At 47.5% G+C, this 57,671-nt stretch carries 44 protein-coding genes (2 of these 44 cut by a window edge); 26 read left to right on the top strand and 18 right to left on the bottom strand.

Annotation, left to right across the window (positions count from 1 at the left end):
• From GO755_RS12760 to GO755_RS12750, 3 genes are all read left to right on the top strand, one after another.
• Positions 1-590, top strand: partial view of a DUF4833 domain-containing protein gene (locus tag GO755_RS12760; protein WP_157585282.1) — the final stretch only. The gene continues 703 nt to the left of window position 1, outside the view; 590 of the gene's 1,293 nt are visible here — the last part of the coding sequence; its start codon lies beyond the left edge, outside the window; its stop codon occupies positions 588-590.
• Positions 591-613: 23 nt separating this feature from the next.
• Complete coding sequence (locus tag GO755_RS12755; RefSeq protein WP_157585280.1) at positions 614-1,549, top strand: phosphatase PAP2 family protein; 936 nt, start codon at positions 614-616, stop codon at positions 1,547-1,549.
• Between the two features lie 328 nt (positions 1,550-1,877).
• Positions 1,878-3,281 (top strand): PQQ-dependent sugar dehydrogenase, encoded by a 1,404-nt coding sequence (locus tag GO755_RS12750; RefSeq protein ID WP_157585278.1) that lies wholly within the window; start codon positions 1,878-1,880, stop codon positions 3,279-3,281.
• A 41-nt stretch (positions 3,282-3,322) separates the two neighbouring features.
• Here the strand turns inward: GO755_RS12750 and GO755_RS12745 are convergent, their stop codons facing one another.
• The gene (locus GO755_RS12745; protein WP_157585276.1) at positions 3,323-3,982 is read right to left on the bottom strand and encodes a YdcF family protein; all 660 of its coding nucleotides are present in this window, start codon (positions 3,980-3,982) and stop codon (positions 3,323-3,325) included.
• Positions 3,983-4,182: 200 nt separating this feature from the next.
• Between GO755_RS12745 and GO755_RS12740 the strand changes: the two genes are divergently transcribed.
• The 5 genes from GO755_RS12740 to GO755_RS12720 all read left to right on the top strand — a co-directional run bounded on the left by GO755_RS12740 (position 4,183) and on the right by GO755_RS12720 (position 12,470).
• Complete coding sequence (locus GO755_RS12740; RefSeq protein WP_157585274.1) at positions 4,183-4,320, top strand: class I lanthipeptide; 138 nt, start codon at positions 4,183-4,185, stop codon at positions 4,318-4,320.
• 170 nt (positions 4,321-4,490) lie between these two features.
• Positions 4,491-7,667 carry a lantibiotic dehydratase gene (locus GO755_RS12735; RefSeq protein ID WP_157585272.1) on the top strand — a complete coding sequence of 1,059 codons (3,177 nt, stop codon included), beginning with the start codon at positions 4,491-4,493 and terminating at the stop codon, positions 7,665-7,667.
• 10 nt (positions 7,668-7,677) lie between these two features.
• A complete protein-coding gene (locus GO755_RS12730; protein WP_198174823.1) occupies positions 7,678-9,912 on the top strand; it encodes a peptidase domain-containing ABC transporter in 2,235 nt (744 codons plus the stop codon).
• Between the two features lie 46 nt (positions 9,913-9,958).
• Complete coding sequence (locus GO755_RS12725; RefSeq protein ID WP_157585268.1) at positions 9,959-11,230, top strand: HlyD family secretion protein; 1,272 nt, start codon at positions 9,959-9,961, stop codon at positions 11,228-11,230.
• Between the two features lie 19 nt (positions 11,231-11,249).
• A complete protein-coding gene (locus tag GO755_RS12720) occupies positions 11,250-12,470 on the top strand; it encodes a lanthionine synthetase C family protein (RefSeq protein ID WP_157585267.1) in 1,221 nt (406 codons plus the stop codon).
• 141 nt (positions 12,471-12,611) lie between these two features.
• On the opposite strand, the gene GO755_RS12715 is transcribed toward GO755_RS12720, so the two are convergent.
• The 6 genes from GO755_RS12715 to GO755_RS12690 form a co-directional block, all read right to left on the bottom strand.
• Complete coding sequence (locus GO755_RS12715; protein WP_157585265.1) at positions 12,612-13,742, bottom strand: efflux RND transporter periplasmic adaptor subunit; 1,131 nt, start codon at positions 13,740-13,742, stop codon at positions 12,612-12,614.
• A 15-nt stretch (positions 13,743-13,757) separates the two neighbouring features.
• Positions 13,758-17,021, bottom strand: a complete 3,264-nt coding sequence (locus GO755_RS12710) for an efflux RND transporter permease subunit (RefSeq protein ID WP_157585263.1) — start codon at positions 17,019-17,021, stop codon at positions 13,758-13,760.
• A gap of 10 nt (positions 17,022-17,031) precedes the next feature.
• On the bottom strand, positions 17,032-18,462 hold the full coding sequence (locus tag GO755_RS12705) for a TolC family protein (protein ID WP_157585261.1): 1,431 nt from the start codon (positions 18,460-18,462) through the stop codon (positions 17,032-17,034).
• An 84-nt stretch (positions 18,463-18,546) separates the two neighbouring features.
• Positions 18,547-19,935 (bottom strand): HAMP domain-containing sensor histidine kinase, encoded by a 1,389-nt coding sequence (locus GO755_RS12700; protein WP_157585259.1) that lies wholly within the window; start codon positions 19,933-19,935, stop codon positions 18,547-18,549.
• Positions 19,936-19,937: 2 nt separating this feature from the next.
• Positions 19,938-20,612, bottom strand: coding sequence for a response regulator transcription factor (locus tag GO755_RS12695; RefSeq protein ID WP_157585257.1), 675 nt, complete (start codon positions 20,610-20,612; stop codon positions 19,938-19,940).
• Positions 20,613-20,715: 103 nt separating this feature from the next.
• Positions 20,716-21,972 carry a peroxiredoxin family protein gene (locus GO755_RS12690; protein ID WP_157585255.1) on the bottom strand — a complete coding sequence of 419 codons (1,257 nt, stop codon included), beginning with the start codon at positions 21,970-21,972 and terminating at the stop codon, positions 20,716-20,718.
• Between the two features lie 110 nt (positions 21,973-22,082).
• On the opposite strand from GO755_RS12690, the gene GO755_RS12685 reads away from it, so the two are divergent.
• Positions 22,083-23,144 carry a hypothetical protein gene (locus GO755_RS12685; RefSeq protein ID WP_157585253.1) on the top strand — a complete coding sequence of 354 codons (1,062 nt, stop codon included), beginning with the start codon at positions 22,083-22,085 and terminating at the stop codon, positions 23,142-23,144.
• A gap of 45 nt (positions 23,145-23,189) precedes the next feature.
• Positions 23,190-24,095 (top strand): 16S rRNA (cytosine(1402)-N(4))-methyltransferase RsmH, encoded by a 906-nt coding sequence (gene rsmH / locus GO755_RS12680; protein WP_157585251.1) that lies wholly within the window; start codon positions 23,190-23,192, stop codon positions 24,093-24,095.
• A 17-nt stretch (positions 24,096-24,112) separates the two neighbouring features.
• Here rsmH and GO755_RS12675 read toward each other — a convergent pair whose 3' ends face one another.
• A complete protein-coding gene (locus GO755_RS12675) occupies positions 24,113-25,474 on the bottom strand; it encodes a PrsW family glutamic-type intramembrane protease (RefSeq protein ID WP_157585249.1) in 1,362 nt (453 codons plus the stop codon).
• Between the two features lie 239 nt (positions 25,475-25,713).
• Here GO755_RS12675 and GO755_RS12670 point away from each other — a divergent pair, with 239 nt between their 5' ends.
• Positions 25,714-27,255: a YifB family Mg chelatase-like AAA ATPase gene (locus tag GO755_RS12670; protein WP_157585247.1), complete on the top strand. Its 1,542-nt coding sequence runs from the start codon at positions 25,714-25,716 to the stop codon at positions 27,253-27,255.
• Positions 27,256-27,439: 184 nt separating this feature from the next.
• Here the strand turns inward: GO755_RS12670 and GO755_RS12665 are convergent, their stop codons facing one another.
• A complete protein-coding gene (locus tag GO755_RS12665) occupies positions 27,440-28,813 on the bottom strand; it encodes a peptidase associated/transthyretin-like domain-containing protein (protein WP_157585245.1) in 1,374 nt (457 codons plus the stop codon).
• Positions 28,814-29,278: 465 nt separating this feature from the next.
• Positions 29,279-30,193 carry a helix-turn-helix domain-containing protein gene (locus GO755_RS12660; protein ID WP_157585243.1) on the bottom strand — a complete coding sequence of 305 codons (915 nt, stop codon included), beginning with the start codon at positions 30,191-30,193 and terminating at the stop codon, positions 29,279-29,281.
• A 155-nt stretch (positions 30,194-30,348) separates the two neighbouring features.
• Here GO755_RS12660 and GO755_RS12655 point away from each other — a divergent pair, with 155 nt between their 5' ends.
• The 9 genes from GO755_RS12655 to GO755_RS12615 all read left to right on the top strand — a co-directional run bounded on the left by GO755_RS12655 (position 30,349) and on the right by GO755_RS12615 (position 37,672).
• Positions 30,349-31,200: an aldo/keto reductase gene (locus tag GO755_RS12655; protein WP_157585241.1), complete on the top strand. Its 852-nt coding sequence runs from the start codon at positions 30,349-30,351 to the stop codon at positions 31,198-31,200.
• A 41-nt stretch (positions 31,201-31,241) separates the two neighbouring features.
• Entirely contained in the window at positions 31,242-31,709 is a 468-nt protein-coding gene (locus GO755_RS12650) for a nuclear transport factor 2 family protein (RefSeq protein WP_157585239.1), read from the top strand.
• A gap of 119 nt (positions 31,710-31,828) precedes the next feature.
• Complete coding sequence (locus GO755_RS12645) at positions 31,829-32,296, top strand: nuclear transport factor 2 family protein (protein ID WP_157585237.1); 468 nt, start codon at positions 31,829-31,831, stop codon at positions 32,294-32,296.
• A gap of 21 nt (positions 32,297-32,317) precedes the next feature.
• Complete coding sequence (locus GO755_RS12640; protein ID WP_157585818.1) at positions 32,318-33,301, top strand: aldo/keto reductase; 984 nt, start codon at positions 32,318-32,320, stop codon at positions 33,299-33,301.
• Between the two features lie 15 nt (positions 33,302-33,316).
• Positions 33,317-33,949, top strand: coding sequence for a flavodoxin (locus GO755_RS12635; protein ID WP_157585235.1), 633 nt, complete (start codon positions 33,317-33,319; stop codon positions 33,947-33,949).
• Positions 33,950-34,141: 192 nt separating this feature from the next.
• Positions 34,142-35,221, top strand: a complete 1,080-nt coding sequence (locus tag GO755_RS12630; RefSeq protein ID WP_157585233.1) for an alpha/beta hydrolase — start codon at positions 34,142-34,144, stop codon at positions 35,219-35,221.
• Positions 35,222-35,327: 106 nt separating this feature from the next.
• Positions 35,328-36,374: an alpha/beta hydrolase gene (locus GO755_RS12625; RefSeq protein WP_157585231.1), complete on the top strand. Its 1,047-nt coding sequence runs from the start codon at positions 35,328-35,330 to the stop codon at positions 36,372-36,374.
• A 35-nt stretch (positions 36,375-36,409) separates the two neighbouring features.
• Positions 36,410-37,135, top strand: coding sequence for a carboxymuconolactone decarboxylase family protein (locus GO755_RS12620; RefSeq protein ID WP_157585229.1), 726 nt, complete (start codon positions 36,410-36,412; stop codon positions 37,133-37,135).
• 42 nt (positions 37,136-37,177) lie between these two features.
• Positions 37,178-37,672, top strand: a complete 495-nt coding sequence (locus tag GO755_RS12615; protein WP_157585227.1) for a cupin domain-containing protein — start codon at positions 37,178-37,180, stop codon at positions 37,670-37,672.
• Positions 37,673-37,886: 214 nt separating this feature from the next.
• Here GO755_RS12615 and GO755_RS12605 read toward each other — a convergent pair whose 3' ends face one another.
• From GO755_RS12605 to GO755_RS12595, 3 genes are all read right to left on the bottom strand, one after another.
• Entirely contained in the window at positions 37,887-38,795 is a 909-nt protein-coding gene (locus tag GO755_RS12605) for a Nif3-like dinuclear metal center hexameric protein (protein ID WP_157585225.1), read from the bottom strand.
• A 98-nt stretch (positions 38,796-38,893) separates the two neighbouring features.
• Positions 38,894-40,240, bottom strand: a complete 1,347-nt coding sequence (locus GO755_RS12600) for a Gfo/Idh/MocA family protein (protein ID WP_157585223.1) — start codon at positions 40,238-40,240, stop codon at positions 38,894-38,896.
• Positions 40,241-40,462: 222 nt separating this feature from the next.
• Positions 40,463-41,731 (bottom strand): hypothetical protein, encoded by a 1,269-nt coding sequence (locus tag GO755_RS12595; protein ID WP_157585220.1) that lies wholly within the window; start codon positions 41,729-41,731, stop codon positions 40,463-40,465.
• 111 nt (positions 41,732-41,842) lie between these two features.
• On the opposite strand from GO755_RS12595, the gene GO755_RS12590 reads away from it, so the two are divergent.
• The 5 genes from GO755_RS12590 to GO755_RS12570 all read left to right on the top strand — a co-directional run bounded on the left by GO755_RS12590 (position 41,843) and on the right by GO755_RS12570 (position 49,728).
• The gene (locus GO755_RS12590) at positions 41,843-42,874 is read left to right on the top strand and encodes a hypothetical protein (RefSeq protein WP_157585218.1); all 1,032 of its coding nucleotides are present in this window, start codon (positions 41,843-41,845) and stop codon (positions 42,872-42,874) included.
• A gap of 14 nt (positions 42,875-42,888) precedes the next feature.
• On the top strand, positions 42,889-45,351 hold the full coding sequence (locus GO755_RS12585; RefSeq protein WP_157585215.1) for an ABC transporter permease: 2,463 nt from the start codon (positions 42,889-42,891) through the stop codon (positions 45,349-45,351).
• Positions 45,352-45,511: 160 nt separating this feature from the next.
• Positions 45,512-47,254, top strand: a complete 1,743-nt coding sequence (locus tag GO755_RS12580; protein ID WP_157585213.1) for a serine hydrolase — start codon at positions 45,512-45,514, stop codon at positions 47,252-47,254.
• 127 nt (positions 47,255-47,381) lie between these two features.
• Positions 47,382-48,224: an AraC family transcriptional regulator gene (locus GO755_RS12575; RefSeq protein ID WP_227686939.1), complete on the top strand. Its 843-nt coding sequence runs from the start codon at positions 47,382-47,384 to the stop codon at positions 48,222-48,224.
• Positions 48,225-48,294: 70 nt separating this feature from the next.
• Complete coding sequence (locus GO755_RS12570) at positions 48,295-49,728, top strand: alpha/beta fold hydrolase (RefSeq protein ID WP_157585211.1); 1,434 nt, start codon at positions 48,295-48,297, stop codon at positions 49,726-49,728.
• An 84-nt stretch (positions 49,729-49,812) separates the two neighbouring features.
• Here the strand turns inward: GO755_RS12570 and GO755_RS12565 are convergent, their stop codons facing one another.
• The gene (locus GO755_RS12565; protein ID WP_157585209.1) at positions 49,813-53,370 is read right to left on the bottom strand and encodes a ThuA domain-containing protein; all 3,558 of its coding nucleotides are present in this window, start codon (positions 53,368-53,370) and stop codon (positions 49,813-49,815) included.
• A 311-nt stretch (positions 53,371-53,681) separates the two neighbouring features.
• On the opposite strand from GO755_RS12565, the gene GO755_RS12560 reads away from it, so the two are divergent.
• Positions 53,682-54,209, top strand: a complete 528-nt coding sequence (locus GO755_RS12560; protein ID WP_157585206.1) for an ABC transporter permease — start codon at positions 53,682-53,684, stop codon at positions 54,207-54,209.
• Positions 54,210-54,267: 58 nt separating this feature from the next.
• On the opposite strand, the gene GO755_RS12555 is transcribed toward GO755_RS12560, so the two are convergent.
• The 4 genes from GO755_RS12555 to GO755_RS12540 all read right to left on the bottom strand — a co-directional run.
• Positions 54,268-55,203, bottom strand: coding sequence for a sugar phosphate isomerase/epimerase family protein (locus tag GO755_RS12555; RefSeq protein WP_157585204.1), 936 nt, complete (start codon positions 55,201-55,203; stop codon positions 54,268-54,270).
• Positions 55,204-55,261: 58 nt separating this feature from the next.
• On the bottom strand, positions 55,262-56,101 hold the full coding sequence (locus GO755_RS12550; protein ID WP_157585202.1) for a ThuA domain-containing protein: 840 nt from the start codon (positions 56,099-56,101) through the stop codon (positions 55,262-55,264).
• Between the two features lie 66 nt (positions 56,102-56,167).
• Positions 56,168-56,917, bottom strand: coding sequence for a LytR/AlgR family response regulator transcription factor (locus tag GO755_RS12545; RefSeq protein ID WP_157585201.1), 750 nt, complete (start codon positions 56,915-56,917; stop codon positions 56,168-56,170).
• Positions 56,918-56,929: 12 nt separating this feature from the next.
• Positions 56,930-57,671: the 3' portion of a sensor histidine kinase gene (locus GO755_RS12540; RefSeq protein ID WP_157585199.1), read on the bottom strand. The gene runs 419 nt beyond the window's last position; 742 of the gene's 1,161 nt are visible here — the last part of the coding sequence; the start codon falls outside the window, past its right edge; the stop codon is at positions 56,930-56,932.

Below are 57,671 nucleotides of genomic sequence, written 5' to 3'. Positions count from 1 at the left end.
AAGAAAAATCGACCGTCCGACCAACCGCCCTGGTCATGGCATTTTTAGTGCTGGCCACTTCGCTCGGGCAGCCAGTTACAGCGAAAGGCGTATCTGGCGACAAGCCTCAAAAGAATAAAGTAGTCACGAGTTTTCCGGTGCCTCAAAACGTACCGAATCAGTTATTTTACCTTCAGCGCGATCCTAATACGAACACGATTATCTGTGCTTTGAATCTAAAAAACGGGAAACTGGACAAGCAAGACCCAGTTCATGTTTTCTGGATTCGCTATACCGAACAGAACCAACAGGAGGAGCTTTCCTATATTCAGCGGACGTTTGCGTATGGTATTAAAGCGCGGCCTCTGTCAAACGAAGAATACGAGCTGAACTTTGTGTCGTACAAGAAATTTCCCCTTCGTCTGGTCAAATCGGAGCAAGATTCAGGCTACTATGTATATGCTACTGTAAATCAGAAAAAGGTGATTTTAAAACGCCTTTACCTTCATATTGAAGGTGGTACGTTTTGGGCGCCAAACGTAAAATATATTCAGGTAGAAGGCACTAACGCGTCTACTGGTGAAAATATGGTTGAACGGATTATGGTCTGATTCCGTACTTGTTTACTACTAAAATGATCACAAATTCATCAATTGCCAGCCCATCTCTTTATAAACAGATTCTAACACTAAGCCTGATCTCACTGACCTATCTGCTGCTATCCTTTATGCTGATTGGCTTCAAGTCGGACCAGTTGGTGTTGATTGGCTTAGTGAATGGATTGTATTTTGCCTCCGACCAAAGCCGTAAGTTTCTGATCGGCTTTTCGATTTTCATTGTGTACTGGATCGTGTTCGATTACATGAAAGCGTTTCCGAATTATCGATACAATGATGTACACATAGAATCACTATATCGACTGGAAAAGAAGCTTTTCGGCATTTCGTACGGCTCGTCGATTCTGACGCCTAATGAATACTGGCTGGCTCATCGAACTACGCTACTAAACGTATTGACCGGGTTGTTTTATGTTAGCTGGATTCCTATCCCGCTCTTATTCGCTACGTATCTTTTTATCAAAAACAGGCCTGCGTTCTATCCCCTGGCGCTGACATTTGTGCTGGTCAATCTGCTGGGTTTTGTGATCTACTATGTTTATCCGGCGGCTCCGCCCTGGTATATACAGGCCTATGGCTTTACGTTTCATCCGCAAACACCGGGCAATACCGCTGGTTTGGCCAATTTTGACCAGTATTTTGGTATCTCGCTCTTCCACTCTATTTACACTAAAAGCTCGAATGTGTTTGCCGCCATGCCTTCGCTGCACTCGTCTTATCCGGTGATTGTTCTGTACTACGGCCTAAAAAACAAAATGGGTCTGGTCAATTTATTCTTTGCCATTGTGATGGTAGGTATTTGGTTTTCAGCCGTCTACACAAGTCACCATTATGTGTTGGACGTATTGGCCGGTATTACCTGCGCTGTAGTCGGTATTACGCTGTTTAATCAGATGTCCAAAACACGCTGGCTAACTGCTTTTAGTCAGCAAATGGTTGCTTTGACGGCTTAACAGACGTTAGGAATTGCGTAAGCGTAAGCTATGGATTTGCTCTGGTTATACTAAAAAAGAAGCTTGACAGGGTCAAGCTTCTTTAACCAACCTAATCTTCAAGGTAGATAAATCAGGGGTTGTAACCCTAACTAACCTACCTATCTATATAGTGAGCTTATGCATCGGTATATACCCTCTCATAAGAGAAAATTATAATAAGATCTTCTTATTTGTATAGTCAGGGTTGGCGTACGAAAACGAATTGCCACTCGCAGTAGTTGACTTACTATCCTCTAATCTTCAACTAAAAAAGACTGGTATGAATGAGGTCTTAATGACATCCTCCATGTATCGAATACTACTTGTAAGTGTTGGCATTTTACTGAACCTACCTATTTATTCGTCCGCTCAAACTGGTGAGATCGTCTATAAGACGTACTGTGCCGGCTGTCATGGTGCACAATTACAAGGCAGTGTGGCACCGGCTCTACTAAAAAAAGACTGGAAACATGGTGGAGACCGAAATTCAATCCTGAAAACAATACGAAACGGAATTCCCTCTACCGAGATGATCAAGTGGGAGGGTGTCCTTTCGGCAAAGCAGATCGAGGACGTTACTGACTTTATTCTCAAGGCCCAGACTTCGCCAGAGATCGTCAGTAAGATTGAGTTACCACTCGATATAACCACGAAACTCTACTCCCTCAAGATAGAAAAGCTCATTACAGAGGGAATTAAAGGACCCTGGGGGATTGAGTTTGTCGATGCGAATCATGCGCTAATCACGGGGAAGTTTGGGGATCTTTACTGGATGGTGAACGGGAAACTTGATACCCGACCCATAACCGGCCTGCCCAAAACGTATGCCTATGATATGGTTGGGGGAATGATGGATTTGGCACTGGACCCTGCTTATTCAAAAAACGGCTGGATTTACCTGGCTTTTAGTCATAATTCAAAAAACAGCACCGACAAAACGATGCCCGGCATGACCAAGATTGTCCGGGGTAAAGTTCAGAATCATCAATGGATTGACGAGCAAACGTTATTTCAGGTAAATGACTCCCTGCAAGTAAGCGGTGGCACGCGGTGGGGATGCCGCCTACTGTTTGATAAACAAGGGTTTCTCTATTTTACGATTGGGGATATGAATCGCGCCCAGGATTCACAAATTCTGTCAAGACCTTCCGGCAAAGTTTATCGCATCAATAGCGATGGATCGATTCCGAAAGATAATCCTCTTTATGGAAAAGAAAATGATTTACAGGCTATCTACAGCTGGGGTAACCGAAACGTGGAGGGGCTGGCGCAGCATCCGGTAACGGGCGTACTGTATGCGAGTGAACATGGCCCACAAGGGGGCGATGAATTGAATATTCTGAAGAAGGGAGCCAACTATGGATGGCCAGTTATCACCTACGGCATTGACTATAATGGGAGCATTATCTCTAAGGAAACGCAGAAAGAAGGCATGGAGCAGCCCATTACCTATTGGACTCCATCTATTGCCGTATGCCCTATTGAATTTGTAACCAGCCCTCAGTTTGCAAAGTGGAAAAATAACCTGCTTGTTGGCGCTCTCAAGTTTGAAGAAATCCGACGACTGGTTATTGACCGCGATCAGGTTATTGAACAGGAGATTTTACTGAAAGGATATGGTCGCATACGCGATTTAAAGATTGGGCCAGATGGCGCTTTATACGTGCTGACCAATACACCGGATGCCCTGTTGCGGATTACACCCAAGTGAAGCACGGGCAAGCTGGAATGTAAGTTTACAGTAGCCCTCAACTAGCTGGTAGCCAAATGGCGATCATAGCCTGCCTGAATCAATGCTTCATAGGCCGCCCATACCTCAGTCGGGATAGGTTGAGGTATCTGAAAACCCTTCTCGGGATAAAGTTGTATTCGTTGCAGGTCTCCCACCATGATACTAATCACATCATCGGGAGTCAGTGCGGGGTTCGTATATTGACTTAAATACGTGTCAAACGAATCCTGGGGTGAGGTAACAAGTACGTCTTTTCCAGGCCACACTTTTTTGAAAGTGGCAAAGCTCCGACGTTCCATATAGGGTTTTTGAACCACGATAAACCGCTCTATCTCCAGCTGATGTTGTTCCAGCAACTGTTTGGTAAACAGCACATTTTCACCTGTATTACTGGATTGGTTTTCAATCAGGATCTGCTGGGCTGGTACGCCCATATCCAGCGCAATTCGTGCAAATAACTCCGCTTCGGGTTCCGACCACATGTGCCGGGTAATAACTCCCAATCCGCCCGAGAATATAAGTAAGGGTGCCCAGCCTTCTAAAAATAGCTCCGCCCCTCGTTGGGCTACCCGCAGGTCATGACTACAAAGTACTAAAATGGCATCTGCTTTGGTCAGTGAATGATTCAGGTGATGATACTCCCAAAGTGTGAGGGCCTGCTGGCGTATATGATCAGTCATTTCGGTCAATTCAGATTCAATACTATTTGTCGGCAAAATTCTGTCAGTTACCAATAAAATCCTACCAGTTATAAGCTCTCATTTCATTAGCGCTCGCCAATCTGCCAAGTTTGTATCGGCAAAACGAAAACGCCACAGGAGACGCTGAAAACCTACTAGAGTAAGCAACAAATCAAACAACAAGTAATCAAATTAAAATCATGAAAAAGCAAGTTTCGAAAATCACCCTGAAAACCGACACCATCGTTTCTTTATCAAAAGCACAGGCGCAAAACGTAGTTGGTGGTGCAAAGTGTAACTCACGCTCAAACTGCAGCACTGCTATTTGCAGTCTCTAATTGTAGCTTGTACCCACGAGCTTTAGCCCGTGTTATTGTTATAGTCCATATACGGGCTAAAGCCCGTGGGTACAGGATAACGTGTTCCGCTAGAAAATGAAGGAGTTTTATTCAGTTAAAACTCCTTCATTTTTTCCAGCCCTTCTCAATACCGATCACTACAACTCTTTATGAAAACGACTACGTTCGAAACGGCTTTTGTCCGGATTCCAGTTGCCGGTTTTGCCGCCATCGACGAGCTCGACTGGTCTAAACTGAGCCAGCAACTTCAACACCCGGCCTTTCTGGAAGCACTTTATGTAGCGTCTCCAGCGTTGTACGAAGAAGCCATTCACCTCGATTTCGGTCGTCAGCCCGACGAAAAAACGCGTCGGATTATCTATCCCCTCCTTAAATACTTATCCCGATACGCTACGCGCTGTACCCCCTTTGGACTATTCGGCGGTTTCGCTACGGTGCCCATTGAGACAACACCAACGAATATACGTATAGCTGATACCGGTAGATTAAAACGAGTGGTTCGACTCGATATGAACTACCTCTGTGCCCTGGCTCAGGATTTGGAAAAACACCCCGATGTGAAACCACATCTGCACTTTTTTCCGAATTCCAGTCTGTACGAAGTAGCGAATCAATATCGCTACGTTGTCTATCGCTACGACGAGAGTGGCCAGCGCATGCACCACCTTAGCAGTGCCGAAAAGAGTGATTATCTGGCCTGTTTATTTCAAAAAGCTCAGTCGGGCGTTTCCATAAATGACCTGGCCCGTGAGCTGGTATCCGACGAGATTAGTTTGGAAGATGCCCACGATTTTGTAGAATCGGTCATTGATGCCCAGTTACTGGTTAGTGAGCTGGAACCATCGCTGACAGGAGCTGATTTTTTAGTGCAAATTCTGACCTTTCTGGAAACGATTGGTCGCCAACACCCTTCTGCCGAGCTGCTGCATATCGTGGCTTTGTTGCAGAAGGTTTATGTTGATCTGAAAACTATCGAAACGCAGGAGCAACAGCCCTCGATTGAAGCACTGAGTCAGGTAGAGCAGACGCTGGGTCAACTAGCCACGCCGTTCGACCGGAAAGTGCTGTTTCAGATTGATACCTACCTTCCTACGCTCTCCGGCCAGTTAAACCGGGGACTCATCAATAAATTGATTGCCAGGATTCCAACGCTCCTCAAACTGACCCCTCAACGAGACGGAGCGTTGGCTGATTTTCGACGGCGTTTTGTCGACAAATATGAGGATGAAGAGATTCCTCTGGTCATTGCGCTGGACCCTGAAATGGGGATCGGTTTTCCGGGTGGTGGCGATCCGCTTGATACGTCTCCGCTGGTAGAAGGCATTACCGCTGGAAAAACGACAGAGGCCAAACGTAGCTGGACAATCGAGCCAGAGCAAGCGTATCTGTTCCAAAAAGTAGCCGAAGCGCAACTCAATCGGGCGTATCAGATTACCATCGCCGAAGACGAATTAGCGGCCTTGCCCCTACCGTCGGGACATACTAATCTGCCCCCAACCAATGCTGCTCTTTTTTCGGTAATCCGCGAAAACGGTCGGGAAGCATTTGTACTGAATAGTGTCAGTGGAGCGACGGGAGCCATGTTGTTAGGTCGTTTTGGGCATACTGATCCAACCGTGCTGAATTTACTGCATCAAATTAGCGAGGCTGAAGATCAGGTCTGGCCCGATGTCATTTTCGCCGATATTGTTCATTTACCCGAAGCGCGCACCGGCAATATCATCATCCGGCCGCAATTAAAAACCTATCAGATTCCGTATCTGGGCAAAGCCTCTGTTGATCGTGATCATCAGCTTCCGGTAACAGATTTGATGATTTGCGTACGGAACGATCAGATTGTGTTACGGTCGCAATCACTTAATAAAATCATTGTACCCAGGCTGGCCAACGCCCACAATTATTCGCATCTCGACTCGCTGGATATTTACCACTTTCTGTGCGCGTTGCAGGAGCAATCCATTCGCCCGTTCATGGGGGTAGGGCTGCATGGCGCAACGTCGATGTTTGTTTTTGTGCCACGCATTGTGCTCGATACGATAATTCTGTCCGAGGCTCACTGGAACTGTCAGGCACAGCATGTGAAACCGCTGATTGCAGCCTTAAAACAAAACGAATGGCCTGCACTACGTAGTGAAATTGAGCGCTGGCGGGCGCAATATGGCATTCCGCGTCACATTTGCCTGGTCGATTATGACAACGAGTTATACGTCGATCTGGAAAATCAGTGGCTGTCTGAAATGTTTGTCAACGAAATTAAATCCAAGTCCACGTTCACGGTTAAGGAATTCCTGTATCGGGCCGATAATGCCGTTGTGCAATCGGACGGAAACTGGCATACCAATCAGTTTGTCGTGGCATTCAAAAACGAGTCGGAAGCGATTCATCCGCAACTCCGGCTGGCTACTGAACGACCCCGATTGCAGGTTACACGCAAGTTTCTCACGGGCTCAGACTGGCTTTATTACAAGATTTATACAGGCATCAAAACCGCTGATAGTCTACTGACGAATGTCCTGTATCCGATGGCACAACGTTTTGACAGACAAGGTTGGATCGATAAATTTTTCTTTATTCGTTACGGTGATCCCGAAGGACATATCCGCATTCGTTTCCATCTGAGACATTCATCTTTTCTGAGTGATGTTGTCCAGGAAATACACGATAGTCTGCTGCCATTTCTGGAAAACAAGAGCGTTACCTCCGTGGTGAATGACACCTATAATCGGGAACTGGAGCGCTATGGCGCCAACTCAATCGACGCCGTTGAAAACTACTTTCACGTAGATAGTCAGGCGATTATGCAATTTCTGAACCTGATTGAAGGAGCCGAAGGCGAAGAGTGCCGGTGGCGATTCGGAATGAAACTGACCGATACACTACTGACCGATTTTGGCTTCGATTTGAAAGCCAGGCTAGACTTCGCTGAACTTCAGGCGGCCAACTTTGGGCGGGAGTTTGGCTACAATACAAGCCTGAAAAAGCAACTCGATACCCGCTACAAGGAAATTGAATCGGCCATCAACGAACTCCTCGCTGAAACCAATGATGATTACGCATTTTTATACGAACTGAATCAGCAACGGCAGGCAGCATTACGTCCATTTGTCAGCCTGATTATGAAGCTGGACGAACGGGGAGAACTGGCAATTCCACTACGTTCGCTGCTGGCCAGCCTGATCCATATGACCACCAACCGACTCTTTATGGGGCGGCAGCGGTTCGTGGAATATTCCATTTACTATCACCTGCACAAACAGTATCGGACTGAATATGGCCGGACCGTATTGGCTCGCAGAAAATCAATGCCGGAAGCTCTCGTCTGCTAAACCCACAACGATGAAAAACGTATTCAAGACGGTGTTAGGTGGTAAGGTGAGTCCTTATGCGTTGATCGACCGGTTTCCGCATATCGAGCAGGGAGGAAGCATGGATTGCGGCCCGACCTGCCTGGCCATGATTTTTAAGCATTATGGTTCTCAGGATGTGCGGCAATTGCTGACGAAACTGAGCGAAATAACGACCGAAGGCAGTAGTCTATACGATTTGATGGAAGTGGCCGAAAGTTTCGGTTTTAAGACCGAAGGCTACGAACTGGATTATCCGTATCTGCAACAGATTCAGTTGCCGTGCATCGCCCATTACGAAGGCCAGCATTTTGTGGTTGTCTATGAGTCTACCGATGCCTACGTGCGCGTATCCGATCCGGCTTTTGGCAAAACCCGTTACACCCGAGAAGAATTTGAGAACAAGTGGGGTGGCATTGTGCTGGAAGTAAAACCAACCGAAAAATTCTACCAAGGCACTGACTTACAGGAAGCCGCCCAGCAACAACAGAAGCAAAAAGCGTCCATCTTCCGGCAGCTGTACCTGCCTATTCTAAAAGAGGGCAAACGGTCGCTGTTCGAAGTTTTTCTGTTTTCGCTGGTACTGGAACTGGTTGGCCTGGTGTTGCCGCTGTTCACGCAAACCATGCTCGACAACGTGCTGATCAACCAGAATCGCAAGTTGCTGGTGGGCATTCTGGCGGGGCTGTTGCTGGTTTTTGTAGTTCAGGTCGTGTTGACTTACTCCCGCTCTATGCTGATGATGCATTACCGCTTTCGGTTCGAGACCGAATTCATGGGCAAGTTTTTCGAGCGATTGATTTCGTTGAAACAAACCTACTATGACAACCGCAAGCGGGAAGAATTTATGTCGCGGTTTCAGGAAGGAATTAGCATTCGCCAACTAACTAATCCGATTATTATTCAGCAGTTTCTGGACGTTGTGTTCATGCTGATTTACTTCCCGATCCTGTTCAATTTCAATGTACAGTTAGGCACCATTGCATTGTGCTGTTTCATGGCCTACGGCCTGACAACAATCTATTTTATCCCGATTGTTAAGAACCTTCGGGCGAAAGTATACCATAAAAATCAGGCCTCCTTAGGTGGTTTTATGGATACACTGCTGGGCATAAAAACGGTCAAATTGCTATCCATCGAGCGGTACAAACAGGTTCGCTGGAAGCAACTCCACCGGGAGTCGATCAACTCTGTGATGGCCGATGAGGAGAAGCAGATTCTGATCAATTCGATGCAGCGACTTATTTTTATCTTCAGCCAGATTGCCGTCTATTGGGTAGGTGCGTACCAGATTTTTACGGGCCAGTTAAGCATCGGACAATACATGGCGTTCACGGCCATTTTCATGATCCTGATGAATTCGGTCAACAGTGTCAGCATGCTCTGGATGATGGTGACCCAGCTCAGTGTGAGCTTCGATAAAGTGAACGAGATTTTTCTGGAAGAGCCGGAAAAGGCCGATGTGCAACAGCAAACGTCCCATTTTTCGAATGGGCCTATTCGCTTCAATAATGTTTCCTTTCGCTACCATCAGAAGGATTCAAAATACGTTCTGAAGAACCTGAACTGCGAGATTCGACCGGGCGAACGTATCGGTATTGTGGGACGCAACGGCACGGGTAAATCGACCTTTGTCAAACTGCTCATGAACCTCTATCCGCAGTATGAAGGCCAGATAATTTGCGGAGATACCGAACTGCGCGACATTCATCCGAAAGTGCTACGTAAGCATGTTCACCTGTTTCCGCAGGATACTTATGTTTTCAACGATACAATCAAAGAAAACATCCGTTGCGCCAATCTGGCGGCATCGACAGAACGCATTGTTGAAGCGGCTCAACTGGCCGATTTGCACCAGTTTGTCAAATCGAATCACATGGGTTACAACCACATGATCGGTAGTTTCGGTAGTAATCTGTCTGGAGGGCAGGTGTTAAAAATCGGTTTTGCCCGGTTGTTTGTCGCCGATCAACCCGACATTATTATTCTGGACGAAGCCAGTAGTGCGCTGGACGTAGAAACCGAGCGTCGAATATTAGACAATGTGTACGAGCAGTTTAAAGGCAAGACAATCATCTCGATCGCCCATCGACTGCATACGCTCAAAAACGTTGACCGGATTCTGGTCTTCGACAGCGGCACCATTGCCGAACAGGGAAATCACGCAGAATTGATTGATAAACAAGGCATTTACTACGACTTCATCAAAACCTACATTGACTACTAGGTGATGTATAATACATCATACATCCTATATCATACGTCTTATACCTATGAATGCGCTGTTAGCTGAGTTGGACGAAAAGCAGTACGAAGACTTATACCACGTTGATGATGCTCCCCTGGCCGATGTACGTCAGCGTGTGCTGAGTCGACTGGCATGGTGGTCGGTTGTACTGGTTATAATCGGTGCGGGAATGGGATTGACGATCCGGTTTCCGGATATGATTCAGGTGCCTTTTGTGGTGAAATCGGAAGTAGCAGAAGCGATGTATCGATTCCCTTCGACCATGTACGTTGAGCAAACGTTTGTTAAAGTGGGGCAGCACGTAGAAGCCGGAACACCATTGCTGGAAGTAAGCGCTCCTGACGTAGCTGCGCTGGTCGATGAATTTTCGATAGCCGGCACCAAACTAGCTCAATACCAGCAATTCAAGACGGCATCGACGGGCAACGAACGCCAAATGCTTGCACTGAGCAGCGTACAACTTCAGGAAGACATCCGGCTGAAAGAAATGCAGCTCGACGTATTGCAAACGAAGTGGACATCGGAGTCGGTTAAATTGCAGTACGAGCAACAGGAAGCACAGCGATTATTCAAGGTCAATCAGGGATTTTACCGCGACGGCGACATCAGTCGCAATGATTTAAACGGGTTTGAAGCGGCCCAGTTAAGAGCCCAATATGCCTATCAGACAGCCGCGCAGAATTTCCGGCAGGACGAACGCGCACTGCGGCAGCAGATTAAGTCAAACAGGCTGGAAATTAGCAGTATAAGTCAAAAATCAACCAAAACAGGTACCGATTTTCAGGCAGAGGGTGCTCTTCTTCGTAGTTCGCTGGAGGCCATTCGGAAACGTATTCAGGGGCGATTTGGCGCGTTTGCGGTAACATCAGACAATCACCTGATTTTGAAAGCCGAGCGGACGGGCACGGTATCGTTTGTCTTTAATGGGGAAAAAGAAGCTGCACCAGGCGCAACGGTCCTCAAGATGATTTATAAACAGGCTCCTTTTTACGCATCTACTCAGGTGAATTCGTCGCGCATTGGTCAGGTTAAAACCGGGCAGGCGGTGGTACTGAAACTAGATGCTTATCCAGTGTACGAATGGGGAACTGTACAGGGTACGATCAGCCAGGTATCGCTCACCCCCGATGAAAAAGGCATGTTTACCATTCAGATTCAATTGACCGATTATCAGCGCCTTGCCAATAAAGTTCGCATAGGTATGCAGGGCCAGGGTAATATCGTCTTTGCCGATCGAACACTGGCCGACTACACCTTCCGCAAATTCCGCAAGGTAACGACAGAGCTGACGCAGTAGATTCAACTAACATACTACGATGAACAACGACCTTATAATTGACCAGCAAACCAGTGTTGAAACCCTGTTGCACAGAATTTACAAACACGTAGCCGAGCAACCCGTTGATGAATCGGTTTCGTTGCTGGACGGCCAGGCGGGATTCGCCCTGTTTGAAAGTTACTACCACCGCCATTTCGGGATTAACGATACCAGTCGGGTGTGGGATCGTCTGGGTGCCAGTATCGACGCGATTAGCTCCGGTAAGGTTGTCCATACGTTCGGAAGTGGTATTACGGGTATTGCCTGGAGCCTCTTGCACTTAGCCAATAATGGATTTCTAGACGATAGTGAAGACGATCCTCAGGAGATTATTGCCGCGCTCGATGAACCCTTATTCATGCTATCAATGGATAATCTGAGTGTCGGTGACTTCGATTACCTGCACGGAGGTTTAGGTGCCTGTTTGTACTTTCTGGAACGTCGGCCCACGCCCGAAATAGATGCTTATCTCACGAAATTAGTCGCTCAATTAGAGGCAATAGCAGTCAAAAAAGACAACGGCGGTACAACCTGGGTGTTCACGAATTTTGGGCAACGCAAACCCGGCGATCTAATCGATTACAACATTGGTCTATCGCACGGAACGGCGAGTATTGTTGCCATTCTTTGCCTGCTGTATAACCGGGGCTACGCCCAGTCGACATGCGCCCGATTAATTGAAGGCACATTGAACTGGATGTGGAGTTGCCGCAATAAGCAGAACATTGCGGTATTTCCAAGTCGCGTCCTCGACGAGCCAAGGGATGAATTCAGTCGTTTGGGGTGGTGTTATGGCGATTTAGGTATTGCCAATGCGTTCGGAATGGCGGGAGAAACCCTACGAAATGACCACTGGAAACAGATTGCAGACTATACGCTTCTGAAAACACCCTCGCGTCGAAGCCGAAAAGATACATCCATTTCAGACGCAGGATTTTGTCACGGCTCAGCAGGGGCTTCCTATCTATATTCCCGATATGCCACTCGCTATCAGGCTCCGGCTTTGGAAGAAGCCTCTCAGTATTGGCTAGACGATACCTTGAGCCGAGCAGCACCCACTTACGAAAAGGACATTTTTCTGGCCCACTCCCGCATCAATGGAGCCGATTTGTACCATCCTAATCTGGGACTTTTAGAGGGCGAATCGGGGATAGGGCTCGCCTTATTAACCCACCTGGGCGCTAGTCCTGCCTGGGAGCGACTCTTCTTACTATCCTAATGTAAACGACAATTTGACTAACCAGTTCTTTACTAGGTTTATCATTCGACCGGCGCAAACAATACCAAATAAACAGAACATTAAACTAACGTAAATCAAGGATTAGGGAACCAACACCTACGAATTTCCATGGCCAACTCATTAATTGATCATTTGTGCCTTCACAGTTGCCCCATCAGCAAGATCTTCACTGGCCGACCTAATGACAATATCGCCTGGCTTCAAGTCACCAAAAATCTGCGTCTGCCCACCCGAATCATCCCCTTTTTGCACCGTTATCTTAACCACTTTACCCGCTATGAGTTTCAACACATAAGTGCGATCTAACGTACTGATCACTGCCGATTTAGGCACGTATAAACTACCCTGAACGGAGGAATTAACGGGCAATCTTGCCGAAGCAAACATACCAGGCTTTAGCTTTCCATACTTATTTTGAAAATCAATTTCGATGAGCTCAGAGCGAGTTTCGGGTCGTACATTATTGGCGATCCGATTGATGTGACCAGTGAATGTTTGATTTGGAAAGCTACGCACTGAAAATTGGACTGGATTTCCCCGGCGAATATCCCCTAAATAAGCTTCCGGCACGGCAAGTCGCAATCGAAGCCTATCCAGCTGTTTGATCTTTAGCATGGGCACACCATTCTGTCCACCCGGCCCTACAAATGCACCGGGCGATAGTCTCCGATCAGTAATGACACCTGTGAAGGGAGCTGTTATTTTCAGGTAACTGACCAGTTGTTCAACGGAGTTATAATGGGCGTTGGCAGCTACTACGGCTAAACTATCGGAGACGGCTTTAGTACGGGAAACATCCAGGTCAACGGGAGAGATGGCACCCAGCGTGCGACTGGTACGCAGGACTCGCAGAAAGGTTCCTTTGCTGGCGCCATAAACGGCTTCGGCCGCTTTCACCTTCGAGTAGGCTTCTGTCAAATTAGCCGTTAGCTCCGGGGCTTCCAGTTCGGCCAATACTTGTCCTTTTTTTACCTGATCACCAATATCGACGTGTAACGCTTTGACGTAACTGCTAACCCGTGGATACAGGTCGGTTTCATAATAACTTTCCAATTCACCCGGTAGGTTTAGCTCAGAAGTAGGCCGTGAAGCAGTAACCTTGACGGTTTCATAGTGGATTTCTTCCTCAACCGGGGTTTCGTCCATATGACTCTTTTCGGCCGACGAATTACCGCACTGACTCAATAAAAAGCCGGTACTGATCAAGACAACCAGACTTATACTACATTTATTAAACGAATATGCATTCATAATTTTAATGGCTAATTAGTAGATAAGGCTTGCTTCAGACACTTCGGAAACGGCCAATGGCGTGCCATCATAGACGGTACTTGTGGGATCATCCGGGTCAAGGGATGGAGAGTCAAAGTCTGTCTTCCGTTGAACGGCGGCAAACACAACGGGGAGGATCAATAAAGCAGCTATAGTCGAGAAGAACAGCCCTCCAATAACGGCCCGACCTAGTGGAGCTGTTTGTTCGCCCGACTCACCCAGGCCGCTGGCCATTGGAATCATACCAGCAATCATAGCCAGAGCCGTCATCAAAATAGGCCTTAACCGGGCAGCACCCGCTACACGGGCAGCAGCCCTGGCGTCCCGATAGCGTAGCCGCAGCGTTTCTGCATTAGTGACCAATAGCAGTGCATTCGCTACAGATACGCCCACCGACATGATGATGCCCATGTAGGATTGTAGATTCAGCGTTTGCCCCGTCGCCAACAATAAAGTGAGTGAACCAGCCAGTACCGCAGGAATACTTACCAGAACAACACTCGCCACTTTAAACGATTGATAATTGGCAGCCAGTAGCAGGAAAATCACTACAATCGCCAGTCCAAGACCAACTTGCAGACTACTCAGGGTTTCCTGAAGCAGTTGAGCCAACCCTCGCAACTCCACTACCGACCCTTTAGGCGGGTCACCTGCGGCTTTAATTGCTGACTGCACATCGCGCGTTGCCGTACCTAAATCGTTGTGATTGATATTGGCCGATACGGTAATAATTCGCCGGGGACCGATGCGGTCATATTGGCCTGGCACAGTCGTCGATTTGATGGTCGCTACGTCGCCCAGCGTTGGTCGTAACTGGCCTTTAACCAGGGGGATTGCCTGAATATCAGCTACCGATTTCATCTGATCCTGTTCCAGTTGAATCTGCACCTGATAGGCAAACCCTTTACTTTGATCGAGCCATAGGTTTTTGGCCGTAAACCGGCTCGATGACGTAGCAGCTACCAACGACTTCGAAATTTCGTCGGTGCTCAGGCCCAACTGGGCGGCCCGTTCGCGATCAACCTGAATCGTTATCGTCGGGTAGCTAAGGGGTTGGTTAATTCGTAGGTCGCGCAGGTAGGAAATCTCACGCAGGCGAGTCAACAGTCGATTGGCGTAGCGTTGTCCTTCGGTCAGATCTTTGCCACCTACCAGGATTTCGATGGGTGTTTGAGCACCCTGGCTCATAATCTTATCCGTCAGATCGATAGGCTCGAATGATAGCTGGACACCGGGCATCTTCTGGCGAACTCGTCGGCGAATTTGCTCCTTCAGGAAATCCAATGATTCAACTGTGTAGTCATCAGAAAGTGTTACTTGCAGAACAGCTTCGTGTGGACCAGAATTGAATACATACAAGGCACTGGTACCATAACTAGAGGGCGTCATTCCTACAAAAGCCGAAGATATTGCGATGTTCTTCTTGCCAACCAGATCGCCGATTTGCCGGATAACCTGCTTGGTCAACTCTTCCGTACGTTCGATACGTAGACCTTGTGGCCCTACAATGCGCACCTGAAACTGGTGGGCGTGATTCTGCCGGGGCATCATGTCCTGGCCAATCTGAGTAAAGCCAATCCCGATCAACACAGTACACAGGATTATATATATCCCAATAACCAGCCCCCTCCGCACCATTAATTTATCTAACAGATTTAGGTACCCTAGTTTAAAACGCTCGAAACCAGTCACTTTTTCGGGATGTTTTTCTTCGTACTGCTCTTGTCGGGTCTCAGGTTTATCCGCTAAATCAGGTAAAATACTCAGATTATGAGGACTTGCCAGATGATGGTTCTTCAGCCACCAGTTGGCCACCACGGGTACAAACACCTGCGATAATACATAAGACGCCATAATCGAAAAGCCGACCGAGAGCGAGAGTGGCAGAAACATCCCGCGTGGCACGCCACTCATAAGAAAAGCGGGAGCAAATACGGCTAGAATACAGAGTGTAATCAGCAACAGTGGAAACGACATTTCCAGACAGGCATCCAGAATGGCACGCGCTTTGGGCTTTCCCATTTCCAGATGCTGGTGAATGTTTTCAATTACCACAGTGGCTTGGTCGACCAGAATGCCAATGGCCAGTGCCAGACCCGAAAGTGTCATAATATTAATGGTCTGACCAGTCAGATTCAGTAATAAAATAGCACTCAGAATCGAAATCGGAATAGTCAGAATTACAATCAGCGAGCTACGCCAGTCGCCCAAAAACAGCAGTACCATCAAGCCCGTCAGAATTGCACCCAAGCCGCCTTCGACGGCCAAACTATGCACAGCTTGTGTAACGTATTTAGACTGGTCAAATTCGTACGAAAGCTGTACATAGTCGGGCAATAACGCCTTCATTTCGGGCAGTTTGGCCTTCAGTGCGTTTACAACACTCATGGTCGAGGCATCCGCACTTTTGGTCACGGGAATGTAAACCGATCGTTTTCCATTGACAAGGGCGTAACCAACTGTTATGTCGGTGGCGTCTTCTACTGTAGCCACATCCCGCAGAAACACGGTTGGACCCACACCCTTACGGAGGGGTATATCCATGAACTCATTCACTTTGTCCAGTACTGTATTGCTGGGCGTCATAACCGTATAATCACCGATCTGAACACTCCCAGCGGGCGAAATCTGGTTGTTTTTTACTACCGCCTGCACAATTTCATCGGGCGTCAGTTCATAACTACGCATCCGTTCTGGATCAACTTTCACGACGACGGTACGTTCATTCCCCCCAAACGGGGGCGGGGCTGACGCGCCTGGGATCTGTGAAAATAAAGGTCTAATGCGTGTAGAGGCTAAATCCTGCATTTCCCCCAACGATGCCCGACGACTACTGAAGACGAGCTGCCCCACGGGCAGGCTCGATGCGTCAAACCGCACAACGGTAGGTGGTACGGTTCCGGGTGGCAAGTAGTTCATCACACGACTAACCTGGTTGGCCACTTCGCCGGATACCTGCGCCATATTCGCATCTTCGTAGAATGTACATTTGACCAGACAGAGACCCTGAATATTTTTCACCTCGACCCCCTTGATACCCGATACGTAAAGCAGCTGGTTTTGATAGCGAGTAGCAATGAAGCCTTCCATCTGAGCGGGTGTCATCCCACCATAAGGCTGGGCAATGTAAATCGTGGGCAGGTTCAGTCGGGGAAAAATATCTACCGGAATCTGGAGTAGCGCCAGGACCGCAAATAACACAACACCCGCCAGCGCGACGATCACAGTAATTGGTTTAGCTAAAGCCGATTTGATCATGTTAGTCGAGTTATCGGGGAAGTTGTTGAAGAAAGGAATCTAGATCACCGGTACTAGCCGCTCGAAGCAGTAAGGCTCGCCACACGCTATTGGTTACCAGCGCTTGATCGACTTCTGCCCGATTGAGCAAAGCGGTCGTTTGCGTGAGTGATAAAATGTTGTCGAGCCCTGATTCATAGCGAGCCTGCGACTGGATATAGGCCTGTTCAGCGGCATTTAGTTGCAAGGGTGCCTGTTCGGCTCGTGCCTGGGCTAACTCAAGTTGCAACGTGGCGTTCTGACCAGCTACCTGAAGGGCCAATACCTGTTGATCGTATGTTTGTCGAACCGCATTAATACGCTCCTGCTGCGCCGAAAGAACGTATTTTGTGCGAAATAAATCGGTGGGGCGCCAAATTGCCGTTACGCCCACAATGTAGTTGTAGGCTCGTAAGGGTAAACCGGCACCCAGCGAGGGATCGATTCTAAAGGTACCATCAGACTGCGCTTGTTCACTAATACCCGAACCCCTGCCTTGCAATGAACCAAGTACGGAAATTGACGGCAGCGCGGCTGCTTTAAGTAGTGTTTCGCTGGCCCGTCCCAATTCAATCGCTTTTTGAAAGGGGCGTAATTGCGGATGAATCGCAGCTGCATTCTCAGGCGCAATTGGGCGTTGTGGGATTCGGTTATAAAAAATCATTGAATCCAGTTGTACGGTAGGATTGGGCTGACCAATAAATTCCGTGAGTCGAAGTGCCTGCTGCTGGGCTAGTTGCTGACTTTCCAGCACCTGAAGTCGGGCGCGGGCTACCTCGGCGTTGGCAATCGAGCTGTCGATACCCGGTCGAAGCCCCCCCTCGGTACTGGCTTTTATAATACGTTGCAGTGCCTGAGCCCGCCGGAGATTCGCCGTTTGTAGAGCAACTGCTTTCCGGGCATTGAGCGCCAGTAGATACGCATCGCAAACACGTATCTGATGCGTAAATAATTCGCCTTCGTAATCGGCCTGGGCCTGCTCAATGGCTAAGTGGGCCTGGTTACGACGGGCTTGCCTGCGGCCAAACGTCACAGCCTCCCAGTCAACAACCAGCGAGGCTCCGCTCGTCCAGTTTGCCTGATTATTGAACCCATCAGTACGAACGCCCGATATAGGCAACAGAAGTCCTCCGTTGGAAACATAGGCACCCCTCACCTGATTCGATGTAGCATTCAGCGTCTGTGCCTGAACACCAGCCTGAGGCAATAAAGCCAGATTTAATGCCTGAGCATCGGCTTCGGCGGCACGAATAGTGGCCAATTTGCCGCGCAGAACAGGGTAATTTGTGCGGGCAAGTTCCAGCGCTTTGACCAGTGTAAGCTGATTCTGAATGGCTGGTTCCGGCTGAGCCATGCAATAGCCTGTCCCAAAAACTGCCAGTGTTGTTAATAGCCAAAAATAGTGTCTTTCTCCGTCGAACATGAGCCTGTTTCGGTGAATAAGGCCAAAGGTATGGTCGGGAGATTAGAACGAAATTAGAGCCAAATTAGACGTTATTAGAACGGCTCAGGCTTGATGTAATGGCAGAACGACTTCTGTTATGGTACCACCACCCACACGAGGTCGCAAGTGCAGTTGGCCATGATGGAGCGAAATAATACGGTACGCCAGAGTCAATCCAATACCGAAGCCGTCGATAGTCTGCACATTTGAGCCACGTACCAACGGCAATAGTACCCGATCTTCTTCGCCAGGTGTCAAGCCAATACCCCGGTCTTCAATTCGAATGCGGGCTCGTTGTTCAGTATCCATCTCCAGATGCAAAGCAACGGGTTGACCGTTGGAGTATTTTACTGCATTGTCCAGTAGATTCAATAAGGCCGTTTTAAGCAACGTCCTATTTCCCCATACGCAAATCGGCGTGGGTTGTTCGAGGATACCGTCACTAACCTGCACCGACAAAGATTGACCAGGGCGTTGCTGTCCAAGCGTATCAGCTGCGTCCAATGTTACGTCAACCAGTTCGAGTTGCTGCCGGTCAATCTGCGCGTCTACACCGTCGATACGGGCCAGTTGCAGGAGGCCATTGGAAAGCGCAGTTAATTTATCTAACTCTGTAACTGCCTGTGCCATACCCCGTTTCAAACTATTGGCGTCGGCATCATAGAGGATAGACGTTTCCAGCCAGCCCTTAATAGTGGTCAATGGCGTACGTAGTTCATGCGATGCCTGGGCAATAAAGGATCGTTGATTTTCGACTAATCGCTCCTGGCGAGTGAGCAACTCATTGAACGCGTGTGCCAACACCCCTACTTCGTCTTGTGGATTGTCGGGCTGTAATCGGAATGTTAGGGTGCTGGCTGCAGGCGCCTTAAGTTGTACAATCAGGTTGTTGAGTGGTTTTAAGGCCTGCCGGGCGAAGACAAAACCCATGATTAGAACAATACCGATAGCGACTGCATTACCAATGAGAAATAGGTCCCGCAATTCATGCTGCCGTAGATAGCCATCTGTGTCATAGGCCGTTACAATGGCTACATATTCTTTCCCATCGGGCGATGGCGACACACTGGCATAGGTCAGGGCGACGCCGTCTTTAGGATAAAGATGCCCAGGGCTTTCGTACTGAAACCGAACCAGTCGCTTACGCCGAACCTGTTGTCGGAAGTCTGCCTGAGACACAAAGTCGTTGTGTTCCTGACTCGTGTAAATCAGGCTGTCTGTGGGCGAATAGACAAACTCAACCTGTTCGGGCATGGAGGTGATTACGCTACCCGCTACTGAGCCTCGCAACGTTAGCAATTGCTCGGTTACGCGCGCCTTTCGTTCCAGCCGATCTTCAATGGATCGCTGCCGAAAGTTGGCGTAAGTGATATAGACATACACCGAAAAAATGAGTAGGATACTAGCAACCAGCGACGAAAACCAGAGAATGAGTTTGTATTTGATTTGCATAATCAACCCCGTAAGACGTATCCCATACCCACGATGGTGTGGAGCAACTTGGGACTAAATTCTTTGTCTATTTTTTTGCGCAGGTAATTGATATAGACATCAATGACATTGGTGTTGGTATCAAAATGCAAATCCCATACTTTCTCTGCAATATCGACCCGGCTTACAGTTCTTCCCTGATTAATCATCAGGTATTCCAGTAAGGCGTATTCACGGGCCGTGAGGTCGATCCGTTTACCAGCACGAGTCACCGAGTGAGCTTCAGTATCCAATTCCAGATCAGCAACACGCAATACGGTTTTTAGGCCGGCAAAGTCGCTGTTTCTGCGGGCGAGGGCTTTAATACGTAGCACGAGTTCGCGAAATTCAAAGGGCTTGACCAGATAATCATCAGCACCAGCGCCAAACCCACTTTCTTTATCGGCCAGACTATCCAGTGCCGTTAACAATAGAACTGCCTGGTGAGGTGCGTGCTGTTTAATCTGACGGCACAAGTCAAATCCATTGATATGAGGCAGGTTAATATCCAGCACAATTACATCGTACAGGTTAATAAAGGCCAATCGTTGCCCTATCAGACCGTCGTAAGCCAACTCAATTTCATACCCTTCACTTTCGATCCCCTTCCGAATAAAAGAGGCCAGAGAGACTTCATCTTCCACTAATAATATTTTCATGGGCTGTGTACCGATGAACAGCGAGTTACTTACTTCACTTATGGCTCTGTATTCTTTTACTTCAGCAACAAAATAACGTTATTCTATGTGTTTGTAGGCTACCTTATTCACTGACCAATTTATCCACCAACCGGTTGAATTCCTCGATGTATTGGTCGTAGTATTTTCCGGTGCCAGGGCCGGAGAAGCCCGTGTGAATATGTCGTACCTGCCCTTTTTTATCAATGAAAATGGTGGTCGGAAAAGCGACAACGGCATTCAGATCAGGCAATGCTTTAGATGCCTGGGCCTTGTCGTTCGTACCGGCCAACACGATGGGATAATCAATTTTGAATCGTTGCTTCATCCGTTCGATTTTGGGACCCGATACAGCCATTTCTGGCGATCGCTCGAACGACAGCCCAACTAGTTCAATACCCCGACTCTTATTTTTTTTGTACCAGGGACTCATGAAATTAGTCTCATCCATACAGTTCGGGCACCACGAACCCATGATCTGAACAATGGTCACTTTGTTTTTGAAACGGGCATCGGCCAGCGAAACAATGTTGCCATTAGGCTCAGGAAACGAGGCATTAAGCGTTTTTGAGCCCGGTTTCAGGTAGGTGAGTTTGGCTGGGTCGGGTAACTCAGCTTTGGGATCGAACCGAGCAACCCAGGATTCGTAGCCCGCAATTCCGGCCCATAAACCACCCTTGAGCGTTTTGGTAGCTGGATCATGCTTCGCTTTAAACAAGTACACATGCGACCCATCGAAACAGGATAAAAACAAACTGTCGCCAACAACGCTTCCTGACAAATACCGATAATCGCCAGTAGGCGTCAGAAATGTACCACTCAGTCGGCTTCCTTTCTGATCGAATACTCCCACAGCGTTGACTGTATCAACCTTCCCGGTTTTACTTCCAAAATCTGTTGCCCATTTGCCCGTCAGATTGGTTGATACTGAACGCGTAGATTCTTCGTCCGGTGTAAAGCGATATGTGACGCCATATTGGGCTTCAAACGGTAGGGTTTGCGATGGTAACGCTACTCTCTTTCGGCGATATACACCCCGGAGCGTATTCCCGTCTACCTTTGCAACTAATTCCGACTCAAACAAGGCCATCGGTATCCGTAGGGAGTCGCCCTCAATGGTCGCCGGGTCCATCGGAAGTCGTTCGCTGCCATTTAAGGCAAAAATCGTGTAGGTTTTAGGATCATTCGTGGCTGGCTTAATATCCAGCCCGAACGGTAAATCACCCCCACGGGTTTTCAGAACGGCTCGGTATGTACCAGGTTTGACAGTTGGTGACTGGCCAAAACTGACCGAAATTGACATGCCAACTATAATGCTAACGATACCAACTTTATAATTCATTGAACTTGTGAGCTAGCTCCTATTTAATAGCTTTGTACGATTACCTTCTTCGGAACGTGATATTTTTCAAATTAGTTGTTTCCCACCCAACTCCCATTTATTTTTTGTATATGCGTACATTTTTCACAATTTTATTCTGTTTTTTATCAGTATATTCATTTAGTCAGTATCAAAACCGCTCCGCAACTTTAACCGATCGTAACGATAAAACTATAGTAGGTGTTATTCGGTACTATGATTGGAATACAAATCCCAATTACGTAGAATTCAGTAAAGATTCTCTAGAATCAATCAGCCAAATACCTATTAAAAGCATACAAAAACTTATCATTAAAGATGGGCCTGTGTATGAGGGTTTGTATATAGGTATGCCTTACTACACAGTAAATCCAATAGAAATAGGCGGCAAAGTGGTTGACCACATCGATTCAACCTATTTTCTGGCCGAACTCATGCTTGACAGTAATCCGGTAAAACTCTATAAGCTTTTTGATAAGGAAGCTAAGACACGATTTCTTATCGCTAAATATGATTCGTTAGTGCTGCTGGAAGATATTCATGTGGTGATAAACCGTAGAGGGCTCAACCATAATTTCATAGATCCGGTTTTTCGAAGAACTCTAAAAACTATTTTATATGAATGCCCAACATTAACTACTAATAGCACTGATTATTCGGAACGTAGTCTTATTAATACAGTAAAACAATATCTTTCTTTTTGTCGAATAGATTCTAAAATTTATATGGAGCAAAAGAAGGTAGATAAACCAATTGTGGGGCTAGGCGCTTTTGGATCCTATTGGCAAAACTCCGAAGGGCGTTCTCAGGTGTATGGCATCACGCTACAAGTATTATTACCAAGGCAATTCCATAATCTTTTTATGATGATCGATATTGGCAATACAAATCCCAACCCTTCATCGTTAGTCAAAACTGGTCTACAATTTGGTATTTATGGCGGTCGATATTTTGGCCGGGGAGCTATTCAAGGGAAAGTTTATACAGGTTTATCGTCTATGTTTACAGTGCTTGATACAGGTATTGGAGTCAGCTATAAAAAAATTATTTCAGCAGAATTACACTATTCACCTTTGGCCAACATCATTTATGATAGTATTATTAAAGTTCTTCCTTTGGCTAATTTGAGAGCAACTTTCCCCATAAGTCGTTGATTGTTAGTACATGTCGACAAGGCCCTGGCTAAATAGAAGATCTGAATGAGCAATTACCACGAACCCGTTTTATTACAGGCCTGCATTGATGGTCTGAATTTACAACCCGGCGGCACCTACGTTGACATTACGTTCGGCGGTGGTGGGCATAGTCGCGAAATTTTGAATCAACTGGAAGGGGGCCGTTTGTTCGGCTTCGATCAGGATGCGGATGCCCGTGTTAATGCACAAGCCATTGGCGATTCCCGATTAACATTTGTTGCCTCGAACTTCCGTAATATCAAACGCTACCTCCGGCTTTACAAAGCGGAGCAAGTCGATGGTATTCTAGCCGATCTGGGTATTTCGTCGCACCAGATCGACACGCCCGAACGGGGTTTCTCTACCCGTTTCGACGCCGACCTCGACATGCGCATGAACCAGAATGCCGACCGTACGGCCCGACAGGTTATCAACGACTATTCGGAACCGGAGTTGCACCGGATTTTGGGTATGTATGGCGAGATCACCAACGCGCGCACAGCCGCTGCGGCACTTGTATCAGCTCGCTCGAACCGTCCTCTGAAAACCGTTAATGATCTAAAAGCAGCCCTGCAACGCTATGCCCCACGTGGCAAGGAAAACAAGTATTTCGCGCAGGTATTTCAGGCGTTGCGCATTGAAGTCAACGAAGAGTTACAGGCGCTGGAAGAATTTCTGGAACAAGTGCCCGATATTCTGAAACCGGGCGGACGGCTAGTCGTTATGTCGTACCATTCGCTCGAAGACCGGCTGGTTAAGAACTTTATTAACAAGGGCAAATTTCAGGGTGAAGTCGAGAAAGATTTATTCGGCAACGACCTCAAACCGTTGCAATCCATAACCCGCAAACCTATTGAAGCTACGCCCGATGAAATTGCCCGTAATCCCCGCGCCCGGAGCGCAAAACTCAGAATTGCGGAGAAAATTTAAGGGTTAGCGAATCAAAATCAGGCTGTTGTTTCGGGTTGTAATACGGCTCGCTGTGCATTTTTGATCTGTTTCAGCCCGCTTTGAATGATGCCCAGCACCATAATCCAGGAGATGGTTCCTAATATCAGTTGCTTGGTTGGCAAAAACCATATGTAAGGCAGAATCGGAACTTCAAAGGGCGCGTTCCAAATCATGTGGAGCAGTATAACCGCGATAAACGTTCGCAAAAACCCTTTGTCTTTCAGCATATCCCAGTCAAAGGGGCGTTGACCTTTAACACGCCAGACGGCAGCTGCTGTGATGGCCGTCCAGACGACATGACTAAAAGGAGCCAAAACGCCACGTAAGAAAATGTTGCTGACGGCCTGCCCAAATCCTTCTCTCAGCAATACAACAAACGCATAACCCGACGATTCGAATGCGGCAAATCCAGTTCCTACGGCCGCGCCAAACAATAACCCATTCAGTATCCAGTGATACTGATTCTTATTGCGCATCAATACCAGAACGGTCAGCAATTTGCCCGATTCCTCAACGATGCCTGCACTTGAAGCGCCTAGAAATGTCTCCAGAAAAGCGATATTACTAAAGAAAAACAGCGAAATCATCAGGGAAACCAAGCCTCCAGAAAACAGCAGTTTGATCGTTTGATAGAGCGATACATTTTGTGGTGCGTTCATTTCCCAGAAAAAAATCAGACTGGCAAATGGAACCGCAAACGAGCCAACAAACAGTAATCCGGGGATTAACAACTCGTTTTGAAACTGTGTAACGGCTAAATAAAGACCAACAAAAACCAGTAACGCACTTCCTCCAAAACGCACAAAAAGCCAGGGTTGCGGCCAGTGAGAAGCAATCGTCCCCACAACGGGCGTCGTTTGGCGGGTGCCGACGGTAAACGCACTTTCGATATCCTCGTCGGATCGCTTTTCACTCACTTTGGCAAAAACAGTTTTCAAACTGAAGTCGCTATCCAGCGTATCGACGCCAGTCAGGGTAGAAATTCGGTTAACGGAGTTTGAAAAATCAATCCCCGAAAACGGATTTGCAGGGCTAGGGCTGGTAGGATTATTCTTAAAAATAAGCCGCCAGTGCGAGGTTCCAATACGGAGATCGCCAGCAGGGCTGAGTTCACCGGTAGACACCATCTTGCCATTTAATTCGGCCAATTGAGTGCCCATCGTCTGGAAATACACATGCTGACCATCGAATAAAATGGAAAGATGTTCATTGGCTGCTTGTGGATCTGTCAATGGAATATTTGATTGAGGACTACGCCCAATTACAAGACGAACTTGTGGCATTAATACAGCCGACCGGCCAGTGTCAGCTCCGCTTACACACTCAAAGACAGGCTGTTGGTTTACGAAAGAGGTCATGGTAGGGAGGGGTTAGTTCCTGACTCTAAAATAAGACATATTCACTGAATAGCTTCTACCAACCAGTTCTTATCACTTCAGCACATTTTTTTGCGCTACATTATTTCTCTGCGTATGCACCGTGTAATGAGTTATCTTTTGTCGATATACAACCGCCGACTACGTACTGACTTTTTTATTGCCCAATCGTTCTGTAGCTTTGAAACCCATCTTCCATAATTGTTTACTTGTAACGTTTTATGTTAGCTAAAACCTTCGGCGGTGCCGTTTATGGTGTTAATGCCAGTATTATTACCATTGAAGTTGTCGTTGCACAGGGCTTGCATTTTCATTTGGTTGGGTTGCCCGATAGCGCCGTAAAAGAAAGCGAACAGCGTGTTGAAGCCTCGTTAAAATTCTTTGGTTATCGGATGCCCCGTCAGAAAGTTGTAGTTAACCTGGCTCCTGCCGACATCCGAAAAGAAGGTTCATCTTACGACCTGCCTATTGGACTTTGTGTTTTGCAAGCGTCTGAACAAATCGCAACTACTCGTAGCCTGGAAGATTATGTCATTATGGGCGAACTGTCCCTTGATGGTACGTTGCGGCCCATTAAAGGCGTATTACCCATTGCCATCGAAGCGCGAAAACAGGGGTATAAAGGATTCGTGCTTCCTACCGAAAACGCTCAGGAAGCGGCCATTGTCAACAATCTGGATGTCATTGGGGTAAAAACCATACAGGATGCGGTCGAATTTTTCGAAGGCAAAAAAGACATCGAACCGTTGGTGAGCGACACCCGTGATCTGTTCTTGAGCCAGATCAATGCGTATGAAGTCGACTTCTCGCATGTGCAGGGACAGGAGAACATTAAGCGAGCGATGGAAATTGCGGCTGCCGGTGGGCATAACGTGATTATGATTGGTCCACCGGGTGCGGGAAAAACCATGCTGGCGAAACGGTTGCCGAGCATTTTGCCGCCCTTGTCTTTACAAGAAGCGCTGGAGACAACAAAAATTCATTCGGTGGCGGGTAAACTCGGGACTCGGGCTGCCCTGATTGCGACCCGACCTTACCGATCACCGCACCACACGATTTCAGATGCAGCGCTAGTAGGCGGAGGCAGTTTTCCACAGCCAGGCGAGATTTCATTGGCACACAATGGAGTACTATTTCTGGATGAATTGCCCGAGTTTAAACGCTCGGCACTGGAGGTCATGCGCCAGCCGCTCGAAGACCGAAAGGTGAGCATCTCGCGGGCGAAATGGGCGGTGGAGTTTCCTGCCAGTTTTATGCTCATTGCCAGCATGAACCCTTGTCCTTGCGGCTACTATAATCACCCCGAAAAAGAGTGCGTCTGCGGGCCGGGCGTCGTTCAGAAATATCTCGCTAAAATCAGTGGTCCCTTGCTCGACCGGATTGATTTGCATGTAGAAGTCACACCCGTTTCCTTCGATCAAATGACAGCCAACCGTCCAGCAGAACCCAGCGAAGTGATTCGGGAGCGAGTTATTAAGGCCAGAGAAAGGCAAACAGCCCGATTTGCTGACCAGCCCGGAATCTACAGCAATGCCATGATGCCCTCGCAAATGGTAAAAGAAGTTTGTACCATCAGCGATGCGGGGCGTGCCTTACTCCGAACGGCGATGGAGCGCCTGGGGCTCTCTGCCCGTGCTTACGACCGTATTCTGAAAGTGTCGCGCACCATTGCCGACTTAGCCGGTTCCGAAGAAATCAAGATTGAACATCTCGCCGAAGCCATCCAATATCGGAGTCTGGATCGGGAAAATTGGGCTGGGTAAGAGTCGTGAACTCTCCTGGAAAATGAGAAAAAAAACAGGATATCTTGCCTATAAATGAGGCTATGCAAAGACCAATAACATGAGAACGGTAACATTCGGTATGACTATCAGTCTAGATGGCTATTGTGACCACACTATTTTCAATCCCAGTGAAGAGGTTCATGATTATTTCACCAGAGGGTTCCTAATGGTTTGTTTCGCCGGGCACCTCTGGGTAGCCGGGTTCATCCAGAAATTGGGCCGACACACTATCGCCCAGGTGCTTCCAGTCCTGTAGAATCCAGACCACCTTTTTGTCGGGTGTAACTTCGATAGCCTGTGGTAGGTTGGCATCACAAAACCGCGTAAATAACACCGTATTGCCGTTGGATAACCGTTCGCATGTTTGAGTGGCGGTAATTTTGCCTGCACTGGGAGCTAGCTTATTGAGTTGGTCCTGAATGTCGGCAATAGAAACCTGCCAGACAATCTCACCCGCCCGGTTTATCTCTACCGAGGTCATGGCATTTTCCCGTTGGAAAAGATAGTTGCCATTTTTAAGCGGAACCCCGCCCCACATAGACCCCGGATCGTGCGTCCAGATCAGGTTGAAATTTTTGTCATATTCATAGAAGGTATGGCTTCCCAGAGTGCCAGCTACATAGGTACCCTTACTGGTCATGCGAAATCGTCGGCACTGACCGTGAGGGCCTTTGCCTAACTCCTTTAGCTCTTTTTCGATCTCATATTTCCCGGTGACTTTGTTATACAACTTGACAATGGCCACATCGCTCTGATTCTGGAGAAAAAGCACTTTGTCAACGCCAATGGGCTGGCACGTATGAATTTCGGTGCCTTTAGGGCTGTCATAACGCCACACAATCTCCTTTTTGGGCGTTATTTCCTCGATGTATTTCATGTGCGCGTGGAGGATGTTTCCGTTCGAGAGGAGCCAGATTTCATCGTCTTCCCAATCGTTTTCGGTATCGTAGTGCCAGGCCAGTTTCCCGTCGATGACCAGGCAGATACGCCGGTGATTTTCGCCAATATAGATAAAGTTGTGCCGACCCAGCTGCCCACCAATCAGGTCTGGTACGACTGTTACGTCCGCACATGTTGGCGTGGGGGGCGATTCGTGTGGCCCTCGCTCAGGAATGCCGGGATCTGTAAACAGGTGAAGTATGTTGCGCAGCGGGTATGGGGATTTCATTTTGACATCCATTCGTAGCGCGTTGCCTGTCGAAACGGTACGTTTCAGGGTGCTGAAATTCTTCCTGGAAAAGGTCAGCACGTTTTCGTTGGGCGCTACCGATTTTTTTGCCGGGATTGCAAGGGTAAAAACGCCCTGGGCATTGGAGCGTGTGGTGACTCCACCTGAGGAAACGCTGACCGAGTCAATCAGCATCCCATTCACCGCATCGGAAATCACACCAGTAACTACCATTTTCCGGCTAGCTTTAGACCCCTGCGCCATGCTTGTGGTGGCGAACACGGTGCTGATTAGAAAGGCCATGATGGGTAGCCAAACCGTTTTATGAGGACAGCTATGTGGGGTGAAACAACCACTAGAATTCGTCATAAGTCAATGCAGTAAGTTCAATAGGTTGGTAAAAGAGGGAAGTCAGATCAGGTTACAACACGCCGATGATGTAGCGTTCGTCTCTACTTTCTGTCTGGCTAATGTCATTACGTCAACGAAGCAGCAAAGCCCTCGTTTCTAACCATTTTGAAGGCATCCTGCCTTTATTAAACAGAAAGGGTTTTTAAGTACCAACGGTATCCTTCAGATTCAGTTGGAGCTTGAGCAAAAGCAGGTGGGTATCTGTCGACTTTAAGTTGGCTATTCAGCATTATCAATTTGAAAACATTCATCCCTTTTTTGAACAATGTTACAGGCTATGTCAACTTGCCGTCCGCACCGGCGTCGCATTCAGCAGAAGCCACATAAGGTTAACCATAGTCCATTAACATCTTACGGCAGCCCTTTGATATTAGTTGATCGGGCTAGATACAAGATTTTGGGCGAGTGGATATGAATGATTAATTATAATGAAGCGTCTGCTTCGGCGGTCCGCCGATATTCATTGGGTGATTGGCCAACCCGTTGCTTAAATAAGCGCATGAAATGCTGAGGGTACTTAAAGCCTAAGTCATAGGCAATTTGACTCACGGATTTGCTCTGGTCAAATATTCGTTCTTTCGCCAGATCAATCACCTTTGCCTGAATGTATTCCTGGGCTGTTTTGCCAGTTTCTTTCTTGACCAAATCCCCAAAATAGTTGGCCGACAAATTCAATTCACCCGCGCAGTAGGTGACGGTTGGTAAGCCAATGGTTTGTGGCTTATCCGTCTGGAAATACGTGTTTAATAGCGTCTCGAACCGTTCCAATACGCTTTTGTGCACATTTTCCCGAGTGATGAATTGTCGATCATAAAACCGTGTGCAATAACCCAGAAACAACTCAATCGTCGCGACAATCAGCTTTTTAGAGTGCTTATCAATGGCATGTTCTAGTTCGTACTCTACTTTAGAAAAGCAATCCAGGACGATTTGCCGTTCCCGACTCGATAAATGCAGCGCTTCAAAAGACTGGTAGCCAAAGAAGGTATACTCCTGAATATGCCGCCCCAGAGCAGTACCATGAATTAAATCAGGGTGAAAGACCAGCGCATACCCTTTAGGCTGGTAGATTTCTCCATTACTATTCATACCCGCCACCTGTCCCGGTGCTATAAACACCAGCGTGCCTTCCTGATAATCATACGTATGCCGACCATACACCATATCTCCGCATTTGACCTCTTTTAAGAAGATCGTGTAAAAGCCAAAATACATGCGGGAACCTTGTCGCGGATCGGCTTTGGACAGGTCAACGACACTCACCAGTGGATGGAGTGTTTCGTTTTTATTGAAGGCGTTGTAATCGGCAATTGTCTCAAATCGTCGCAGCGTATCCATAGCACGGTTGGTTTTCTGAACCGAAATTACTGCTTTCTGAGCAGCCTGCCTGATGCAAAAACATTAATCAGTAATAATGGTAGTAAACCCTGTAATCTGTATACCATTCGGACAAAGAAATGAGAAGACCTTTGTCCCATAATTAGTAAATACCTATGCAACAAGTAGTTTTGAACAATGGGGTTAAAATGCCCATCCTGGGATTTGGTGTTTTTCAGGTCCCTGATCCAGCCGAATGTGAACGAAGTGTCTTGGACGCTATCGCCACGGGCTATCGCCTGATTGATACAGCCGCTTCGTACGGCAATGAGGAAGCGGTAGGACAAGCGATTAAAAAGAGTGAGATCGCTCGCGAAGATTTATTTATCACCACCAAACTCTGGATACAGTCTGATGGCTACGAGGGCACGAAGAAAGCCTTCGAGGCTTCCCTGAAAAAGCTGCAACTCGACTATCTGGATCTATACCTTATGCATCAGCCTTATGGGGATGTATACGGCGAGTGGCGGGCTATGCAGGAGCTTTACAAAGAAGGTCGGGTTCGGGCCATCGGGGTGAGCAATTTCCATCCAGATCGCCTAATTGACCTGATCGTTCACAACGAAATCGTTCCAGCGGTTAATCAGGTTGAAACGCATCCGTTCCATCAGCAAATCGATGCGCAGCAATTCTTTCAGGAAAACAACGTACAAATCGAATCCTGGGGCCCATTCGCCGAAGGGAAAAACGATCTGTTTCACAATGAGCTACTTGGCTCAATCGGTGCGAAGTACAACAAATCCATCGCTCAGGTTGTGTTACGCTGGCTGACTCAGCGGGGCGTTGTGGCTATTCCCAAATCAGTTCGTAAAGAGCGAATGGAAGAGAACTTTAATAGCCTCGATTTTGAACTAAGTGCCGACGATATGGAAGCCATCAAAAGCCTGGATACGAAGGCCAGCCTCTTCTTTGATCACCGTGATCCAGTTATGGTCAAATGGTTGGGCGAACGAAAGCTCAGTTACTAATCATAAACACAGCTGATCAGCATAAACCCTTAAAAATCATCATGAAAGCATCAATTCTGGGACTTTGTATCTTTGCCCTCGGCATAGTATCCGCCTTTGCTCAAACGAATTCGTCAGCAAGCAATTCCACCAATGCCGAGCAGGAAATTGTTACCCTCTCGAAGGATAAATGGCAGTGGATGTCTGACAAAAATGTGGACAAGCTGGCCGGGCTCTTCGATGAAAAATCAATGTTTGTCCACATGGGTGGCAGCTGGGGCAAGAGCCAGGAACTAGAGGTCATTAAAAGCGGAAACATCTGGTACAAGAAAGCGACAGTCTATTCAACGGCCTTCCATATGATTGGCAATACGGCCATCCTGCTAAGTGACCTTGATCTGGTGGCCGTTGTGGGCGGAAACGAGGTCGTCAACCCATTTATGGTGACGGAGGTCTATGTGAAAGAAAACGGCAAATGGATGATGGGGCAACTCTCGTTCTCCCGGCTGATGCGGCCCGTTAAAAACTAATAATGGACTTATTTAAGCCTTCTACGAAGATATATAACTGAATCGCTTTTTGTCATTTCGACCATATTTCCTTTGGCAAAAAAGTTTGAATCACTTCAATACTAAAAATCAATAATTGCATGAAAGCATCAATTCTGGGTCTGTTTTTCTTATTAATGGGCATGCAAGCCTCTCTCGCTCAGGCCTCAAAAGCAAGCAGTACAGCTACCGAGCAGGAAATCATTAATCTCTCTAAGCAAAAATGGCAATGGATGGCGGATAAAAATGTCGATAAACTGGCCCAGCTCTTCGACGATAAGGCAAAGTTTGTCCATATGAGTGGAACCTGGAAAAAGGACGAAGAACTCGACATCATTAAAACCGGAAGCATCTGGTACCGAAAAGCTGATATACACGATACGGCAGTTGAGTTGTTTGACGATACCGCCATCATCTGGTCTCGCATTACGCTGGAGTCCACGGTTCGGGGCAGTGAGGCCAAGGTGGAGTTTACCGTTACGGAAGTCTATAAAAAAGAAGGCAATGCCTGGAAAGTACTAGCCCTGACCTTTAGCAGCGTACGGGATACTCATGTGATTAAGCACTAAACTAGTTCAACAAAGAAAATGATGCAAAAGCGAATATTAGGTAAAAGTGGGCTGGAGGTATCCGCCCTCGGTCTTGGCTGCATGGGACTCAGTTATGGGTATGGGCCAGCCACCGACAAACAGGACGCGATTAAACTAATACGGAAGGCTTTTGAACAGGGTGTCACTTTCTTTGATACCGCTGAAGTATACGGTCCCTATACCAACGAAGAACTGCTTGGCGAAGCCCTGGAGCCATTTCGTAACGAGGTCGTGATCGCTACCAAGTTTGGCTTTAAAGAAGCGAAAACTTCTTCAGGAACGGATAGTCGCCCGGAAAACATACGCGCTGTTGCCGAAGCTTCTCTGAAACGATTACGAACCGATATCATCGACCTATTTTATCAGCATCGGGTTGACCCGAATATTCCTATGGAAGATGTAGCAGGTACCGTCAAAGAGTTAATCAACGAGGGAAAAGTGAAACACTTTGGCCTTTCAGAGGCAGGTGTGAAATCGATTCGTCAGGCTCATGCAGTTCAACCGGTTGCGGCTTTGCAAAGTGAATATTCCCTCTGGTGGCGGGAACCCGAGAAAGAAATACTGCCTACACTGGAAGAATTGGGCATTGGGTTTGTGCCCTTTAGTCCGTTGGGGAAAGGGTTTCTTACCGGTAAAATCGACGAGAACACGTCGTTCGATAAGGCGGATTTCCGCAATATTGTTCCTCGTTTTTCGGAAGAGAACCGAAAAGCTAATCAGGCCCTGGTCGATTTGCTGGGTAAGCTGGCCAGCGAACGAAATGCTACGTCAGCACAAATTGCTCTTGCCTGGCTTCTGGCCCAAAAGCCCTGGATTGTACCTATTCCAGGCACGACAAAATTGCACCGGTTGGAAGAAAATAATGGTGCAGCCTCAATTTCGCTTAGTGTGAATGATCTGGCCGAAATCAATGATGCGCTGTCTACGATTGATGTGCAGGGGGCTCGTTATCCAGAACAAATGCAAAAAATGGTCGGTCGTTAGGCTGGTAAAAGTGAAATGAAACTACTCACGTTGACGACGCATCTGCTCTTTTTAATTTTCCTGTTGATTGGGGCGTGTTCCTCTTCCCAAACGAACGCTATTCATTTTACAGCTGATTCGACGTCGGCCGCTCAGAAAGTATTAATTGTCTATTTGTCGAGAACCAACAACACCAAAGCAATCGCCGAACTGATTCATAAGCAGGTAGGTGGAACGTTGGTGGCGCTTGAACTGGAGAAACCTTACCCTGAAAATTATCAGGCTACGGTTCAACAGGTTGCGAAGGAAAATGAAACGGGTTATCTGCCGCCGTTAAAAACAAAGATCGACAACATCCAGCAGTACGATCTGGTGTTTGTCGGCTTTCCTACCTGGGGCATGCAACTGCCTCCCCCCATGAAAAGCTTTTTGCGTCAGTATAATCTCAGCGGTAAAACCGTCATTCCGTTTAATACCAATGGCGGGTATGGTATCGGCAGTACGTTTCAGACAGTAAAGGAGCTGTGCCCTTCCAGCAACGTATTGGAAGGGTTTACGATGCGAGGTGGATCGGAGCGAGATGGCCAGTTGCTGGTTATTCAGGGAGAAAAGGCCACAGAAGCCGAAACGGCAGTGAAGAATTGGCTGCGGAAGTTAAAGGTATTATAGCTCACCCTGGACGTTGGAGCCGTCTGAACTTTAAAAAAATACTAATTAATGAGTCGTTTTTTGTCATGCTGACGAAGGAAGCATCTTAACGTATCCTAACTCACAGTTGCAAAAAACTTAAGATGCTTCCTTCGTCAGCATGACAAAAAGTACTCCCAACCCAGTAATCTTTCCAAAGCAGATCATACGCATATGTTTCGTAAGGTATCCACGCTATTGATTGCCAGTCTCCTTTCGTTCGGGGCTAATGCGCAACCGAAGGGAAAACGGGAGCCTCTGGTTACTCAGGAACAGGGCAGTTTTCTGGTTGGTGGCACAACGCTCACCGAACCGGGAAAATTTGAGGTGGCGAATGCCCTAAAACCACAAGGGCAAACCCTTCATGGCGATCACGCCTATGCTTTTTACCAGATTCCGGTGAAAGCTCATAAATACCCGCTGGTTTTCCTGCACGGGGCTGGAGAGTCCAAAAAAACATGGGAGTCAACCCCGGACGGGCGGGAAGGATTTCAGACGATTTTCCTCAGGCGGGGTTATGGGGTTTATTTACTGGATCAACCAAGACGGGGCGAAGCGGGAAAAAGTACGGTAGCAACAACGATCACTCCCACACCAGATGAACAGTTTTGGTTTACCCAATTCAGGATCGGCAACTATCCTGATTATTTCCCCGGAAGTCAGTTTCCTAAAGATACGGCTGCCCTGGAGCAGTTTTTTAGGCAAATGACACCTAATACGGGGGCTTTTGACGCCAATATTGTCTCTAATGCCTGTTCGAAATTATTCGATCGCATTGGCGATGGTATCCTGATCACTCATTCTCAGGGAGGAGGGATAGGCTGGTTTACAGCGATCAAGAATCCGAAAGTAAAGGCGGTTATCGCCTATGAACCTTTTAGTAGTTTCGTTTTTCCTGCGGGTGAATTGCCTAAACCGATCCAATCGGCCAGCCTTTTTGGCGAGTTGAAAGGCGTTGAGATCCCGCTATCGGATTTTGAAAAACTGACCAGGATACCTATCATCATTTACTACGGCGATAACATTGCTGATCAACCAACTACGGTCTGGAACAAAGACCATTGGCGGGCCGGATTGGAGATGGCAAAAATCTGGGCCGCTACTATCAACAAACATGGCGGACATGCGAAGGTGGTTCATTTACCTGACCTAGGCATCAAGGGCAATACGCACTTCCCTTTTTCTGACCTCAACAATCTTCAGATTGCCGATCTGCTCTCGGACTTCCTCCGGGAGAATAACCTGAATAAGTAATAATGGTAGTAACATCCGTAATCTGTCTACCAACATACTACGAGCATAGGGCGAAATTTGTATCACATACTAGGTGAACAAAAACAGTAACCTTGACCTGTAGTCTATGAAAAAGATAAGATTAATACTGGTATTCATAGTTGTGATGAAGACTATTGTATCTTATGGTCAGTCCCAACCCACAAATCCTTTTGGGCTTGTCTATGGTGAGGCCATTACCAAAAATGAAAAAGGGAAAGTAAACATTCATCCAGTAACTTATAAACTGAACGGGATTGATATTGCTGCGAATGTTTATACACCAGCAGACTATGATTCTGCAAAAAAATACCCAGCCGTCGTGGTCGCTCACCCAAACGGTGGTATTAAAGAGCAAACGGCCGGACTCTATGCACAGCACTTAGCGGAGCGTGGATACATAACCATTGCTGCCGATGCAGCCTATCAGGGAGCCAGTGGCGGAGAGCCACGTCACACCGATAAACCAGCCAACCGAATTGAAGATATTCATGGCATGGCGGATTATATTACCCGGTACGCCGGGGTTGATACGAACCGATTAGGTGTTCTGGGTATCTGCGGTGGGGGAGGTTATACGTTAAAAGCAGCCCAGTCCGACAAGCGGTTTAAAGCCGTCGCCACCCTGAGCATGTTCAATTCCGGTGAAGTAAGGCGGAATGGGTTTCAGAATTCCCAGCTAAACACGATTCAGGAGCGTTTAAAAAAGGCGTCAGATGCCCGTGCCCAGGAAATGGCAGGCGGTAAACTAATTTACGCTGGTGTGGCCAGCGTCACCGATGAAGAGATCGCCAAAACCCCTACCGATCTTTATCGCGAAGGGTACGTCTATTATTATCGAACCCATGCCCATCCCAATTCAACGTTTTTGTATACCATGAGCAGCCTGCTCGACCTGATGACCTGGGATGCCGCTACGGATATGGAGCTAATCAACCAGCCCCTCTTGATGATAGCTGGTAGCAAAGCCGATACAAAATACATGACGGATGAAGCCTTTCCCAAAGCAACCAATGCCAAAAACAAGGAACTGTTTGTCATTGAGGGAGCGACCCACATACAGACTTACTGGAAGCCAGAATATGTGTCGCAGGCCCTCACTAAGCTAGCGGGCTTTTACCAGGCCAATCTTTAGTGTTGAGCACTCAATCAATCGTTCCTAATCAACCTATGCGTATTCTTTTCGTTTGTCTGCTAGTCGGCTGGTTTATCCCATTTAACCACCTCAACGCACAAAATCAGATCGATCAATCGACTAACTTATCGGCAAAGCAGCAAAGTATTGTTGTTGTTACAGCACTCACTGCTAAAGGAGAACTGCAAAAACTTCAGCCAGCCCTGAACACCGGTTTGGATGCGGGACTAACGGTCAATGAGATCAAAGAAGTGTTGGTTCACCTGTATGCGTATTGTGGTTTCCCTAGAAGTATACGTGGACTACAGACGTTAATGTCGGTGCTGGACGAGCGAAAGAAAAAAGGAATTACTGACAAAGTAGGTAAAGAAGCTTCGCCGATTACCAGCCACGATCCTAAGTACGAACGGGGCAAAAAAGTCCTTGAACAACTAACCGGACAGCCAGAAACCGGACCAAAGCGCGGGTACTCAGCTTTCAGTCCAGAAATCGACGTTTTCCTGAAAGAACACTTATTCGCTGATATTTTTGAGCGGGATGTACTCAGCTTCACTGAGCGGGAGCTGACAACTATTTCGGTTCTGAGCAGTATTGGCGGTGTGGAGCCGATGCTTCAATCGCACCTGGGGATCTGCCTGCATCTGGGTCTAACTAGAACTCAACTTGAACAAGTTATGGCGTTGATCGAGACGAACATTGGCCAAGCGGAAGCGGACAGCGGTCGGACGGTTTTAGCACAGGTTATGGCATCACGGAGGTAACCGAAAAGACTAGCCTAGTAGGGAATATTAACAATCAACTTCATGAAATACCAAGCGATATCGGTAGCGTTCACGGCCTTTCTAACCATTTTGGTTAACCTACAGGCAAACGCTCAGATTCAGCCACAAGCAATGACTAATTCGGGTGCAATTTTCCCGAAAGGAAAGCGTGCACCGGCCAATAATTTTACCGGCGCAGTTTGGGTGCAGCAGTTAATCGAGCCAGACAGCGCTTTCAATATTCCGGTAGGCTATGTCACCTTCGAACCAGGTGCCCGCTCGTACTGGCATAGTCATGCGGGCGGACAAGTGCTACTGGCCCTGGGCGGTATTGGTTACTATCAGGAACGAGGAAAGCCCATCCAAATCCTAAAGAAAGGTGATTCAGTAAAATGTCCTCCTAACCTACCACATTGGCATGGCGCTTCTCCAACGGTCGGATTTATGCAGGTCGCCATCACGCCGAATACAGTAAACGGAAGAACAACCTGGTTGCAGCCTGTAACTGATCAGGAGTATAATAACGTCAATAAATAATTCTAAACCCTATTGTGGGGGTTTACTAAAGCCGACTTAACCGGTTCCGAAGAAATCAAGATTGAACATCTCGCCGAAGCCATCCAATATCGAAGTCTGGATCGGGAAAACTAGGCAGGATAATCTATTTTTCTGACAGGATTTACAGGATAAAACAGGATTTTTTAGGTAGATCAGAAATCCTGTTTTATCCCGTAAATCCTGTCAGAAAACCTCATTCGTACGTAAATGGGTTACCGGACGGAATGTAAGTAATCTTCATTCCTGGCAATTTCGGTTTTAGCCAGGGGACAAGCCATTCCATGCCTGCGGCTTCGCTCATGATGTGCCCCATGATGACTAAAGACAACTTCTGCCCTTGCCGACGTGCGTCCCGAACGTATTCAGGCGTTTCCCACTCACTGGATTCTCCGCAAAAGATAACGTCTGGTTTTACTTTCTCAATAGCCGTTATCTGACTTCGGCCACCCGCAGCACCCGGCATGAGCAAAACCCGCTGACAGGTCTGCGATGTATCGCCAACGACGCGAACTTGTTTGATGCCTAGTTTCCCTTTCACATGCGTAATGATCTGACTCAACGGAGTTGCAGCCAGCGTAACGATATGAGCATCCTGAGGATCGGTAAATTTCTCCCAACCTAAGGTGGTTAGCATTCCCGTCTGAATTCCGTCGGGGCGGTGCGAATGCCAGTAATCATGGAACCGCCAGAGGGCAATCCCATTTTTCGTCAATAATTCATGTTTGTGCTTAAATACCGGGTCGTTTTGTAGCCAATCAGTCTCATCCAAATGGTTATAAAAGGTCGGTTCGTGGGCAATGATGAAGTTCGCACCCGCAGCAATCGTTTTTTCGATTACTTCTACCGTAGCAAACATCGTCGACACAATGCCCGTCACTTTCTGGGATGCATTTCCCGATTTCAGCGTATCGACCGTCTTTGGGAAAGGTGCATTGGGGATCGTTTTAAGAATCAGATCCATCACCTGGCCAACCGTAATTGATTCCTGGCTAGTCCAAAGTTGTTCGGCCTGAATCAAGCCCGGTGTGTTCATAAGCATCGATGTGCCAACCACTTTGGTTAGGGTCCCAACAAATTTTCGTCTTCCGGAAGCGTCTTGCATGTTTTTAGTCTGGTAGGTTTGGCAACTATACCCACGGGGTTTACCGTGCATGGATTAACCTAAAATACGAGCTGAAGCCTGTAGGTACAATTTAACGTTTAAACAGTTGGCAATTTCCATGTATTGTTATAATGCGCTTTCACTAAGTCATTTGCCTTAGGATCGCTGGTGACGGCACTTTTGGCATCGTCCCAAAATAACTTTTGGCCCAGACGGTGGGCCATATTTCCCAGTTGGGCATTCACTGCTACGTTGCGCCCTATATCGACCGGGCAGTTCGTTTGCTGGCGACTTCGGATGCACTCAACGAAATTCAATGTGTGCCGATCAAGATCTTTGCCATCACCGTACTGCGTCGGCATAGCGGACGTCAGGTATTTTCCGGCATCAACTTCGGGCAGAACTTCCCATTTTCCCCGATCAATGACTACGGTGCCCAGATTCCCAATAAATGCTACACCATGATCGCGATCGTAGGGACCGCGCCCAATACCAATCGACTGATCCCACGATACGGTAAAATTTCCATAATCGTAAAGTACCTGCATGGTGTCGGGGGTTTCGCCATCCTGATTTGGGAAAGCATATCGACCGCCCACAGATACCACCGATTTGGGTGTACTTACCTGCATGCCCCATAAGGCCATATCGACCATATGGGCACCCCAGTCGGTCATTAATCCTCCTGCATAATCCCAGAAATAGCGGAATGTTCCATGAAATCGGTTACGATTAAATGGGCGCTTGGGCGCAGGGCCAAGCCACATATCGTAGTCTACTCCTGCCGGAACGGGTTCGTTGGCTACAACTGGAAACGTTTTGCCGTAAGGCATGTAGGCCCAGGTTTTCACGGTCCGAATCGTGCCGATCTGCCCCGAACGTGCATAGTCGATGGCGTTTTTCCAATGTGGTCCACTCCGCTGCCATTGCCCAACCTGTGTAATACGTTTGTATTTGTGTGCAGCCGCCACCATCAAATCGCATTCTTCGATACTATTGGCCAATGGTTTTTCGACATACACGTCTTTTCCTGCCTGACAGGCATACACCGTAGGCAGGCAGTGCCAATGATCGGGCGTGCCGACGATTACCGCATCGATGTCTTTGTTTTCCAGCAGCTTGCGAAAATCAGAATAGAGCGTCGCTTTCTGTCCAGATGCCTGTACTGAAGGCAGTTTCGCCAGATCAGCCGCACGTTTGTTGAGCACATTCTGATCAACGTCACACAGCGCAATACAGCGAACACCCGGATTCTTCAACATCGACGTTAGATCGGCCCACCCCATGTTGTTACAGCCAATTAAGCCAACCGACACGGTATCGGCTGCGGAGAACAAACGCGATTGAGAAGCTGCTGTCACCTCGTTCGGAAGCAACGTAGTCAAACCCGCTCCGGCCGCTAGCTGGGTAGAGTTCTGGAGAAATTGTCGGCGTGATGTATTCATCTGGAAAGGCCGTGAAGCGTTAGGATTTAGGAGATGAAATCAAAAGACGGGGAGGTGCTATTTCTTTGGTTTTTCGTCTTTTATTTAGCTTCCCCTTAGCCTTTTCTCATCTGGTATTACGTAAAAAACAGCATGCGACCCCTACAGGGTCGTATGTTTATAGCTAAAATGGCGTCCCTATAAACATACGACCCTGTAGGGGTCGCATAGGATAGTGAAACTCTAAAAGTCATGAAAGACCCGCTTACCATTCGCTTGTAGATTGATGTTCCTAACTGCTCCTGTACCCATAAAACCATAGGCAATCCCTACGATAGATACCTTCTTTTGGGGGAGAGTTGCTTCGTAGGCTAGCTCGCCATTAATGTGATAATAGAGTTTGTGCCCATCGCTCGTACACGACACGTTTATCCAGTTGGAGAAATCGACCCCCAAACGGGATAAATTAGTCTTTTTGCCAGAAACCATACGTGATCCATCCAGTAATGACAGTTCCGACACACAGCCCTTCGTAGAAAGCGGAATCGTAATCGGCATATCGTCCGTGATTAGTTCAAGCCAGGTCTGTTGGCAAACAGCAGCTCCCTCGCCGTATTCATTTTTCACTTCACTAGTAAACGAGAAATCGGTTAGCGGAACGGGATCGAAATTGCCAACATTGAAATACTTAATCAGCGGAACCTGAGGTTGTAAAGGCACATTTTTTCGCTCAATTTCGGCAAGGGGCAGCCGCATCTTATCTGGCCCAATAAATTCAGGTGACTTCAGGTAAACGGGCACCGGTTTCGTAGCAATGAGACCAAGCCAGCCATTGGTCGGAATGAGCAACGGATGCTCTCGAACGATCTGCGTACCAACGAGCAGTTTAGCCCGGTAGAAGCCTGGCTCATAATAAATGGATGTATGTGTTTGCGCATCTTTATCGACCAAGGTTCGTCGACGCGAATCCCACGATTGTTGAATATAAACCGAATCGGTGGGCGATGCCGAGGAATTGTAGGTAAAAATGACCGAGTTCGGAATGCTTCGGGTCAGTGGTTTACTGCTAAAGCTGTATTGATCTGCGTTTAGTTGAGATTGTTTTTGGTCAAACGCGACGATGCCGACCAGGATAATCGCTACAACAAAACCGGCAATCCAGCTAAGCTTCACCCAATTGATGGTCGGTCTAACTGGCTCCACAGGTAAGCGTTCGACAGGTGTAGGCGGCAAGTCGGTAGGTGCCTGTGATTTGATAAACGTCCGCCAATCGGAGTAACCTGCAAACTGGGCCAGTGTATTCAAGGTCGTATTGCTCGGCAAATGCTGGTAATCGACCCGGCCCCAGATTCGTCGCAACGTACTTGCACTTAATGAAACACTTGTTTCTTCCAGAATCCGTTGCTGAAGATTCTCAAAATCGACACTTGTCCAGGATTCGCTCGCCCCCCAGTCGAGTTTTCGTTCAATAAGCTGTTTGCATCGGAGCAAATCGGTCGAATCAGAAACCATTGTGAATCAGCGTGATATAACTTGATAAAACTTGATCGGCAATTGAATTGCAAGGTAGTAAGTGATCTGGCTAGGTTTACTTCTTTCCGTCAATAAATCCTTGTAAACAACATGAACAAGTTGCCATTTTTAACCATTGGCCTGTGGTTATGCCTCCTTTTTCCGCTCAGTGCCCAAACCCTGTATGTCGATGCTACCCGAGGTAAAGATGAAGCGAAAGGTACAATTACTGATCCAGTAGCCAGTTTAGACAAAGCCGTAGCCCTGGCCCATGACTTTACGGGGAATGAACCTGTAACGATAAAAATCTATCCGGGCTTATATGTACTTCGGCAACTGCTGGAAATTAAAACCCGTAGCTCGTCAGCCGATACAGTACGCTATAGTCTGGAAGCCGTTACTATGCCCGACGATCCCGATTGGCAACCTACGAAAATGCCCGTCATCCAATCGATATCTGCCGATAACTCCACCAAGCAGTTTGCGCACGCAGTAGGCTTTCTGGTCGCCAGAAACAACGTGAGTTTCAAGGGACTTAAGTTCCTAGGAAATTCTAATCCGACCGTCCGTTATTATTATCCCATTACACGGGAGGACGAAACCTTACAGAGACTTAACATAAGCCAGTGTTATTTCATTGGCGAAAAGAACTCCTCCCCCATTCAGGGTGCCATTTGGGCGCATGGTGGCGGCACCCATGTGGATCACACCATTTTTTATGGGTGCAAAAATGCGCTACTTCTCTTCAAGTCAATTACCAATTTCGCCCTGACCAACTCAATCATTTCCGGCTCTTACGAAGCCGCCGTATGGTTTGGCGATAACAAGCCAGACTTCGTGTTCCGCAACAACATTGTTACCAATTGCGCTTATTTCTGGCTCAGGCCCGAGAACACGACGCCAGGCTATACGTTCGCTACGTCGGTTATCACGGGCAATGCTCACTACATGGGATTTTTCGGCTCGAAAGGCGCGGTTGAGGCCAGCGAAACGAACCAGATCGAGCATGGAGTTCGGAAATCAGGCACCATTCTGTTAAGCGAAGTAAAGACCAATGGATTGCCGACCGATTACCTGAACCTGCTGCCCCAGTCGGATGGCTATGACCTCAAGGCTGGCATTTTTAAAACCCCTAAGCAGTAACCCGCCCATTTATCATGTTCCGAAATTATTTAACCATTGCCCTGCGCAACTTCCGGCGTCAGAAAGGGTTTACTATTCTCAATATTACGGGCTTAGCCATCGGACTAGCCAGCGTAACGCTTATCTACCTGTTTATCATTGACGAACAGGATTTTGATCGCTTCCACCCCGATTCCGATAACCTCTATATTCTGGGCACGCATCGGAAGGTGAATGGCCAGGAACGAACATCGGCCTACGCAGCAGGAGCCTGGCTGAAAGCGCTCAAGAATCGTTTTCCAGAAGTAATCGGCGGAGCGCAGGTGGTGTCGATGGGTTATCCGGCTTCGTTCTGGGATCGAAAAACGGATAAAATCCTATTGTCCGAAAATGCGTTTTGGGTCAATCCTGATTTTAAGGATGTCTTTCACTTTCCCTTACTGCATGGCGATCCGAAAACGGTATTCGAGAAACCTAATGGCATTGTCCTCAGCGCCACCATTTCCCGGCAGTTTTTCGGAGATCAGAATCCAGTTGGTAAAACCCTGGAAACAAGCCACATCTATGCAACCGACAATAAATACATTCCGCTGACGATAACTGGTGTGCTGGACGATTATCCAGCCAATTCACACATCCAGCCCGACTACCTGATCAGCACCGGCATGCTACGTTCAATGATGACGGCCAATAATACAAACTGGCTGGAGAACTGGGGAGCCGGTGCTGGCTGGTTTCTGACGTATCTGCACACGACGCCAAACGCCGACGTTGAGAAAATCAGGCGCTTGTTTAATCAGGTCGTCCAGGCCAATCTTCCGAAAGATCCTACACGCCAGATTGAGCCTGCTATCATGCCATTGAGCGGGGTGCATTTCAATCAGGAACTTCGATCCAGTTATAACAATAGTCGAATTGGCGACAAAAAATACCTTTACATTTTTGCATCGACGGCCTTGTTGGTAATTATCATTGCCAGCATCAACTACATGAATCTGGCCACAGCCCGCGCCGTTCGACGAGCAAAAGAAATTGGTTTACGTAAAGTGCTGGGGAGCAATCGCTGGCAATTAGTCTGGCAATTTCTGGGCGAATCGCTGATTACTACGTTCATGGCGCTGCTGGTTGCACTGATATTAGTCGTCGTGCTGTTGCCTTTGTTTAACGTCATTGCGGGTAAGGATTTCACGCTGGCTCATCTGGTGCAAGGCAAACTGATTGGTGTTACGGTAGGTACTACGTTGCTGGTTGGGCTATTGTCGGGCAGTTACCCGGCATTGTATTTATCGGGGCTGCTGCCCATCAGCGTACTAAAAAATAATCGGTTCACCAGTCGCAGTTCCGACTGGCTTCGGAAAGGTCTGGTGGTGCTACAATACACCATCACGATTCTACTCATTGTCTCGACCGGTATCATGATGAAGCAAATGAACTTTATTCATCAATCGACCTTAAGCCGAAGTGGCGATCAGTTGTTATCGATTCGATGGTCGGGGATGGCTTCGCTGGATAAATATCAATCGCTAAAGCAGCGGATTCTGGAAGACCCAGAGATAGAGGTCGTCACGATGGCAAATCACTTACCTAATCAGGATTATTTTGGCTCGCTCGATCACGACGTTACGTTCCCACAACTGGGTAATCAGTCCTACTCCTGGGCAGCCATGCATGGAGATTTCGATCTTCCACAGGCGTTTAACCTTGAATTGATCGCCGGGCGAACATTCAGAAAGGACAATCCAGCCGATTCCAGTACGTATCTACTCAACGAAAGTGCTGTAAAATCCCTAGGTCTACCGCTTGACAAAGTGTTGGGCATGCGCCTGACAATCAAGCTGCCTTATGAGCAACCGAATCAGAAAAAGGAAGGAACCGTAATCGGCATTGTCCGAGATTTCCCATTCAGGTCGATCCACCACACCATTTCCCCGTTGGCCATCAGCGCGCGCCCTGATCCCGAAGACCGAATTGTGTACATAAAATTGCCGGCGAGTAAGTTCCAGGAAAAGATTGCGGAGGTTGAGAAAAAATGGAAGCAGGTGCTGCCCGGCGTTGGCTTCGGTCACTGGTTTATGAGCGAGGAATTTGGCCGGATGTATGAAGGTGAAAACCGGATGTCGGGTCTGTTCAAAGCATTTTCCTTGCTGTCGATCCTGATTGCGTGCCTCGGTTTATTTGGGCTGTCATCGTACCTCGCCGAACGACGTACCAAGGAGATTGGTATCCGCAAGGTAATGGGGGCTTCTCTGCTCCAGATTCTCCGCTTGCTGTTTACGCCTTTCCTCAATTTGCTGGCTGTTGCCTGTGTCGTCGCTCTGCCATTGGGCTGGTTCATGATGTACCGATGGCTCGAAGATTTTACGTATCGCGTGCCCATTGATGCGCTCATTTTTCTAGTCGGTATTCTATTGGTTTTCATATTGACAGCGATCGTGGTCAGCTACGAAACGGTACGAGCGGCTTTAACAAATCCATTGAATTCCATACGACAGGAGTAATTTTTTCTGACAGGATTAACAAGATTTACAGGATGATTAGCCCGACAAAAAAATCTTGTCAATCCTGTTAATCCTGTCAGAAAAACTATATGTCCCTCCAAGCAACGAAAGCTGATTTTTGCGCATCTTTAGGTTGACTATTCCCCTCACTGTCATTCCTATGCGTCAACTTATCCAGTCTATCGCCGTTCTTTCCTTGCTATTCCTCGCTGCCGAAAGTCGCGCCGACGATCTCGATGAATTTATTCGGAAGCAAATGCAGAAACGGCACGTACCGGGTCTGTCTATTGCCATCATTCAGGATGGTAAAATCGTGAAGGCCCAAGGCTATGGTTTTATTGACAAAAATGGCACTACGCCGGTCACGCCATCTACGTTGTTTCAGGCCGGTTCTATTAGTAAATCGGTGGCCGCAGTTGGGGCGTTGCGTTTGACGGAAGAAGGCAAGCTGTCGCTCGATGAGGATGTGAATACCAAACTGAAGACCTGGAAAGTTCCGGAGAATGAATTCACAAAAGACAAGAAAGTTACGCTGCGTGGATTGCTCAGCCACACAACTGGATTGACGGTACACGGCTTTCCTGGTTATGAGGTAGGCACGCCGATTCCAACAGTAGTACAAATTCTCGACGGTACATCTCCCGCTAACACCCCTGCTGTTCGGGTGGATTTTGTGCCGGGAACCCGCTGGCGGTATTCGGGAGGTGGTTATACGGTTATGCAGCAACTCATGCTCGATGTAACGGGCCAGCCTTTTCCACAGTTTATGCAGTCGACAGTACTAGGCCCACTGAAAATGGCAGAAAGTACTTATCAGCAGCCACTTCCTGCCGACAAAGCCAAAGCAACCGCCACAGGTCATTATGGAGACCGTAACCTAGTAAAAGGACGCTGGCATGTTTACCCCGAAATGGCAGCCGCCGGATTATGGACAACTCCATCTGATCTCGCCCGTTTTGCGATGGGTATTCAAAGCGCTTTTGCGGGAAAACCCGGTGCCATCTTGTCGAAATCAATGACCCAGCAAATGCTTACCGATCAAAAGGACAACGATGGACTGGGCGTCTTTCTGGAAGGTAAAGGCCCAACAATGCGTTTCGGGCATAACGGACGGGATGAAGGGTTCGATGCCTTTATGACGGCTGGTGCTGAAACCGGACAGGGTCTTGTTATCATGATCAACGCCAATGATAACTCCCGCATGATGGGTCAAATTACGGAGGAAGTGGCTAAGCAATATCATTGGCCAGACTATAAGCCAATGGTAGGCGCCAAACGTATCGCTGTCCCGGTTGCTGCCAAAGCCCTTACTGCTTACGAAGGTCGCTACGAGCTTAACAACAACCAAATGATCACGTTTGTAGCCAGTAAAGACCGACTGTATACGCTGATCGATGGGTTTAACGACGAAGAGTTCGTGCCCGAAACACCAACCCACTTTGCTTCGGCCGATCGCGATATTTATTTAACATTCAGCCCTAACGAAAAGGGAGAGGTTACAGAACTGCTTTGGAAAACCAACAAAGGAGAACGAAAAATACCACGCATTGGTCCGCTCTTCAACGCGCCCAAATCGGCACCAGACCCTGATCCGACCCGTACTCGCAAGATCGAAGTCGCGTTGATGGCACTGGCTAAGGGCGGTAAAGCAGTAGAAGAAACACCAGGTATTACGCCGGGGGCACGGAAAGATTTTGCTCAGGGAGCCGGTGTACTTGCTGATCTCAAATCCATTACGTTCATCAACGCCGAGGATGTTAAAGGGCGTGGCATTGAGCGGCACGAAGGTAAAGTAGATCAAATTCTGAATTACAAATTCGGTACTACCAATGCACCACATTATGTGATCGTCCATCTGACGTCTGACGGACTGGTTACGGATTATGATGTAGTGGATAAGTAGAAGATCGTCAGGTTTGAACGAATCGCATCCTCGGTCTGTGTCCTCACAGAACGCCTTTGGCGCGGCCTTTGTCAAAGCGTTCTGTGAGGACACAGGCCGAGGATGCCACTAAAAATAGAATACATCAATGGATAAAGCGATAAACGGATGTCATTACCAGATGACGGAGATTTTCGATAACATTCGAAAACTCTACCGATTCGCTCATCCCTGTCCTGAACTGGCCGATTACATCGAGTTTTTCTCGGAGTCATCTGCCGAGGAAACGTATCAGTATGCAGGCGATAATCGATTCATCATCAAGATGTTTCCGAGTTGGACACCCACCTGTTATATTAATTTAGGTCAACCGTATCGGTTATCCGTTGGCGCAACTCAATACCAGATTCAACCGAGCACCGATGTGCTCATTTTGCGAAACAACATCGTTGAGCGACATAATTTACCGACAGATCACATTTTCACCATCAAGTTTTTTCCGGGTGGACTGGAAGCGATACTCGGCATAAACCAGGCTCAATTTTCGGATCAGGTGGTGAGGCTGGAAGCCGTTTTACCGGCTTCTCTAATTAACCGGGTAAAACAATTGGCTGACTTTAGCGAGCGAGTCCAACTACTCCAGAATTTCTTTTTAAGTCAGTACAAAAAGAAAAACACCAACGCCTATTACGTCGACGTCGTGCAGAAAGCGATTGGCATCTATGGAACCGGAAATCTGGAATTTACGAGTAGCCAACTAGCTAACGAACTGTCTACGACCAATAAAACGATCTATCGCTATTTCACCAGAATAATTGGTACTACGCCCAAACAGTACTTCTCCACCGTGCGAGCCAGAACGGCTTTATCGGCATATGTGACAGATAAAAAACAATTCTCGCCCTATGATCATGGCTATTATGATATGAGCCATTTTTACAAAGACGTTGTCCAGTTTACCGGCAAGAAATTAATTGAGAGTGTCCGTTGAAGATGTCCATTTTTTACTAAAATCCAGATCAGGCCCGCTTTAGTTTTGTCGAAAATTAGTTCATAAACGTATGAATCGATCTTCGATGCGGGCATGCCTGCTTGTGGTTTTATTACTTTCTATAACGTATGTCAAGGGCCAGCCAGGTGTTGTCCGAACACTCGAGCCTTGTGCCTGTCCAGTTCCAATAGACAGCAGTTTTCACACCCGCTGTGCTTATTTGATTGTGCCCGAAAACCGGAAAAAGAACAACGGGAAAACCATCAAACTTCCTTTTATTCTGGTAGAAAGCAAAAATCCCAATAAAAAGAAGGACCCACTTTTGTTCACGGGCGGAGGACCGGGCGGCAGTTCGTTGGGTTGGGCAAGAGGTGCTACCCAAAGTCCACTTATCAATGACCGGAATTGTATCGCCTTTGAGCAACGAGGGACCTATTTTGCGCTTCCAAGGCTACAGGGCACCGAACTGGATGATGCAATCAGGGAGTCATACCGCAAAAACCTGAATAAAGATAGTATGATGGTCGTGGGTGTTAAGCGCTACAAAAAAGCACTGGAAGCTAAGGGGATCGACCTTTCCGGCTACAATACTGACGAAACGGTAGCGGACATTCATGACCTGTTAGCCACTTTGCGGGTCGATTCAGTTAATCTACAAGGCATTTCCTATAGTGGTGGGCTTATGCTGGCTGTGCTCCAGAAAGATCCATCCAAGGTTAGGTCATTAATTCTGGACTCCCCACTGCCCACATTCGTGCCTATTGATGAAGATGAGCCCGCCAACTTCAACGAATCGCTGAATATCCTGTTTGGCCATGTTGAGAAAGACTCGACAAACAAAGCCTTATACGGCAACCTGAAAGAGAAATTCCAGCGTTATTTTTCCTCCATCGGAGCGAAAGCGTTTTACATTCCTTATGTAGAAAAAGGCACGACCGATACGTTACGCATTCAATATACCCGACGAGATTTATTGGGCGTCCTCGTTAACACGCAGATGAAGCATATTCCCTACACTATCACCGAAATGATAAAGGGCAATCATTATCCTTACATCAAGCGGGTTCTGGATGATATTTTTGAACATAGCACCGCTCCGTCAGGTATGCGAATTTCGGTGTACTGCGCCGATCAGACGGCCTATCATAGTGAGAAAGTCCTTCAGCAACTGTATGATACGTATCCGTACTTGAAAGGGTATCACATCAATGATGTCTATAAGGAATTATGCGATTGCTGGCAGGTTCCGCCCATAAAGCCAGAAACCAAGCAGCCTTTTTATTCCAACAAACCCGCTTTACTGGCGGATGGCGAACTTGATAACGCCTGTCGGCCGCTCTATATCGACCAGATTCATCACTACATGCCCAATAGTCAGCGATTATTGTTCACCAATCGCGCACATGGAGTTGGCGGGGAGGATATGACTCGTTTTACGCAGTTGTTTTTGACTAACCCGTATAGGAAAATAGAGTCAGGTAAAAAGGAGATTATTACGTATTGATTGTAGTACCGACCGTCCCGGTCGGGCGTGTAGTCAAGAATTTCTCGCCCGACCGAGACGGTCGGTACTACAATCAATACGTCCTTAATTTTGATTAAACTGAATACTATTCAATTGTATGATGTTGTCATTGGGTTTATCGCGCTTCATGACCACTACATACACGTCGTGCTTGCCTGTGAATTCCTTATCGAACGTGCCTGTCACCTGGTTGTTAGTTTTCCAATCGCCAGTAGCTTTATAAGGCGCTCGACTAACGACTGGCCCGGCGTAGGAATCGAGTCGCACTTCGATGTCACCATCTTTATTGAGCGATGAATAATCATACGTCAGCGATTTGATAGTGGTCATATCAATGCCTTTCAACAGCACATACGCTTTGTGATTTCCAGCCCCCAGGCGGTTGCCCCAGCGAGGGAAACCAACATACAAATCGGCGTTAATCGTTTTCACGTTGGCGTTACGTAGCGTAACCACATCCGTACCGGTGAGTGGTCCGACAACCTTACCGCCCGGCGCGGATGCGCCCTTGTCGGTATACGAAGCCACCAGCGTGTATTGCCCACGCGCATCTTCTGGCTTATGTTCGTTTACCGCAAGGCTTCCCTGCAAGGGTGCTACTTTCTGCTTACGGGCATCGGTCAGCGAGAAAATGTACTTCACCATTTCCTGAGCGTCCTGCGTCGGAATTTGTGGGTGAGCACTCATGAGGTGATCTTTGCTCCAGCTACCACCTCCACCTTCAATGATCTTTTTCGCCAGTTTGTCGACACTTCCGGGCTGACCCTTGTAGCGGTCTGCAACAGCTAGAAACGTTGGCCCAACGGATGGTTTATCAATCGTATGACAGGCTTTACAGTCGCTACTCGCCATCAGGGTTTTACCGATCGATCCGTTCCCAATCGACGCTAAATCCTGGTGCCCCTGTTGCACAACTACGGTTGGGGCACTTCTGGGTTGGGCGCTGTATTCCGAATACACCTTAATACGCTTAGGGTCAACCTTCCCGTCCTCTTTATCAGTCACGTTTACGGAATAAGTAAACGGCTTGTTTTCCCAGTAAAATGATCTGTTACCGGGCGTAGCAATGACGACTTCCGGCTTAGCATTACCCACCTTCACCACAATCGTATCGGTGCCGACTAAACCCTTCTGATCAGTTGCTCTCAGAATGGCGTTATATACACCAGGCTGGGTGTACGTATACGTCGCCATAGGGCGCTGGGCACCAACTGTTTTACCATCAAAGAGCCATTCATAAGTGATGGCATCATCATCGTCAAGGTCGGTACCACGTCCACTGAATTTCACACGCAGAGGAGCCTGCCCGGCGGCTTCGTGTGACACGGGTGCATTTTGCCCATCGGATGTGAGGTAGGACCGTGAATTATGGATCGCCATAGCCACCGAATCAACGACATTGGCTTTAACCGTTGGTGGACGATTACCCGTGTTGTATTCAATTTTCACCAGGCGCGCATCGTCGTTATCGGCACCGTATACCGAGCCGTATTCGAGCATATACATAATACCTTCTTTACTGAAAGCCAGATCAATAGGTCGCCGAAAATCGCCATTTGCGGCCATAAACGGCTCATTCCGGACGTAGTTTTCGTCTTTATCAAGCCGAACAGCCAGCACCCAGTTGCGCATCCAGTCGAAGACAAATAGCGCACCATCATAGTATTCCGGGAATTTAGTTTTGGACGACGAATTCCTGTCGTAATTATAAAACGCGCCAGCCATCGCGCTACGTCCTCCCTGGCTCAATTCCGGAAACTCCTTGGATACTGCGTAAGGATACCAGATCATCGCCGAATTAGTTGGCGGCAGGTTTTTCAGGCCCGTATTATTGACGGAGTTATTAACAGGTGCTTTTGGGTCAAATTTGGGCCCGAGGGCGTTGGTGGCAAAGTCAAGTTTCGGATAGGGTTGGCTATTACCGATAAAGAGAGGCCAGCCATAGTTTCCCGGTTTTTTAGCCTGATTAAACTCGTCATATCCTCTTGGACCAATCGTACTATCCTTGCCCGCATCGGGGCCAATTTCACCCCAATACAGGACTGATGTCTTGGGGTTCACCGCAATCCGGTAAGGGTTCCGCAAACCCATCGTATAAATTTCCGGGCGGGTCTGAGCTGTGCCTTTCGGGAATAGGTTGCCATCGGGAATGGTATACGTTCCGTCAGGCTGGGGGTGAATCCGTAGAACTTTCCCCCGCAAATCGTTGGTGTTGGCCGCGCTACGTTGCGCATCAAGGGTTAGGTGGTCGGGGCGTTCGTCAATGGGCGAGTAGCCATTCGAGGGGAACGGATTGGTGTTATCACCCGTCGATAGGAACAGATTGCCTTCTTTGTCCCAGGCCAGCGAACCGCCGTGGTGGGCACTGGCTTCAAACTCACCCGGCAATTTGAGGAGTATTTTTTCGGAAGCCAGATCAAGTGAATTATCGTCCTTCACCACAAAGCGCGACAAATGGTAAGTGGGGTCTTTATCGGTATTGGGCGAGTAATAAACGTAGAGCTGATGATTGGTCGAGAACTTTGGATCGAGCGTAATGCCTTGTACGCCAAAGCCTAACTTGGTGGTTACGGCAAATCGATGCATTACTTTGTAGGTGTTCTTGCGGGAGTTATAAACCCACAAATTTCCGCTCCGTTCTGTGAAGAATACACGGCCATCGTCTGCCACGGCTAGTTCCATTGGTTCGTTCAGGTCATTGACCAGCACGGTTTTCACAAACCGGTTATCTTCGGGCATCACCACGGCATATGACTTACTGTAATCCAGTGCTTTACCACTACCCATAACCCAATTAAGTGCCCCTAGCAGGTGCTGCACAAACAATGGCTCACTGAAACTGGCATCTTCGTGACCGCCACCGGTGTAATAGGCCCGTCCGCCATCAAATTCATGATACCAGGCAATGGGGTGATTGCTTCCGTTGATGCCACCTTCGTACGTATTTTCGTCTAGGTTGGCCAGCACATGCAGATCGGAGTAAAGCGAGCGATAGTTGTACCACTCATCGGTTCGCTCCCAATGATCGGGCAGCATACTGGTCGAAGGGTGATTCTTGTCAATTACGTCTACCGTTGCTTTACGGACATTGGATTGACTGGGGTGACTGGCAAAATACCCGCCCGCAAGTTTGTTGTACCAGGGCCAATCATACTCCGTATCGGCAGCCGCATGAATACCCAGATAACCACCCCCAGCCTGAATATAGCGCTCAAAAGCAGCCTGTTGGACCTGATTTAATACGTTTCCTGTTGTGCTTAGCCAAACGACGGCCTGGTAATTCTTCAGGCTATCATCATTGAAATAAGCCGCATTTTTAGTGGTGTCAACTCTGAAATTATTCTCTCGGCCGAGTTTCTGTAAAGCCGCAATACCAAACGGAATGGAGGTATGCTTCCATCCTTTTGTTTTCGAAAAAACCAATATCCGACGTGGACTGGCCTGTTTAGATACAACTGGAGCCGTGGGGGCATCGGCAACAACCGATGTCTCGGTCGTAGAAGTCACAGCGGTCTGCCTGACGTTTTTCTGAGTATTCAGGCAGGCGTATAGAGACACGGTAGCCCCGGCGACTCCCAGAAATCGAAGTACCTGTTTAGGAGAAGTTGATAACCAAACCATAGGTGTTGAAAAGTTGAAGGCTGTTTAGGGTAGCGAAAACTGACTTTTCGTAAGCAGTTTTTGCAGTTAATCAATAAGCCCGACCAATGGATAAACTACCCGGCTAAAATCTCACGGCAGTTACGAAATTCAAACTCCTTAAAAAGTGAGCGTCAACAGCGTGATGTCTAGTACATACAGCTAAAGAAAAGGAGTTGAATCGAGCGTTTGCTTAAACTTGATCAGGGCGCAAATGGCAGTATTATAAAACTTGAAAAATTTGTCAGATGATGGTTATTTTTGGTTCTAATGTTAACCTTTCCCTTATCTAAATGAATCGATTTTTACTCTGTTCCCTGGTTTTAACGACTATTTCCTCTGCTCTTTTTGCCCAGCAAGCCTATGATGTTGAAGCCGGTAAACCCGCTCAATTGAATGGAATTGACTATGGTTTCGAAATTCGCAATGAACGTCAGATGGAAATTAGCGGTGAGAATTTTATGCGCTATGAACTTTCGGTTTACGCCACCAATAGGAGTAACTGTACCAAATTGATGTTTCCGAGGCAAACCTTTCTAAGCACAGACGAACCAAATCAACTGGCCGTATTCGATTGTCTGAATGCCACCGGAAAACGACTCACCTCTAAAAGTGGAACCGTAGTAGCCCGACCCTTCATGGTACCTTACCAGCAAAAGATCAAGAATTCAGAAGGAAAAGAGGTAACCACCACCACCAATGTTCAGGCTGGCTTTATGCTTCGAAATGGCGAAACAGTGAGTAATTCATTTATTGCCATCGTTCCAAAGGGCGAACGACCGGTTATGAAAGTTCGGATTAAAGACATCCCGGATTTATAAGATTTTTCATTAAACACAGAGCGGGCCGTCGTTACGGCCCGCTCTGTGTTTAATACATCTACGCCAAAGAAATCTGAGCTTTAGTGGCCTGGCTAATTACAAATTGCCGGGCTTCATCGTATTCCTCTGCGGTACGCAGATGTTCCAGAAGCAAAGGCACTTCCTGCGGTAATGACGTAACATTGCGGATGTACGCTACATAATCCAGGCTCCCTCGACCTGGCATTGTCTCTATAAAATGACCATCTTTTGGGGCAATATCCTTGGCGTGAGCCGATACAATCCAGCGCCCTAATTTTCGGAAAGTCTCGTCGATAAGCGCTTTGTTATTGTAATACCGCGCCGGGGTGTTAATGATGTTGGCCATATCGATGTGAGCACCAAAAGCAGGTCGGTCGATGGCTTTAATAAATTTCAGATAAGAGTCCGGGCCGTCGGGCAAACTCCAGCCCATCATTTCGAGCGCGAATTTGGCCCGTTTGGGTTTTACAGCGTCAATTACCTTTCGACAATTCTCGACCGTCGCGTCGAAGTATTCCTTGGTCAGGTCTCGCGCATCGGGGCCGTCCCAGCGAGTGGGATTGTATGAACCCCCAATATCCACACAGGTTCGGGCACCAACGGCTTCGGCTAGAGCCAGTCGTTCGGTAACGTACTCCAGATTTTTCCGGCGTTTTTCAGCATCCTGATCCAACATATTGACCCACGCTCCAACTTCTGCAAGAATCACATTCTGCCCCGCAAACGCTTTCTCAATGGCCAAAATTTTATCGGTGTCTTTCAACTCAACGGCAGGAACGTAAGCCGAACTATACTGCAATCGCCTATGCTCTCGTGCCAAGTCGTCGGGGTCCTGGCTTTTTAGGAAAATTGGTCCGCCCAATCGTAATGGTTTTTGGGCTGTTTTAACGATTGGGAGCTTGAAATTCACAACAGAACTGCCAGCCAGCACAGCCGACGACTGCAGGAAACCACGGCGTGAAATGTGTTTCATCAGGTTGATGGTTGGTTGAGCTGTCTTTATCAAGACTTTTGTAAAAAGCCGTGACAGGCTATTTCTTGCTATTCCCTAACCACATAAGCGCGTCGATCAGGAATTTATTCTGCGTTTCATTTGAGAAGGTAAACGACAATTCTTTGTTCGTTTTATTCTCATAATCGATGTCGTTATGACCAATGTTCGAATAGATCATTTTGTACTTCTTATTCGTCCAGACAACCGGATAATAGCCACTGTGCCATATTTCGTGTGGTTTGGGACCTGTGCCCAATGGAAAGCTGGTCGAGTCGATGGACATCAGGATGTCGATATCGGGGTTCTTTGTCAAATCATTCGTCCACCGATACCATTCATTTGGAGCTGTTTTGAAGGTTGCAGGCAAATGCTTTGTCGATGGATGTTTTCGATCTTCAACCCGCAGAATAGCTGATGTTGGTCGCCAGGTGTTGCTTTTATAGGAACCCGATCCCAGAAATTCGTTATGATACCAATCCCAGTTCTGTGGGTATTTTGAAGGCGTCAGGGCAAATCCGGCGAAGTGGAACCCCATCCACCCTCCCCCATTTTTCATGTATTTTTCAAAGGCTTCTCGTTGAGCAGGTTCTTCGGGGCGAGTATCGAAGAATAATACGACCTGATAGTTAGCCAGAAATTCGGTGTTCAGATTGTTCCAGTTATCGGTTGAATCATAACTGAAATTGTACTTCTCAGCAGCCTTCGGAAACCACCGATTAGCCTCATGCACATAGCTAATATGCGCTTTATCATTCTGCGCTGTATAAAAAGCAATTACCCTGAATTTGGGTTTCTTAGTTTGCGCGCGAAGAGCACCCGCAAGGCAAAGCAGGCAAACGACAAGGATTTGAAAAGTTCTTTTGCTGATTGGAAGCATTGATTTGACGGTTAAGTCCTGCCTCCTAAAGCGACAAAGCGAAAGAACATACTAACGCACAGTTTGCTACTCCATCTTCAGCACTCGCCCAACTTCTTTGTGATATAATCGACCAATGGGTAGCTCCTGTCCGGCTATATCGACATAACTAGGAGTATAAGCCGTAATTTTATCAACGGCTACGACAAACGAGCGGTGGATGCGCAAAAAGCCAACCTCTGGTAGCATTTCTTCCAGTGAACTAATGCTTTGCTTAACCACCAAAGGCTTAGCCGAGGTCGTGATGATTTTAACGTAGTCCTTCAGGCTTTCTACGTACAAGATGTCGTGGATGAAGACTTTCACCATCTTGCGATCGGCGCGGAAATACAGGAACGTATTCTCCGCTGGCGCTACTGATTGTTTCTCAACAGATTGATTAGGTAAGGCCTCAGTCTGTCCAGCGTTGAGGAGGCTGTTCTCAGATCGCATCACCTTGGAAACCGCTCGTAAAAAGCGTTCAAACGAAATTGGTTTGAGCAGGTAATCGACTACATCTAGTTCAAAGCCATCCAGAGCATAATCGCGGTAGGCAGTCGTAAAAATGATTTTGGGTGGCTGTCGCAGGCTACGAACGAAATCGGTACCAAGCAGTTTCGGCATTTTAATGTCCAGAAACATCAGATCAACCGGTGTGGTCTGCAACACCCCAAACGCCTGAATAGCATTGTGACATCTGCCCACTATTTCCAGACCATCGATCATGTTGATGTGCGACTCGATAACGGCCAGTGCAGGTGGTTCATCATCAACGAGCAGGCAACGTATTGAAGACATAGTGTGAATAAATCAGGCTGTTTCAGCGAGTTGTTTTATGGGCAGAAAATCTGTGACCAGCGTAGGCGCTAGTTCCAAAGTCAGCGCAACCATAAACGTTTCTTCTTCGGGTACAATTCGTAACTCATGGCGACCAGGGTATAACAAATTTAGTCGTTTCTGTACATTCTGTAAACCGATACCTCCGATATGCGTACCAGTGTCCGAATTCGATTCCCGACTGTTGATGACTTTGAATTTCAGCTGATTTCCCTGAACTGACAAATCGATATGCATCCAGGCTTGTTCGAGTTGTTCGCTGGTACCGTGTTTAAAGGCATTTTCCAGAAATGGGATCAGTAGCAGCGGAGCAATTAGTTTATCCAGATAATTTCCCGAAATAGTAATCGACATATCCAGCCGGTCGCCATAGCGAAGTTGCTCTAGTCCAATATAGTTACGCATAAACGCAATCTCCTTCTGAAGCGGCACTTCCGACGCATTGCACTCATATAGCATGTAACTCAGCAAATCCGACAGTTTCAGGACCACAGCTGGCGAATGATCTGATTTATGGAGCGTGAGTGCATATAAGTTATTGAGCGTATTGAACAAAAAATGCGGATGAACCTGTGATTTAAGCAGTTGCAATTCGGCCTGTAGTTTCTCCTTATCAATTTGTTCGTAAGCCTGTTGTTTCAGATACCAGATTTTCACCAGCTTAATCGCTGCGGCAAAACCACCAATGGTCGTAGCACCACGCATACCCGCCATC

Source organism: Spirosoma arboris (assembly GCF_009754945.1).
Classification (GTDB): Bacteria; Bacteroidota; Bacteroidia; order Cytophagales; family Spirosomataceae; genus Spirosoma; species Spirosoma arboris.
The sequence above is the reverse complement of the archived record's forward strand: the minus strand, read 5'-3'. Positions and strand labels throughout refer to the sequence as shown.

Bases quoted from the DNA above. Each gene is read 5' to 3' on its own strand.
- GO755_RS12620 (WP_157585229.1), top strand. From the start codon at position 36,410: ATGCGTATTCTTTTCGTTTGTCTGCTAGTCGGCTGGTTTATCCCATTT.
- GO755_RS12660 (WP_157585243.1), bottom strand. From the start codon at position 30,193: ATGGATACGCTGCGACGATTTGAGACAATTGCCGATTACAACGCCTTC.
- GO755_RS12595 (WP_157585220.1), bottom strand. From the start codon at position 41,731: ATGGTTTCTGATTCGACCGATTTGCTCCGATGCAAACAGCTTATTGAA.
- GO755_RS12550 (WP_157585202.1), bottom strand. From the start codon at position 56,101: ATGCTTCCAATCAGCAAAAGAACTTTTCAAATCCTTGTCGTTTGCCTG.
- GO755_RS12545 (WP_157585201.1), bottom strand. From the start codon at position 56,917: ATGTCTTCAATACGTTGCCTGCTCGTTGATGATGAACCACCTGCACTG.
- rsmH (WP_157585251.1), top strand. From the start codon at position 23,190: ATGAGCAATTACCACGAACCCGTTTTATTACAGGCCTGCATTGATGGT.
- GO755_RS12630 (WP_157585233.1), top strand. From the start codon at position 34,142: ATGTTTCGTAAGGTATCCACGCTATTGATTGCCAGTCTCCTTTCGTTC.
- GO755_RS12580 (WP_157585213.1), top strand. From the start codon at position 45,512: ATGCGTCAACTTATCCAGTCTATCGCCGTTCTTTCCTTGCTATTCCTC.
- GO755_RS12695 (WP_157585257.1), bottom strand. From the start codon at position 20,612: ATGAAAATATTATTAGTGGAAGATGAAGTCTCTCTGGCCTCTTTTATT.
- GO755_RS12725 (WP_157585268.1), top strand. From the start codon at position 9,959: ATGAATGCGCTGTTAGCTGAGTTGGACGAAAAGCAGTACGAAGACTTA.
- GO755_RS12675 (WP_157585249.1), bottom strand. From the start codon at position 25,474: ATGACCTCTTTCGTAAACCAACAGCCTGTCTTTGAGTGTGTAAGCGGA.
- GO755_RS12720 (WP_157585267.1), top strand. From the start codon at position 11,250: ATGAACAACGACCTTATAATTGACCAGCAAACCAGTGTTGAAACCCTG.
- GO755_RS12735 (WP_157585272.1), top strand. From the start codon at position 4,491: ATGAAAACGACTACGTTCGAAACGGCTTTTGTCCGGATTCCAGTTGCC.
- GO755_RS12605 (WP_157585225.1), bottom strand. From the start codon at position 38,795: ATGCAAGACGCTTCCGGAAGACGAAAATTTGTTGGGACCCTAACCAAA.
- GO755_RS12705 (WP_157585261.1), bottom strand. From the start codon at position 18,462: ATGTTCGACGGAGAAAGACACTATTTTTGGCTATTAACAACACTGGCA.
- GO755_RS12575 (WP_227686939.1), top strand. From the start codon at position 47,382: ATGGATAAAGCGATAAACGGATGTCATTACCAGATGACGGAGATTTTC.
- GO755_RS12560 (WP_157585206.1), top strand. From the start codon at position 53,682: ATGAATCGATTTTTACTCTGTTCCCTGGTTTTAACGACTATTTCCTCT.
- GO755_RS12565 (WP_157585209.1), bottom strand. From the start codon at position 53,370: ATGGTTTGGTTATCAACTTCTCCTAAACAGGTACTTCGATTTCTGGGA.
- GO755_RS12625 (WP_157585231.1), top strand. From the start codon at position 35,328: ATGAAAAAGATAAGATTAATACTGGTATTCATAGTTGTGATGAAGACT.
- GO755_RS12640 (WP_157585818.1), top strand. From the start codon at position 32,318: ATGCAAAAGCGAATATTAGGTAAAAGTGGGCTGGAGGTATCCGCCCTC.
- GO755_RS12650 (WP_157585239.1), top strand. From the start codon at position 31,242: ATGAAAGCATCAATTCTGGGACTTTGTATCTTTGCCCTCGGCATAGTA.
- GO755_RS12655 (WP_157585241.1), top strand. From the start codon at position 30,349: ATGCAACAAGTAGTTTTGAACAATGGGGTTAAAATGCCCATCCTGGGA.
- GO755_RS12690 (WP_157585255.1), bottom strand. From the start codon at position 21,972: ATGAATTATAAAGTTGGTATCGTTAGCATTATAGTTGGCATGTCAATT.
- GO755_RS12600 (WP_157585223.1), bottom strand. From the start codon at position 40,240: ATGAATACATCACGCCGACAATTTCTCCAGAACTCTACCCAGCTAGCG.
- GO755_RS12700 (WP_157585259.1), bottom strand. From the start codon at position 19,935: ATGCAAATCAAATACAAACTCATTCTCTGGTTTTCGTCGCTGGTTGCT.
- GO755_RS12645 (WP_157585237.1), top strand. From the start codon at position 31,829: ATGAAAGCATCAATTCTGGGTCTGTTTTTCTTATTAATGGGCATGCAA.
- GO755_RS12555 (WP_157585204.1), bottom strand. From the start codon at position 55,203: ATGAAACACATTTCACGCCGTGGTTTCCTGCAGTCGTCGGCTGTGCTG.
- GO755_RS12685 (WP_157585253.1), top strand. From the start codon at position 22,083: ATGCGTACATTTTTCACAATTTTATTCTGTTTTTTATCAGTATATTCA.
- GO755_RS12750 (WP_157585278.1), top strand. From the start codon at position 1,878: ATGTATCGAATACTACTTGTAAGTGTTGGCATTTTACTGAACCTACCT.
- GO755_RS12745 (WP_157585276.1), bottom strand. From the start codon at position 3,982: ATGACTGATCATATACGCCAGCAGGCCCTCACACTTTGGGAGTATCAT.
- GO755_RS12590 (WP_157585218.1), top strand. From the start codon at position 41,843: ATGAACAAGTTGCCATTTTTAACCATTGGCCTGTGGTTATGCCTCCTT.
- GO755_RS12755 (WP_157585280.1), top strand. From the start codon at position 614: ATGATCACAAATTCATCAATTGCCAGCCCATCTCTTTATAAACAGATT.
- GO755_RS12715 (WP_157585265.1), bottom strand. From the start codon at position 13,742: ATGAATGCATATTCGTTTAATAAATGTAGTATAAGTCTGGTTGTCTTG.
- GO755_RS12710 (WP_157585263.1), bottom strand. From the start codon at position 17,021: ATGATCAAATCGGCTTTAGCTAAACCAATTACTGTGATCGTCGCGCTG.
- GO755_RS12585 (WP_157585215.1), top strand. From the start codon at position 42,889: ATGTTCCGAAATTATTTAACCATTGCCCTGCGCAACTTCCGGCGTCAG.
- GO755_RS12615 (WP_157585227.1), top strand. From the start codon at position 37,178: ATGAAATACCAAGCGATATCGGTAGCGTTCACGGCCTTTCTAACCATT.
- GO755_RS12570 (WP_157585211.1), top strand. From the start codon at position 48,295: ATGAATCGATCTTCGATGCGGGCATGCCTGCTTGTGGTTTTATTACTT.
- GO755_RS12740 (WP_157585274.1), top strand. From the start codon at position 4,183: ATGAAAAAGCAAGTTTCGAAAATCACCCTGAAAACCGACACCATCGTT.
- GO755_RS12635 (WP_157585235.1), top strand. From the start codon at position 33,317: ATGAAACTACTCACGTTGACGACGCATCTGCTCTTTTTAATTTTCCTG.
- GO755_RS12730 (WP_198174823.1), top strand. From the start codon at position 7,678: ATGAAAAACGTATTCAAGACGGTGTTAGGTGGTAAGGTGAGTCCTTAT.
- GO755_RS12665 (WP_157585245.1), bottom strand. From the start codon at position 28,813: ATGACGAATTCTAGTGGTTGTTTCACCCCACATAGCTGTCCTCATAAA.
- GO755_RS12670 (WP_157585247.1), top strand. From the start codon at position 25,714: ATGTTAGCTAAAACCTTCGGCGGTGCCGTTTATGGTGTTAATGCCAGT.